The sequence below is a fragment of the Dokdonia sinensis genome (assembly GCF_003688895.1).
In the GTDB taxonomy this organism is placed as follows: Bacteria; Bacteroidota; Bacteroidia; order Flavobacteriales; family Flavobacteriaceae; genus Dokdonia; species Dokdonia sinensis.
Genome location: NZ_REFV01000003.1, coordinates 1 through 57,671, shown reverse-complemented (window position 1 = coordinate 57,671; position 57,671 = coordinate 1). Strand labels below are relative to the sequence as shown.

The following is a 57,671-nucleotide window of genomic DNA, read 5'->3' as shown; positions in this document are numbered from 1 at the left end:
GCGAGAAGGTGCCTTCGTTATTCATAGACCATTGTCTGCTCTCAAATAGCGGGTCATTGGGATCTGATACTCTTCGTCCAGCGCCAGTCATAGTAAAATCATTCTCTACAAATTTTATGTAATCTAAGCCTTTATAGAATGATGCTATTTCATTAATTTCATAATTACCTAGAGCAAAAGAAAGAACATAGGTGTCATTTGTTTTATGGCTTCCTATATTTCTCAAGGACTGAACGTCAAACAAGTCATTGAGAAGCTGAAATTCCTCAGCCTGAATCAAACTTTTGATTTCTGAAGAGGAATATTTTTCTTTAAATTTTAATATAAGCCTGTCAGCTGCATAATCGCCTTCCTGAGCAAATATTAAACTAGGAAGTATAAAAAGTATGGGAAATAAATATTTCATTATAATAAATTGGGATTTATATCTTGTTTTCTTTAATCCATTCATCAATCTTCTCTTCAAGCACCGCCAGCGGGATACATCCCGTTTCCAAAACTTGCTTGTGATATTCGCGGATGTCAAATTTGTTTCCTAACGCCGCTGAAGCACGATCACGCAACTCACGTATTTTAAGTTGACCGATCTTGTAGGAAAGCGCCTGTCCTGGCATAGCCATATAGCGTTCAATTTCTGAGATGATACTGGCCTCACTTTCGGCTTCGTTTTCTAGGCAGTATGCGATGGCTTTCTCACGAGACCAGCCTTTGGTGTGGATTCCGGTGTCAACAACGAGACGCACGGCGCGATGCATTTCCGCTCCCAGTGTTCCGAAATATTGATACGGGTCTGTATAAAGCCCAAGTTCTTTTCCAAGCGATTCTGAATATAAAGCCCAGCCCTCGCCATAAGCACTGTACCAAAGTGTTTTCCTAAACTGTGGTAACACCTCACTTTCTTGAGTTAAAGAAATCTGAAAGTGATGCCCCGGAATGGCCTCATGTAGAAATAATGATTCATCAGAATAAACATTGTAGGTAGCAGCATCTGGAATGGGGACATAAAATATACCAGGGCGCGTGCCGTCAAGCGATCCTGGATTGTACTCTGCACTGGCACTTTTTTCTCTAAAAGCTTCTGTGCGACGCACCTCAAAAGCCGTTTTAGGCTGTACACTAAATAGCTGATTCACTTGTGGCTTGATGGTCTCAAGCATCTCTTTAAAGTTGGCAATGATTTCTTCAGGAGTATCATAAGGCATCAATTTTTTGTTTGAACGCACGTCGTTAAAAAACTCTTGAAGTGTCCCTTTAAAGCCAACTTGCGCTTTTACCTTTTCCATTTCGGTGCGTATGCGGGCAACCTCGCTCAGGCCAAGATTATGAATCTCATCTGCCGTCATATTCGTGGTCGTATAATATTTTATGGCATATTTATAATATTCAGAACCATCTGATAACTCTGAATATCCAGAACTATCGCGCCCAGCATCCATATATTCTCCTGCGAGAAAGTCGCGCATTTTTGCATACGCAGGAATTACCTTCCCCTCAATCATCTTCTTGTAATCTGTACGGATGATATTTTTGTCTTCCTCAGTCATTCCTTCTGGGAAATTTGTGACAGGGGTATAGAAGAGGTGATTTTCCACATCTGGTTGTGCCATTGCATCCATTTGTGGCACTACCTTTTTGATAAGTGACTTAGGAAGGACATAACCTTCTTCTATGCCCTTGCGCATGTTAGCCTCAGCACTATTGAGCCATACGAGGTAATCATCTACTCGCAGTTGCCAGTTGCGGTAATCCTCTGTTGTTTTAAATGGTTGTGCACTTGCACCACTTGCCAGCTGACCGAACATTAAATGTGGCGACCACATCTGGTCTATGGGCATCAGGTCTTTTTTATATTCCATTCCCTCCAGATTTACATTAATATCCCACAAGAGGACTTCCTTGCTCATCTGCTCCGTTTCACTCAGATTTTCATCATCGTAAGTTACAAGCGCATCTTTGTATTTATTATAATACGCCTTCAACTCTTGTTTATATTCGGCAGAAAGGACATCTGGAAACTGGTCATTGTAGCGATTGTCACCCGTCATCGTCGCATTAAGTGGATTTAACTTAAGCCCTTCCTCATAATAATCATCCAGAAGCGTGTTAAAGGCAACTTCATTTTTGGGAGTCTCTTCGGTTTCTTTGGTTTCGTTTTTACAGGCGATAAGTGTTACTAAGGCTAGTCCTGCGAGTAGTATTTTTTTCATTTGGTTTTGCTTTCGCGAAAGCGTACTATTTCACGCCCTCAATGGTTTACTATACTAAGATACCTATAAAAAAGAAATGCCACCTCACAATGAGATGGCATTAAGATCATTATTTGGATCTGTGCTTAAACGAAACCTAGGATACTGCCTCCTTCACACGTTTCATCGCTTCTTTAATATTATCCACACTCGCCGCGTATGATATACGGATACAATCTGGATTTCCAAAAGCAACTCCGGTTACCGTGGCAACATTTGCCGCCTCCAGTAAGTAGAGAGAGAAGTCAGTTGCATTTTCAATTTTTGTGCCGCCCAGTGTTTTACCGAAATAGTGAGAGATATTAGGGAATACATAAAACGCACCTTCTGGCTCATTACACTGAAAACCTGGGATGTCTGACAATAGATCGAGAATAAGTTTACGTCTATTCTTAAACTCATCTACCATATACTTTACCTTGCTCACGGGTGCCTCCAGAGCTGTAATTACTGCACGCTGAGCGATACAGTTAGTCCCGCTGGTAATCTGTCCCTGCATCTTGTTGCAAGCGCGAGCGATATATTCTGGTCCACCTATGTATCCTACACGCCACCCGGTCATTGCAAAGGCTTTTGAAACGCCGTTTACCGTAACTGTGCGGTCGTACATATCTGGAAACTGTGCCATACTTGCGTGTGCTCCTACATAATTTATATGCTCATAAATCTCGTCACTTACCACAACGATTTGAGGGTGTTTAGCCAGCACATCTGCAAGGGCGCGTAATTCTTCTTTACTGTATATGGAACCCGATGGATTACAAGGTGAACTGTACCAAAGCATTTTTGTTTTTGGCGTAATGGCAGCCTCGAGTTGAGAAGCGGTCATTTTAAAATCGGTTTCGATAGAGGTTTTTACTTCTACGGGAACACCTTCGGCGATTTTTACGATATCTGCATAGCTTACCCAGTAAGGACAGGGTAAAATAACTTCATCGCCAGGGTCTAGACAAACTAAGGCAATGTTTGCCAGAGATTGCTTTGCTCCAGTAGAAACTACAATTTGCGGTAGCTTGTAATCTAGATTGTTATCGCGTTTAAATTTTGTGATTATTGCTTCCTTGAGGTCTACATAACCATCTACAGGAGTGTAAGAATTATAATTATCGTTTACAGCTTGAATGGCCGCGTCTTTGATAAAATCAGGAGTGTTGAAATCTGGTTCCCCCAGACTGAGTCCTATAATATCTTTGCCTTCGGCTCTTAATTCTCTTGCTTTTGCAGCCATTGCTAGCGTCGCGCTGGTTGCCATATTTGTCACTCTAGTAGATAATTTACTCATTCTAGCCTATGCTTTTCTGGTTATACAAAATTTACAATGCAAGGTAACAAAAAGCGCCAAATCCTTATGAGATTTGGCGCTTGATATTTTCTGAAAAATTCACCTGTTTTTATGCAGATATCGCAGGTTGCATTCCCATCTCACGTAAGTGGCGGAAGTGAGCCGCAAGCGCTTTACGAGTCGTTTTGTACTCAAAGTAAGGTAGGTTGAACTCTTGTGCAGTTTCCTTTACAATCTTACTAATCTTTGTGTAGTGCACGTGACTGATGTGTGGGAAAATATGGTGTTCTACCTGGTGATTCAGACCGCCAGAGAACCAGTTCATAATTTTATTTTTAGTACTAAAGTTAACGGTAGTAAATAACTGGTGTATTGCCCACGTATTTTTCATCGTTCCCGTTTCATCTGGAAGTGGCATATGCGCATCTTCTACCATATGTGCAAGTTGGAAAATAACACTTAAGATTACTCCAGCTGTATAATGCATAATAAAAAAGCCTAGAAGGATTTTCCACCAAGTGATATCAAAAAACACAAGAGGTATTACTAGCCAGATGGCTACATAAATAAGTTTTGTAATTACGAGGGTACTCCATTGCTTTGTAGGGCTCTGTAATTTACCATAAGATAATTTACGTTTGATATAACGTTTCATCTGTGTGATATCTGCCGTAATTACCCAGTTTATGGTGAGTAAACCATACAAGATAAAGGAATAATATTGTTGGAATTTGTGGTGCTTGCGCCACTCGCTATGCTTTGAAAATCGAAGTATACGTCCCGCTTCCATATCCTCATCGTGGCCGTGAATATTTGTATAGGTATGGTGCAATACATTATGTTGTACTTGCCAGTTAGACCTGTTTCCAGCTAAGATGTAAATGGAACTTCCCATTAATTTGTTGACCCATTTTTTGCTAGAGAATGACCCGTGATTACCATCGTGCATCACATTCATACCAACGCCAGCCATCCCGACACCCATTAATATTGTAAGTAGGAGTTGCACCCACCACGGCATATCAAGCGTCATAAACAAAAAGTAAGGAACGAGATACATAGAGAACATTACAATGGCCTTTATATATAATTTCCAGTTTCCTGTGCGCTTTATTTCATTCTCTTTAAAGTAGGTATTCACGCGTTTGTTGAGTGTTCGGAAGAATTTAGCCGAATCTACACGTGAGAATTTAATGGTAGTATCCATATTTTATTTTTTAAGGGTAAGCGCAGTTTTGTGTCAAATATTGCGCTTAGTGGTATTTTGTATAGGTACGCTTTCGCGAAAGCGTAAATAATAAATTACCAACGAGTAAAAATAAACATATATTCTCCACGATAGAAGTTATGAGCAAAATTTAACGCGGTAATTTGAGTATTTTTGCTCGAGAATAGCGGACCCTATGGATATCATCTTAAAATATTTTCCAGATTTAACAGAGACTCAAAAGGCTCAATTTGAGCAACTCAGGGTTTTGTACGAAGACTGGAATCTTAAAATAAACGTCGTCAGCCGAAAGGATATTGATGAGATCTATCTACGTCACGTGCTTCATTCTTTGGGGATTGCAAAGGTGCAACGATTCAAACCAGGGTCAAAAATTCTAGACGTAGGAACTGGAGGTGGTTTTCCAGGCGTTCCTCTTGCGATACTGCATCCTGAAGTAGATTTTCATCTGGTAGACAGCATCGGTAAAAAAATTAAAGTAGTTAATGAGGTTGTGGACGGGCTCGGAATTACGAACGTCAAGACCACAAATGACCGCGTCGAGAATGTACCAGGTCAATATGATTTTATCGTCTCAAGAGCAGTTGCCCAAATGGAAACATTTGTGCGCTGGGTGAAAGGCCATATTGCCAAAAAAAGTAACCACGAACTTAAAAACGGAATCCTATATCTTAAAGGAGGAGACCTGAGTGAAGAACTCCAGAAATATACTACTGCAAAAATCTACCACCTGCCGAGTTTTTTTAAAGAAGATTTTTTCGAGACTAAAAAGGTGGTGCATCTTCCTATGAAGTACAAAGGGTAACTTTAGGAAATCGAAACCGAAGCGAGTCGTCATTTCGACGATAAGAGAAACTCATAGAAGTAAGCTCAATCAATTTAGTAAGCGGTACATCACGAATCTTGAGCGTAGCCGAAGGGTGGGTTTTAACGATCCTACTCTCTTGTTTATAAATTTGATTGCTGTGCCATAAGCTATCGATTACTACTTTCTAATTTCGTTTTTCTATTTTAATCAAAAAAGTTTTCCCCTCAGGCAACCTTTTAGAAAACTCCTGCGTCTATATAAATAGAAACCATCAATCAAGTATGAGAATCATACAACTCAATAGTGAGAAACAACTTATAAAACGAGCCATTAAAGGGCAACGGGATGCGCAACGTGAGCTTTACGAACAACACGCTTCTAAAATGCTCAGCGTGTGTCGCTACTATATAAAAGATGTCCATCAAGCTGAAGAGGCAATGTGCAACGGATTTTTAAAAGTGTTCACACATCTATCGAGTTTTAAAGGCGAAGGGAGTTTCGAAGGTTGGATTCGTAGGATTATGGTAAGAGAGAGTATTTCCTATCTACGCGCAGTAAAGAAATTATACTTTTCTGAAGATGGAACAATTGAAAGCAATGAATCTATAAATAATATTCAATCCAGTTTTGAAGTAGAGCATTTGCAGGAAATGATAGATGATTTGCCCGAAGGTTACCGCGTCGTATTTATCATGTATGCCATAGAGGGATACAAGCATCAGGAAATTGCAAAGGAACTAGGTATTTCAGAAAGCACTTCAAAAAGTCAACTTTTTAAAGCGCGCAAGCAATTACAGATAAGATTAAAAGAACTTAATAACTATAGCTATGGCACCGATAAAGCTAGAAGATAATATGAAAGAACGCTTGGAAGAGCGTCGCATCGCTCCCACGGGCGCTGCGTGGGACCGCATATCGAGCAAGCTTGATAACGAGAAAGGGAAAAAGAAAGGTACAATCGTACTTTGGTCTGCAATCGCCGCAAGTTTTGTAGGAGGGGCACTTATAACCTTATTTGTATTGAGCAACGATGTGTCTCCTAACGATTCAAATTTTGTAGAGGCACCTCAAGAGGAGAGCACCAAGTCTGAGGAAATAGTAGCGCCACAGATAATTAATGATTCTAAAAATGTTGAGGTTGTTCAAACGAACGAAGTAATGCAATCGTCTAATGAATCAAAGGAAGATATCTCTGAGCCATTAAATAAATCTCAAAAAAGAGAAGCGGAATCAGCTATCGTAGTAAACAAATCGAAATCATTTAAACAAATAAGTAACCCTGTACTCACCGATGAAAAAACGAACGGAGGAACAGTCATTGTGGAAAATAGTATAGATAAGCCTACGCAGGAAAGTCCCATACTGAAAAATAGCATTGATAAGAAAATTAAGGAAATTATGACACAAGTAGATGTTAATGCTGTGACAGACACAGAGGTTGATGCCTTATTAAAACAAGCCCGGCGGGAAATAATAAGTGCTAGTGTTTTTGACCAGCAATCTAATAAGGTAGATGCAAATGCCCTATTGCTGGATGTAGAGGCAGACATAGACCCAGAAACATTTAAAGACAAAGTCTTCGGTATACTTAAGGAAGGGTTTTACACCGCCAGAGATGCCGTAGCAGATAGAAATAATTAAAATTTTCATCAATAAGCGTCATTAACAGGCGCACAAAAATCAAACACTATGAACACCATTATTAAAATTGCCCTAGTGGCGACAGTAGCTTTCTTTGCCCAAAATGGAATGGCGCAAGATGACGAGCAACAAGAAAAACAGTATCAGATAGAATACCTTAAGGATAAGCGAGAACGGGTCATCGAGAATGAAAAGGAAACATTAAAAAACCGAGTGGCTTACATCAATGCTCAACTTGCTAAGGACATCATAACCGCCTCCGAAGCCGAGGCCCTAAAAAAAGAGGCGGCCGAAAGTGCCGCGCTCAATATCGAAAATGAAACCTCTATAATTGATAATCAGATCGCTCTAGTGGGGCGCAACGGGAGAATCAGTAATGATTTTGGGACACAAGTCATGATAGGCTTGGGAGATGAAGACGGAGAGGGAAAAAGAGTTTATGGCGTCACCGTTAACGATGGAAAAGTAGGCAAAAGAGAAAGAAAATACTCCAGAACAGAAAATAATCCCATTGTAACCTTCGGAGTAAATACGGCGGTAGTAGATGGAGAAGGTCTGGGCGAAGACTTTAGCCTTTCTGGAGGATATATTGGTTTAGGATGGGATTGGACTACGGCGCTTTCTCGGGAAACTAACTTTTGGCGTGTGCGTTATGGAGTAGAATTGCAATTCAACAAGTTGCGATTAAAGGACAACCTAGCTTTTGCCGAAAATGGTGACGAAACCATAACAGTTGATTTCCCTGAAAAATTAGAGAACGCGGCAAAGTTTAGACAAACGAACTTGGTGTTGCCATTGCATTTTGAATTTGGTGGAAAAAAGAAACGTGTCTACGGTGAAGGAAGAGAAGCACATCATTATCACAATAGACCAGTTTTCGGCCTTGGAGGTTATGCAGGGATCAATCTCTCAAACGTTCAGAAATTAGAGTTTGATGTGGATGGAGATCAGGTCAAGCAAAAAACAAGAGGAGATTTTAATACAAACGACTTTGTTTATGGACTGAGTGCCTATATCGGCCTTCGGGGAACGGCGCTTTATGCAAAGTATGATTTAAGCCCAACCTTTAAAGACAATCCCATTGAGCAACATAACCTCTCATTAGGCTTGCGATTTTTCTTGAACTAAAAGACATTGTTTGTTTTAAGCTGTGATTCCGTTTTTGTGGAGGTGTTTTTTATGCTTTCGCGAAAGCGGAATTCGTATTTTGGTACGAACCAATACATATTAGTATGATATATTTGTAGTTGACTCACTTTTGTGTCAAATTGCCAAAATCCAAAATCCAAAAGCCAAAAGCCAAAAGCCAAAAGACTAAGCGTAAATCGTGATAAGCAAATCGACCATAGACAAAGTTTTTGAAACTGCTCGTGTAGAGGAGGTCATAGGTGATTTTGTAAATCTAAAAAAATCAGGGTCTAATTTTAAGGGGCTTTCTCCATTTTCAGACGAGCGCTCACCCAGTTTTATGGTGTCTCCTGTAAAACAGATCTGGAAAGATTTTTCAAGTGGAAAAGGAGGTACAGCGGTTTCATTTATAATGGAACACGAGCATTTTAGTTATCCGGAGGCTATAAAATATTTGGCCAAAAAATATAATATTGAAGTAGAGGAGACTGAGCAAACCGATGAGCAAAAGATTGCAGCGACGGAGCGTGAGAGTCTGTATGTCGTGAGCGAATATGCCAGAGATTACTTTCACGAGACAATGCTCAATACTGAGCAGGGAAAAGCCATCGGGCTTAGCTATTTTAAAGAACGGGGTTTTACAGATGAGACGATAAAGAAATTTCAATTGGGATACAATCCTGATCAATGGGATGCATTTACAAGTGAAGCATTGCGCAAGGGGTATAAACTTGACTTTTTAGAAAAAACGGGGCTCAGTATTGTAAAAGAGGAAAAGCAGTTTGACCGATTTAAGGGGCGGGTGATGTTCCCTATACATTCTATGAGTGGTCGCGTGCTTGGTTTTGGTGGACGTATCTTAGACAGCAGTAAAAAGGCAGCAAAATATCTGAACTCTCCAGAAAGCGATATTTACCACAAAAGTAAAGTGCTCTATGGGATTTACTATGCAAAGCAATCCATAGCCAAAGAGGATAACTGCTACCTCGTCGAAGGATATACAGATGTCATCCAGATGCACCAGTCTGGAATAGAGAACGTAGTTTCCTCTTCAGGAACGGCACTTACGTCAGACCAGATTAGACTTATTAATAGACTGACAAAAAATATTACCGTACTCTTTGACGGAGATGCGGCGGGACAAAGAGCGGCCATACGCGGTATAGATCTAATTCTGGAGCAGGGAATGAATGTAAAGGTATGTGCCTTTCCTGATGGAGAGGATCCAGATAGCTTTTCGCGAAAGCATACCCAAGAAGAGATACTCAATTTCTTTAATGAGAATGCAAAGGATTTTATCCAGTACAAAGCACAGCTTCTTGTAGAGCAGTCCAAAGGAGATCCTATAAAAAGGGCGGAGATTGTTCGGGATATGGTGGAGAGTATCTCAAAAATACCAGACACCATAAAGCGAGAGATTTACGTGCAAGAATGCTCACGCATTATGGATATTTCTGAGTCTGTATTGTACAACACGCTGGCCCAAATTTCAAATAAAAATCAAAAGGAAGCTTCAAAACAGCAGAAAAAAGACGCTCCTAAACCCTTTTCTATAATTCAAGATGAAACTGTTGCTCCCGCAGAAAAAGTAAACGTATTGTTCGAACTAGAGCGCAAACTCATAGAGGCGTTGCTACTTTACGGGCAGGAAGAAGAAGATTTTGAAGACTTGGTGTTAAAAGAAAATGAAGATGGTGGTCTAGAGTTAGAACCGGTTGTGCATAAGGCAAAAGTATTTGAGAAAATATACCTCGATTTACAAGAGGACGAAGTAGAGTTTACAAATGACCTCTTTAAATCTTTGTACGCAAAAATTGTTGAGAAGCTTAGTACTAATCCGGAATTTAAAGTAGATAGTTTTATAAACGAGCTATCTCCAGAAGAGTCCTCAGAGATATCCAGTATCATCTTTGGCGAGGAAAAATATACGTTACATAGATGGCAAGACCGCGATGTTTTTGTAAAAACTAAGGACAAGAGTATCGCGCAGTTTGTTTCTGAGACTATCTTGAGCTTGCGTGGTTATCTTATAAGTCAAAAAATTCAAGAACTCTCTGGTACCATTTCTAATGAGAATAACAACAGTGATATTTTAAGCGATATCAAGGATTATTTGAGTCTCAACACCTTGCTCAATGAGAAGTTGGGCAGAGTTTTTTCGGCTAAACTTAATTAGATACTCGCGCTTTGTAATAGCCGAGCGTGCTTGATAAGTTCTGCAACATTCTGGGCATCTAGTTTTTTAAGCAAACGCATCTTATAGGTGCTTACCGTCTTCTCATTAATATCCAGCTCAGAAGCTATTTCCTTGTTTCGTCTACCATTTGAAAGAAGATTTAGTACTTCTATCTCTCTGCTAGATAGGCGTTTGTATTTGTATGCAAGTCCTTGAGTAGTGCTTCCTTGGTCTACAAGACGACGGCTCAAGTCTTCATTAAGATATATACCTCCCCTTTGTATTTGATTTACAGCATCTAGTATTTTTTGTAGTGATGCCGTTTTCGAAACATATCCGGCAGCACCATATTTTATTGCACTTAGAGCATACATCTCTTCAGGGTGGCAACTTAAAATAAATATTTTGATGTGTGGGAACTCCCTTTTTATCGCTTTAATAGCTGTGATGCTATTGAGATTTGGGATATCAATTTCTAAAATTAGAATGTCTACTTCATTTTTTGTTAGAAAACCAAGCAAATCATTACCGTCACTTATATATCCTATGACGTCATATTTTTCTTCTGCACGGAGAATTGAGGTAACCCCCTTGCGCGTGATCGGATGATGATCAGCGATTAAAACTTTATCCATTTGGTTGGGTAATTTTACAGTTAAAATCGGGGGATTTTAAATATAAACGCAAAGTACAAAGAAATGCTTCTCACTACCCATAAATGAGTTGTTAATCGATAAAAGTGTTAATTCTTTAGATGAACGGGTATTTCACATACTGGAATTGGGTTCATTTTGTGTTGGTTTGCATTATTTAGTTTTTTGTAAAGTGCAAATACACGTTTCATTTCCCCTTCAAAGTCGGCTGCAGTTTTACCTAAATCATCTTGTGTCATTGCCCATTCCAGCTGGTCATAAGTTGCACCTATCTGGTCTTCGTCTGTACGGTCATCTCCCCAAAGCCCGTCTGTGGGTTTTGCCTTAAGAATACTAGCAGGAACATCAAGTGCCGCTGCGAGTTTAAACACTTCGGATTTCATAAGGTCTGCGATGGGACTTAGATCTACACCGCCGTCACCATATTTAGTGTAAAATCCTACGCCAAAATCTTCTACCTTATTTCCAGTTCCCGCCACAAGGTATTTGTGAAGCCCAGCAAAATAATACAGGGTACTCATACGTAATCTCGCTCTGGTATTTGCGAGACTGAGATTGAGTTGCTCGCTCTCTTCTACTGCAGGTAGCGCTACTTTTAAATCTTCAAAGGTTTGTGTGAGATTTACTTCAACATTTGTAACGTTTGCAAAGCGTTTTTTGAGTTGAGCAATGTGCTCACGGCCTCTTGCAACCTGGCGCTCGTCTTGATGTATAGGCATCTCAACGCATAAAAGGCGTAGACCAGTTTTTGCACACAGCGTTGAGGTGAGTGCGCTGTCTATTCCACCACTTATCCCAATTACAAAACCGTTCATTCCTGCTTTGGTGGCGTATTCTTTTAGCCAGTTTACTATATGGTCTATCACTTTTTCGGTCTGCATCTGGAAGAAATTTTAAAGTTTTAAAAAATGGTATTTTTGGAGTTGCTTTGGGAGTGCTACGCTTTCGCGAAAGCGGACTCCTCATAAGATTTATCCAAGTTTATCGTTTACAACCTTAAAGATACAAACTCTATGAAGAAAATGATGGTGATGCTACTCATTTTGGCAGCAATAATAAGCTGCTCAGATGATGCAAAAATACCGGATGCGGTGAGTGAAATCCCCGTAGAAGTTGAGGTGGTGAGATTTGACAAGACATTTGCAAAATCATCTATGGCTGAACTTCCAAAGTTAAAAAAAGAGTTTCCCTATCTATTTGCCAAGCAATATGACGACGCCTATTGGGCAAATAAATTTCAAGATACCTTACAGCAAGAACTCAATCGCGAAGTAGCAAAAGCTTTTCCAGATTTTGACGAAGAGAAAGTTGCCCTAGAGAATGTATTTAAGCACATAAAATATTATTACCCGAAGCAGCCAGACCCAAAGGTTATTACCATAATTTCTGAGGTAGATTATCGCAATAAAGTGGTGCTTGCAGATAGTTTGTTAATTGTCGCTCTAGACACATACTTAGGCGCTGACCATTATTTTTATGGTAATATCGCTAAGTTTCAATCGCGGTACTTTGAGCCTAATCAAATCGACATCGATGTGGCCTATGCTTTTGCAAGAGAGCATACAGCGCTTCCACAGGGGAATACCTTCCTGTCACAAATGATATATGAAGGAAAGCTCGTGTATTTTGCAAAGCAACTCTTGTCGCTCAAAACGGAATATGAAGTTTTGGGGTTTACCCAAGATGAATATGTTTTTTCTCAAGAAAATGAAAAGAATGTGTGGGAATATTTTGTGTCTAAGGAACTTTTATATGCCACAGACCGCAAGCTGGGAACGCGTTTTCTAGATCCTGCGCCGTTTTCTAAATTCTACCTTGCTTTTGATAATGAGACTCCTGGTCGCATAGGTCGCTATATAGGGTACGAAATCGTAAAATCCTATATGGAAAATAGCGATGTCCCGCTTAAAACGATGCTCGTTCAAGATGCAGCTACTATCTTTGCAAGCGCAAAATATAAACCTAAAAAGTCCTAGCAATATGGCAATTGTTCATAAATCTGATATTAAAATAACTGTTTCTCTAGATGAAAACCGCGTTCCAGAAAAGATGGAGTGGACCGCCCGTGATGGTGGTGCTGCAAATGAAGAGGCAAAGGCGATGCTACTGTCTTTATGGGATAGCGAGCAACAGGAGACTGTGAGCATAGACCTGTGGACTAAAGAAATGCCTGTAGACGAAATGCAAAAATTCTTTCACCAGACGCTTGTGGGGATGACTAGTACCTTTCGCAAGGCAACGGGAGATGATAAAATGGCCGACACGATGAAGGATTTTTGTGAGTACTTTGCAGAGCACCTTAACCTTACTAAGAAGTAAGATTACGCTTTCGCGAAAGCGTACACTAATTAGTGTCAGCTTAAAGATCCAGCCATTGTTTAAAAGAAGCGGCTTTGTTCTTACCGATTACAATCTCTACTTCTGACTCAGGATCTGTTTGAATTTTTAATGCACTATTGCCAAATTTTGTAATCGTCTCAATGGCGTGTATCGCTACAATTATTTGCCGATTTGCTCTAAAAAATAATTGTTCATCTAGACTAGAGAATATTTGATCTAGACTGTCATTTGTAGTTGAGCGTTTTCCATCTTTTCTGATGACATAAGTAATGGTGTTATCCACATATATGTAAGCGATGTCTTCTGTGGGTATAGAAACAAGCTCATTACGTACGTAGGTAAGTAAGCGTTGTTTGGATTTTTCGATATTTTGAACGGGTGTTTCCTGTGTTTGTTCTTCAGGAAGTTGTACCTGAGATTTTTTTAATTCCAGTAAATTTTTTTGGTATGCATCCAGCGAGCTATTGAGCTTAGATAAACTGAGCACACTGTCTTCTATCTTTATAGTTTTCTGGTCTAAAAGCTTTTCATAAAAACTGCTTAAATAGCGTATGATACTTAGAGTGAATAAAAGCGTGAGGAGACCTAGGATTAAAAAAGCAATATTAAATTGATTTCTTGTTCTATCTATTTTTTCCTGTATTTTCTTCTCGTTTATATGAGTAGCAACGATCAGGTCAGAATTGGGAATAGATTTAATGTAGATTATGTTTGAGCCTATATTTTGATTTCCCTCTAGGAGTTTTGATGTAATGATCTCATATAGTTCATCTGGGGTGATGAGAGATTCCATAGTAGCAACTTCATTAGAGGAGTCACTGGTACTAATTCCTATATTTGTTACGTCTGGATAGGATACCACTTTTCCTGACCAATCTATGACAGACAAAAACACATTTTCGTTATTTGTATTTGCAATTGCTTTTTGAATACTTTCGATTACAAATTGTTTATCCACATTTTTATTGAGCAACTCACCAGATAACAACGCCATTTGAGATGCTTCTTGTTTTCCGGCAGCAATGTCATTTTCTAAAGAAGACTTTATAGTGTGCCGCACAAAATATGGGGTCGAGAATAGTGAGATTACAAAAAAGAATAAGGCAAAACCTAAAGTAATGTAGCTGTAGATACGGTAATTTTTCATTGTCCTAATAAATATCAATGTAAAAGTAATTCATACTAAGGGGTATCCATTAATTTTTAAAATTTTCTATTCCGTTTTAAAGCCTGTATTTCCTTTTGAGCAATCTTACGCTCTCATTAGTAGTCGTTAGTGCTGGGTTTACAGTACTTTTGACTTAAGAAGGAAAAGCAAACGCCACCGCGCAGAGGCTAAACTTTTTTCAAATGAAAAATAAACATTACAAAAATCCAATGGCCCTAAGTGTCGCAATTTTGCTATTTGCGGGCTTTATATTGCTGGGTTCATATATTTTTAAAGATAAAACAGATATAAGGACTGTAAGAACACAGGCAAGTCTTACGACTCACGAACTATTTACACAGCTTCAGGCAAAAAATGATGTTGAATATAGTCCCTACATCGAGAAGGCTATAGAAGTAAAAGGGGTAATCAAGGAGATTACTGTGCGTGATGGAGTATACTCTATTATACTAGACGGAGATAATAGGGAGCGACATATTTTATGCGAGATGCAAAGAGATCAAAATAATGACATTGTAACTTTGGCTGTGGGAGAAGAAGTAGTCATTAAGGGAATTTTAAAAGGCCTTCTTCTAGACGCAATTTTACTTAACTGTATCCTCGTTTAATTATCATATATGGAAAGAATACTACTCTTTTTTCTTTTAATATCTTCAGTATGCTTCGGGCAAAATGGGGAGCAATATTTCGCCAGGCAGGGACAGATGACTTTTTTTTCCTACACCTCTGTAGAAAATATCAAAGCCCAGAACGATCAAGTCCAGAGTGTGGTGGACACAAATACTGGGGAAATCATTGTAAGTATTCTTATAAAGGCTTTTAAGTTTGAAAAGTCTCTTATGGAAGAGCATTTTAATGAGAGCTATATGGAGTCGGACCTGTTCCCCAAAGCCACTTTTCAGGGAAATATAATTGATTTTGATCCTTCCACCTTAGGTATTCAAACTCGCATTATTAAAGGTGATTTTACCCTACGTGGCGTAACAAAACCCGTAGACTTCAAGGTTAATATTAATAATCTAGGGGATACATTTTCTTTAGAAGGAGATATCGAGGTTTTAGTTAAAGATTACAATATTAAAATACCCGCCCTATTATCGCCTAACATCGCAAATGCTATTCAAGTAAAGTTTAACCTCGAATACAAGCCTTATGAGAAGTAAACTATTTTTAACATCCCTACTAGTATTAAGTTACTTGCAATCTGAAATGATGGGTCAAGATCTCTGGTCTATATTAGAGAGTGAACCTGTGGATACACCAGAATATGTGATGTCTACGTTTAAAGGCAATCGGCTTTCCATAGGGCATTCTATAGAAACAAGAAAAAAAGGTGCTCTCGAAGTTACATTTATGAGTCGCTACTGGAATACGGCAGAAGAGAGCAACAATAATTTTTTTGCAGATAGAATGTGCGCACGTTTTGGAGTAGATTACGCATTTTCTGACCGATTCACCGCTGGCGTAGGCTATGGTCCACCTAATGGAATTGCAGATGGATACGTAAAATATCGATTTTTGCAACAAGGAGCCGGGGGAGACGGCAGCCCCGTGGGAATCACAGGATTGCAAACAGCAACCTATCGTTCACGACAGCTTACAGGGGTAGAGGATCGGAGTGAGTTTTTTAATAGAACCGCATTTACCAGTCAATTGCTCATCGCAAGAAAAATAAATACAGATTTTTCTTTGCAAGTTGCACCTACCTTCGTGCACAGAAGCTCATCGAGCAACTCGCTGGATGATCACAATCATTTTGCTGTAGGCTTTGGTGGTCGATATAAATTAGGGAATCACGTCAGTCTCGTGTCTGAGTACTATTATGTGGCAAATCCGCTGGAGAGTATTGAGACCTTTGGTTCTTTTGCGCTAGGCGTAAACTGGGATGTGAGATATTTACTACTTCAATTTACAATGACTAACAATCCTATCTTTACAGAGGACACATTTATCACGCAAACTAGAAGAAACTTCAACTTTAAGGATGGGAACTTCTTTTTTGGATTTAACGCCACTTATTTCTTACAGCTATAGTTAGGTGTTCTTATTTACTTATATGATTCAAACCTTAGCATCTTGCTGAGGTTTTTTTGTGTCCAGTGGTTTTAATACTAATTGTATTGTGCTTTTGCAAAAGCTAAAGCTAAAGCTAAAGACGTTAGTTCGTAAAACACCATTCTCTATAGAAATTATAAAATCCTTTTCTCAATTAAAGCCGGTATCCTCTCCGAAAATGATCCTCGTTTAAGGTATTTGTCCACGAGAGAATTCCTCCTCATTACAAGTTTTATAAAAGAATATGCGCTCTTTCGGCTTAAAACGCTAGGATGATATTTATTGGCTCTAAAATAGATTTCCATTTTCCTCTCTAGAGCGTATTTATTCCACCTTGTCTATAGGTCTGGGTTTCCGCTTTCGCGAAAGCGTATACCTATTAATCCTACAATTCTCGCTTCAATCTAGCGCAAGGTCTAGACTAGGGCGATCTCAACCTGTTTTTACTGTACTTCAAAAGCGAAACGCTGTAATCCCTTACTATAAAAAGGATTAGAGGCTTTCCGTTTTAAGGCTTTGTTTTCCCGTTCACCCCATTTTAGTTGAAATTAGGTAAGTATCGGTGGTTTATTTGCACTCAACAAACAGTAATAACGCAATTAAAATTTATAAAAATGAAAAAGATTTTTTTACCACTTATAGCTATTGCAATGACAATGAGCTGTAGTACAGATGACACAGAAATTAATTCGGAAACAAACATTCCGGAAGAAGAAACAAATACAGAAACAGACACAGATGTTTCTGGAAATGGAACTGGCTTACTTCGTATTATAGAAGTAGATGCTATAAATGATCAAGTAACCCTAGCAAACCTAGGAGATGGTACTCTGGATACAGGAAGTTACTTTATGTGTTTAGGGCCTGGAACTTATGCAATGGTTTCTGGATTAGTAAATGGAGATACCGTACTTGAGCCTAGTGAATCTATCACATTTACCTATGATGTAAATGAGAGTGAAGACGGACTATCAGTTTTTGCATCTAACGATTTTGGGAGCTCTGACCCCTCTGTATTACTAGATTACGTGCAATGGGGAAGCGGTAACCAAGCAAGAGTAGGTCAGGCTGTTACAGCTGGAAGATGGGATGATGAGAACAATATTGCCCCTGGTGTAAATGTATTCACTTTTGAAGGAGAAGCATCTAACGTAGGTTCTTCCTTCTGGACAGGTGAGGAAGTTCAAAGTGATTCTGAAGGAGTGCTACGTATTCTTAATGTAAATGCAAACAATGACACTTTAACATTAACCAATCTAGGTGGGTCTACTGTTGAGGTCGGTAATTACTGGTTATGTCTAGGGCCTGGTACTTACGCTCGTATAGGGAATATTACTAGCGGTGACACAGAATTATCTACAAATGAGACGCTCACATTAAACTACGATATGGATCCTGTGGCTGATGGACTTAGTGTGTTTGCTACAAACACCTTTGGCTCATCAGATCCAGAAATACTTCTGGATTATGTCCAGTGGGGAGCGGCTAATCAGGCAAGATCTGGTCAAGCTGTAACTGCAGGGAGATGGGATAATGCTGGAAGTTTTGTGCCTCAATCTAACAACTATACATATACTGGAGATGCTCAGGACGTGGGAGCAAACTTCTGGGAATAAGAATAAAAGGACTCGTCCTGTCTTTGTGAAAAAGAGACGGGGTGGGTCCATAATAACTGTAAATAATAAATTTTAAAAAAGATGAAAATGAAAAGTAAAGTACTCAATTTTGGGTTACTGCTCTGTCTTCTACTCTGCTCGCTAGCGGTAGATGCTCAGGTAGTAATTAATGAAGTGCTCCCGGGAGGAACGGTAGAGCTCAAAAACAATGGAACAAACTCAGTTGATCTTACAAACTATTGGTTGTGCGAGAGGCCTATTTACAATCGTGTAGGTGATTTAAATATTGCATCAGGAAATGTAGCAAATTTACAACCTGGAGAAATCTTAGTAATAGACAATTTTAATATAATTGATGGAGTAGCAGATGAGGTGGCACTTTATAGCTCAGCGTCTTTCAGTAGCACCAATGCTATTGTAGATTTTGTACAATGGGGGGCACCCTCAAGTACAACAAGAGCAGGAGTTGCCGTAAGTGCTGGATTATGGAATGATGCTGCCTTAGTAGCACCAGCCATAACAGCAGGAAATTCCCTAGCTTTTAATGGTAGCACAAATGCGCTGAGCACTCCAGACGATTTTTCAGTAGGAACACCTACAATAGGAGCTGAAAATCAGGCTGTTGCTGAGGATGTCATTTTTACCGCACAATTAAGTGGAATTCAAGAAAACCCAGCAGCGCTCACAAATGCTAGCGGTTCGATTACTGCTACTTTAAGCGGCAATGAGCTTGTTATTACTGGTTCATTTCAAAATCTTTCAGGCGACTTTGATGCAAATATAGCAGGTGGCGCACACGTGCACAGAGCTATTGCTGGACGTAATGGAGGGATCGAGTTTCTTTTAAATACGACTGTTTCTCCAGATTTACGTTCTGGAACGTATGAAGCAGCAAATAATACATTTACACTTACAGATGATCAAGTAGCTGCAATAAACGCTAGAGAATTATATGTAAACATTCATACCACAGCTTTCCCAGGAGGTGAGTTAAGAGGACAGCTTCTTATCGATGCAGATACAGTTTACCAAACTACCTTATTAGGAAGTAATGAATTTCCTGCAGTAAACACTATTGCCGAAGGAAATATGCTTTTTGAGCTTGAAGGTGATCAGCTTACGGTTTCTGGCTCTTTTGATGGTTTGTCAAGTGAGATTCGTGTGGACCTAGCAAACGGGGCACATATACACGATAATTTTGCGGGACGCAATGGTCCAGTAATTTTCCCTCTTAATCCTACTTATGACGATGATAATCAAGGGGCGGTTTTTGAGGCAGCAAATAATGTATTTACTCTAAGTGCAGACCAACTTACGAAAATTGCAGATCAAGGTCTTTACATCAATATACATTCTGTAAACAACCCTGGAGGAGAACTGAGAGGACAGATTGTACCTTTATCTTCTTCAGTATTTGGAGCAAGACTTACAGGAGCGCAAGAAGTAATTGTGACTGACACTGCTGCAAATGGACGTATTTTCCTTTCTAACGATGGTCAAGGAAACATTTCTGTAAGTGGTTCATTTAATGATCTATCTGCAGACTTGAATACAGCACTTGCTGGAGGAATTCACGTACACCTAGCGGCCGCAGGTCGTAATGGAGGAATTGAATTTATTATTACTCCAGACGTAGCAACAGATAATAGAAATGCAGTAATACGTGCAAGTGAGAATACTTTTACGCTCACAAATGCTCAGGTAGATGCTCTTTTTGATAGAAATTTATACGTAAATGTACATAGTCTTGATTTCGCTCCAGGCGAAATAAGAGGACAGTTACAACCTCTTGTTCAAACATATCTAGGTACAGCACTTTCTGGTCAAAACGAAGTGCAACCTATCATAACAACTGGAAACGGAAATGTTCAACTAGAACTTTCTGGTCTTAACCTTGTAGTTACTGGTGCATTTAATAATCTAATAGGTGATTTTGATGCAAATATTGCAGGAGGGTCACATCTGCACCTAAGTGATGCAACAGGCAATGGAGGAATTCAAATCCTTATCAACGCTACTACAGATGCAGATCTTAAGGGAGGTGTATACACAGCAAACACTAATGCCTTTGAAATTACACAAGCACAGCGTGATTTCCTTCTTAATGATGAAATTTATCTCAACATTCACTCTACACAATTTGCAAGTGGAGAGTTAAGAGGGCAAATCCTTAACAGTGAAAATAATTTCCCTGTAAGCGGTTTTGCTATTACGAGCCCAGCAGATAACGCTGATATTTCAATAGGTACGGATGATGAAAATCCATACACAGTTACTTACGATGCAACTACAGATCCTAACGGAAATCTAGTAGTATATAGCTATCAACTAGCTGTTGATAGTGCTTTCGAGAACATCGTGGTTAATCAAAAAGTTGGAACAGCGCTACAATTTGACAATAACAATGCAGTAAGAGATGCGCTTATCGCCGAAGGTGTAGCGATGGACGACACAGTGACATATTATCAAAGAGTTCTAGCTTCTGATGGTAGTGTGAGTGCTTCATCTGTTGTTCAAACAGTGAACTTAACATTAGAATGCGCAGCATTATCTAGTGAGATCGTTTTTTCGACAGATAATCTTAATAATACGACAACAGTATCCGAAGATGGATTAAGCGCTGTTATTTGTGTGGATACAGTAGCAGATCCTATCGGAGTAACAATGGTAAATCCAGAAGATAGCATAGGAGCAAACGCTGGATGGATTATTACTGATCTTGCAACGAATGAAATTTTAGCATTACCGGCTGCAGGTCCATTTGATCTCAATGGGGCAGGAACAGGAACTTGTCAGATATGGTACATAAGATATGAAGACGGTCTTTTAGGAAAAGAAGTTGGAGGCAATCTTAGCGATTTAGAAGGTTGTTTTGATTTATCTAATCCGTTAGATGTTATCCGTGAAGAGGCAGATGGCGGAACAGTAGCGCTAGACGTTGCTGCCTCATCTACAGGGACAACAACAGTAAGCGCAGACGGTCTTGAGGCTGTGATCTGTGTGGACGGAAATGCAGACCCACTTGTGGTAACCCACGAGAATCCAAGCGCTGAGAACCTATCGTATAGATATGTCATCACAGATGCTGCAACAGGACTTATCCTTAACGTAGTAGCTAGCGACACGATCAGTCTTGACGGTGCCGGTGCTGGTACTTGCGAGATATGGGGATGGTCTTACAGAGGAGTGCCTAACAATGGTCTTGACCAGATCGGACAGCCATTATCATCACTGGATGATCTTGACTGTTCAGATATCTCTGACAATGCGATCACGGTAATCCGTGAGGTGGCAGATGGTGGAACAGTAGCACTTGATGTTGCTGCCTCATCTACAGGAACAACAACAGTAAGCGCAGACGGTCTTGAGGCTGTGATCTGTGTGGACGGAAATGCAGACCCACTTGTGGTAACACACGAGAACCCTGGAGCAGAGAACCTATCGTACAGATATGTGATCACAGATGCTGCAACAGGACTTATCCTTAACGTAGTAGCTAGCGACACGATCAGTCTTGATGGTGCCGGTGCTGGTACTTGCGAGATCTGGGGATGGTCTTATAGAGGTGTTCCTAACAATGGTCTTGACCAGATAGGTGAGCCTTTATCATCACTGGATGATCTTGACTGTTCAGATATCTCTGACAATGCGATCACGGTAATCCGTGAGGTTGCAGATGGTGGAACAGTAGCACTTGATGTTGCTGCCTCATCTACCGGAACGACAACAGTAAGCGCAGACGGTCTTGAGGCTGTGATCTGTGTGGACGGAAATGCAGACCCACTTGTGGTAACCCACGAGAACCCGGGGGCAGAGAACTTATCTTATAGATATGTGATCACGGATGCTGCGACAGGTCTTATCCTTAACGTAGTAGCTAGCGACACGATCAGTCTTGACGGTGCCGGTGCTGGTACTTGCGAGATCTGGGGATGGTCTTATAGAGGGGTGCCTAACAATGGTCTTGACCAGATAGGTGAGCCTTTGTCATCACTGGATGATCTTGACTGTTCAGATATTTCTGACAATGCGATCACGGTAATCCGTGAGGTGGCCGATGGTGGAACAGTAGCACTTGATGTTGCTGCAACAGATGCTCAAGGAGAGCCTACGACAGTAGTAAATGATGATGTTACAGTAACCATTCAGGTAGGTGACGGAATTCCTAACCCTATTGTTGTATCACACGAAAATCCAGGAGCAGAGAATCTTTCATACAGATATGTGATCACAGATGCTGCTACAGGATTGATCTTAAATGTTGTGAACTCAACAGTAATAGATTTAGATGGTGCTGGTGTAGGAGTATGTGAAATCTGGGGATGGTCTTATAGAGGAGTGCCTAACAATGGTCTTGACCAGATAGGCGAGCCATTATCATCACTGGATGATCTTGACTGTTCAGATATCTCTGACAATGCAGTTACAGTAAACAGAATAGTAGATGGAGAGCCACCTGTGGTGGACAATCCTCCGGTAGATATTTTTGTAGGTACAGGTTCTAATGCAGATGAGTGTGGAGCAAATGTTGTATACGATGACATCACAGGTACTGATAATTCTGGACAGCCAGTAACGGTTACTCTTATAGAAGGATTGCCTAGCGGAAGCTTGTTCCCAGTAGGAGCAACAGAGGTTGTTTATGAACTGGCAGATGTTAATGGTAACAGTATTACAGTATCGTTTACGGTGACAGTTACTGATACTACATTCCCTACAATCGAATGTATAGACGATCAGATTGAAGGTGGTGATGATAACGGAGAATTTATTGTACCAGATTACAGTACAATCATCGATTTTAACGATAACTGTTCTGATGAACTAGGGATCACTTTTACTCAAAATATAGAAGCGGGTACTGTGCTTACTCAAGGTTCAGAAACAGAAGTTGTGATTACTGTGACAGACGCGGCCGGAAATGCTACAGACTGTTCTTTCAATCTTATTGTGGACGAGAATCTTAGTGTGGGTGAAGAAACATTAGATAATAGTATCACAATGTACCCTAATCCAGCAACTAACTTCTTTGCGATTGACTTTGCAGGGTCAACCACTCAAGTTGATGTAACAATGTATGACATCTTAGGAAAACAAGTACTAGTGATTAAACAAGTGACTAATGCACAATCTATAGACATCAGTACGTTGACTACGGGTGTATATATGGTTGAAATTACAGACAATAATAATAACTCACGTATTGTGCGTCGTCTTATTAAAAGATAGTGTTTAGTGATTGAGTTGATTTAGTTGTGAAAAGGGCGTTCGTAATGGGCGTCCTTTTTTATGTAATGATGTCTCGATCTTACAGACTATCTTTACGTCATGAAGCTTATTTTTGTATACAACGCAAACTCTGGCAACCTCAATGCTTTGCTGGATGCAACTCATAAAATTTTGAGTCCTCAAACGTATGAGTGCGATTTGTGTAGTCTTACCTTTGGCGCATTCAGAGAAAAAGAGGAATGGGTACGCTTTCGCGAAAGCATAAAAAGCCCTCTCATATTCTTGCATAAAGATGAGTTCCTTAAAGCTTATAAATCAAAGTGGCTTCCCAAATACGATTTCCCCATCGTTCTAGCCGAAAGGAATGGCGAACTAGAAATAGCAATTGCTACAGAGCGTTTTAAGGAGATTCAAAACTTAGAGGCTTTAATTGACGAAGTAAATAATGTGCTAAAATTAGATTGGGACTAACCTAATTTTAAATTCCCATTAATATCCTCAATATAATTGAGAATCTCTTCCTGTCCCTCACCATTCGTTGCACTACTCACAAAGTAATTAGGAAATTCCCACCACACACCTTCAAGCATAATTTTTTTGTAATGCTCAATTTTACGCTCTAAGGATTTGGGTTTCTCCTTGTCTGCTTTGGTAAAAATGATGGAAAATGGAATCTCTTTTTCCCCTAAATACTCCATAAACTCCATATCGATTTTTTGGGGCTCGTGACGGCAGTCTACCAACACAAATGCAGAAATCATTTGTTCTCGCTGCTCGAAATAATCGGTAATAAAGCGCTGGAAGGTTTTCTTCTCCTTTTTGGAAACGCGAGCATAGCCATATCCAGGTAAATCTACAAGGTGCCAGTTCTCATTAATCAAAAAATGATTTATAAGCTGTGTTTTTCCTGGCCGTCCAGAAGTTTTAGCAAGTCCCTTACGATTGGTTAGCATATTAATGAGCGAGGATTTACCCACATTAGAGCGACCTATGAATGCATATTCTGGCAATCGCGTGCGCGGGCATTTCTTAACTTCAGAGTTACTGACAATAAACTGGGCAGATTTGATTTTCATACTGCAAAAGTAGGGAATTCACCTTTGAGTAATAGATTAGTGCTGAAAAGAAAAAAGTATCTTCTACAATCTCTAAAACCCACGCTTCTTTAACCACCCCAACAAAATCTCATTGAACTCGTGGGGCTTCTCCATCATCGCTGCGTGTCCACATTCATCTATCCAGAAAAGGTCAGAGTCGGGAAGGAGTTTGTTAAAATCCTCGGCAACTTCTGGTGGTGTTACACCGTCTTGCTTTCCCCAAATGATGCAGGTAGGCGTGTGCATTTCAGGAAGATCCTGCGCCATGTTGTGGCGAATTGCACTTTTTGCGATAGCAAGTGTTTTGAGTAATTTGTTTCGGTCATTTACGGTGTCGTATACCTCGTCCACAATCTCTTTGGTGGCAATTTTTGGATCGTAAAATACACCTTCAGCTTTTTTCTTGATGTATTCGTAGTCACCGCGCTTAGGGTAGCTTTCTCCCATCGCACTTTCATAAAGACCAGAACTACCAGTAATAACAAGACCTTTAATACGGTCTGGAGCCATCTTGGTATGATACAGTCCTACGTGTCCGCCCATCGAGTTTCCTAAGAGAATAACCTCTTTGTAGCCTTTCATCTTAATAAACTCATTAAGAAATTTTGCAAACGATTTAACCCCTGTTTTAATAAGTGGCATCGTATATACGGGAAGCTCAGGGATTACAACTTTATAACCATTTTCCGAAAAGAAAGTAGTAACCGCATCAAAGTTGCTCAATCCACCCATAAGCCCGTGCAGGATAATGATTGGGGTGCCTTCGCCCTCTTCGAGATACGTAAATTTTCCTTCCGTAATTAGTTTGTGTTCCATAAAGTTGGTTAGCCGTCGGTTAAAGCAAATATAGGTATTTCGGTTTTCATTGGTCGTTTTTTTTATAAATGCTTAACGTCAGGACAGGGCTATGTTCTTAATGCCTTATTTAGAATTGTTTATGGTAATAAGAATGGTTTTTAGTACGCTTTCGCGAAAGCGTAACCACTCATAATCTAACTTTTACCTCCACATTTTTGAAATGACAAAAAAGCCATCGCATTGTTAACAAGTGGTGGAAGGTGGTGCAACTTATCAACAAAGTGGTAGAAAGTGGTAAAAAGTGGTAATATTTGCGTTATATTTGAGTTTAAACAGTGTAACCAAACCAATTCGAGTGCTCAATTTAATAGGAACTTATGAATGCAAAATAGACGCTAAGGGCAGACTCATGTTGCCTCAAGCGTTTAAAAAGCAACTGGCACCCATACTTCAGGATGGCTTTGTGCTTAAGCGTGCTGTGTTCCAAAAATGTCTAGAGCTTTACCCGATTGCAGAGTGGAATACACTGAGTGCAAAAGTGAATATGCTCAACCGCTTTAATAAAAAGAATGACGAATTCATTCGCCGTTTTAATGCCGGTGTAAAGCCCGTTGAGGTGGATAGTACGGGAAGGATTCTGGTCTCTAAGGATTTGGGGGCTTTTGCAAGTCTCGACAAGTCTATTGTAGTGAACGCTGCATTTAACATTCTGGAGATTTGGGATAAGGATTTATACGAAAAAGCCATAGATGAAGCGACGGTCGACTTTGCAGACCTCGCCGAAGAAGTAATGGGAGATAGCGATATACCAGATGGATTATCATAACCCCGTACTGTTGCACGAGACCGTAGACGGTCTGGCGATAAAACCAGATGGTGTTTATGTGGATGTGACCTTTGGCGGAGGTGGACATTCCAAAGAAATATTAAATAGACTGGGTGATAACGGAAAGCTTTACGCCTTTGACCAAGACCCAGACGCTCTGCAAAACATACTGGACGACGATAGGTTTACGTTGATTCCCGAAAATTTCAGATTTATAAAACGCTTTCTGCGTTTTCACGGATTGAAAAAAGTGGATGGAATCCTAGGGGATTTTGGGGTGAGTTCGCATCAGTTTGATGTGGCCGAACGCGGATTTTCTACACGCTTTGAGAGTGATCTTGACATGCGTATGAATCAGAAGGACAAACTTTCTGCTTACAATGTGATAAATGATTATGGTGAGGAGGAGTTGCGACAGGTTTTCTGGCAATATGGAGAATTGCGTAATGCGCCTAAGTTAGCGTCAACAATCGTACAAGAACGCAGTATTGCAAAAATTAAAACAAGCGAGCAACTCAAAAAAGTGCTCGCGCCATTTTTACCCAAGCATAGAGAGCACAAAATCCTAGCGCAGATTTATCAGGCAATCCGCATCGAGGTAAATCAAGAGATTGAGGTGTTAAAAGAGTTTCTGCTGCAGACAGAGCAATTGCTTGAAACGGGAGGGAGGATAAGCCTCATAAGCTATCACTCTTTAGAGGACCGCTTAGTAAAAAGGTACATCCGCAACGGAATGTTCGAAGGGGAGCCAGAAAGAGATATGTTCGGAAACTTTGAGGTGCCCTTTAAAAAAGTAGGAAAGCTCGTCGTGCCAAGTAATGCAGAAATTAAAATAAACAACAGAGCAAGAAGCGCAAAGTTGCGCATAGCTGAAAAAATATAAGGGCTCAGAATTAAATTGCCTCTCCTTGAGGAGAGGTTAGGTGAGGTGAAAAATGAAAAAGAACATCAACAACATACTCAAAGGAAAATTTCTTGTAGACGAGGATGCTTTTAAAAACTGGCGTATGATCATTTTCCTTTCTGTTCTCGCACTGGTTATGATTGCAAGTTCACACAGGGCCGATGAGAAAGTGCACGAGATAACAAGGCTAAAAGAGCACGTGGAGGAGTTGAGAAGTGAGGCGGTAGATGCGAGACTGGCGCTTTGGAAACTGAAAACAAATAGTAGTGTGGCAAAAGCACTCGAGGCACGAGGTGTAAAACCATCTAACGTGCCACCGAAAAAAATAAAAGTAAAAAGCAGTAAAGAATAATCGTGGCAACCACCGAAAAGAACATATTGAACCGTTTGTATTTTGTGTCTGGATGTATGTTCATCTTTGCACTTGCCGTCACGATTAAATTGGTAAACATCCAAGTTTTTCAAGGTGACAAATATCGCGAGATGGCGGTCACGAGTACTGAAAAGATGGTCACCATTCCAGCTACTCGCGGGAATCTCTATGCAGAGGACGGTAGTTTACTTGCTACATCACAAATTAAATATGACATCCGCTGGGATGCGATGTCTCCTTCTAAAGAACATTTTAGCGAGAATATTGTGGGACTTTCAAAAGGACTATCGGAAGTATTGGGTAAACCTGCCTCTTACTACGAAAACCGATTACGAAAAGCCCGCTCTACAAAAAACAGATATCTCTTTATTGCTAGAAAGCTGGGCTACGGTGATTATATGAAGATCCGTGCGCTTCCTCTTTTTAATAAAGGAAAATACAAAGGCGGTATCATTATCGAGCAACACACGGAGCGTGAGCACCCACTTGAAAAAATGGCAGAGCGTACCGTGGGTTATGAGCGCAAGGACGATAGTGGCTATTTCACACGAGTTGGACTTGAGGGAGCCTATGGACATTACTTAAGAGGTAAAGAAGGGCGTCGCCTCAAGCAAAAAATATCTAAAGGTGAGTGGAAACCCCTTGGTGTGGGCAACGTGGTGGAGCCTAGAGATGGCTACGATGTCATTTCTACCATCGATGTGAATATTCAAGATGTGGCTCATAACGCCCTACTCCAAAGTCTCGAGAAATTTGAGGCAGACCACGGTAGCGTGGTTGTTATGGAGACAGAGACAGGTGAGATCAAAGCCATTTCAAATTTAGGTCGCACACCAGAAGGCAAGTATTATGAGCGCCTCAACTACGCAGTAGGTGAGTCGCACGAGCCAGGTTCGACTTTTAAGTTGATGTCTATGGTCGCTGCCCTCGAGGACAAGGTGATTGATTCCAGCACCGTGTTCGATACTGAAAACGGACGCGTAAAATTTTATGATCGCACCGTGCTCGATTCTAAATGGGGCGGTTACGGAAAGATAAGTGCTGCAAAGGCTTTTGAGCTGAGTAGTAATACCGCTTTCGCGAAAATGATAAACGAAAACTACAAAGACAACCCAAAGCGATTTGTAAAACGATTGTTTAATATGGGCCTCAACGATCAATTAGGCATTGAAATCATAGGCGAAGGAAAGCCAAAATTTCCGTATCCCGGTGATGACGATTGGTACGGGACGACCTTGCCGTGGATGGCCTTTGGGTATGGAGTGCAACTTACCCCGCTACAGACACTCACCTTTTATAATGCCATTGCAAATGATGGAGAGATGGTAAAGCCACGCTTTATCAAAGAAGTAAAAGAGTGGGATCAAACGGTAGAGACGTTTGAAAAGGAAGTAATCAATCCACGAATTGCATCTCAGGAAACGATAGATGTTGTAAAGGAAATGATGAAAAAAACCGTGGAGCGCGGTACTGCTAAAAATATATACAGCCCCGAGTTTTCGATGGCCGGGAAAACAGGAACCTGCCAGATAGAGTATTGGATAGAGCCAGGGAGGTATATCTCTTCTTTTGCGGGATACTTTCCAGCAGATAATCCGAGGTACTCTTGTATCGTGGTCGTGCACAAACCTAAGAAGTCTATTGGATACTACGGAAATATCGTTGCAGCTCCAGTTTTCAAAGAAATAGCTCAAAAAATCTATTCAGACACGCCGGTAATTGATGAGGTAGTGTTGCCTAGAGCAAATCCTTCGGCGATTGAGGGGGATTTTGAGAAGTACTACACAAATGTGAATAAGGGACACAAGACTATTCCTAATGTTAAAGGAATGTCTGGAATGGATGCCGTGGCGCTTTTAGAGAATCTAGGTCTCAAAGTAAAATTTCGCGGAAGCGGAAAAGTGAAAAATCAGTCCATTAAACCGGGTATAAAACTAGAAAAGAATCAAACCATAAGCCTCGAACTGTCGTGATATTGCTTAAAGACATATTGTATAAGGTAACGCTGGAGGCCGTAGTCGGAAATACTGCCGTGGCAATAACTGACGTGCATTTTGACTCGCGTAAAGTGGGGCTTAATGATGTGTTTGTGGCGATACGTGGCACTCAAAGTGACGGGCACGATTACATTCTTAAGGCGGTCGAGCAAGGTGCAATTGCCATCGTGTGCGAGGAGTTGCCTGAGCAAATTGTAAATGGTGTCACTTACGTGAAAGTAGCCGACAGCTCAAGTGCGCTGGCGACTATCGCAGCCAATTTTTACGGAAACCCTTCGGAGAATTTAAAGCTGATAGGAATTACGGGTACTAACGGAAAAACGACGATTGCCAGTTTGCTATATCAACTTTTTAATAAAGCGGGATACAAAACAGGTTTACTCTCGACCGTAAAAATTCTAGTGGACAAAACAGAATACAAAGCGACGCATACCACTCCAGATGGCCTAACCATAAATAAATATCTCGCTGAGATGTCTGAGGCTGGTGTTGAGTACTGTTTTATGGAAGTAAGCAGTCACGGCATACATCAAAAGCGTTCGGAAGGATTGCGATTTGAAGGCGGGATTTTTACAAATCTTTCACACGACCATCTGGATTACCACGACACCTTTGCGGAGTATCGCGACGTAAAGAAAAAATTCTTTGATGAGTTGCCTAAGGACGCTTTTGCGCTCGTAAACATAGATGATAAAAACGGCTTGGTGATGTTACAAAACACTAAAGCTAGAAAACTTACTTACGCATTAAAGTCCTATGCAGACTACCGCGCGCAGATTCTGGAAAATCAACTTTCCGGGCTCTTGCTTAAGATTCAGGATCAGGAAGTCTGGGTGAAGCTCATTGGGACTTTTAATGCATACAACCTGCTCGCAATTTATGCAACTGCAGAAATTTTAGGACTTACACAAATTGAAGCATTACAGCTTTTAAGTGAACTGGAAAGTGTGTCTGGTCGCTTCCAATATCTGATTTCTGAGGGTAATATCACGGCAATTGTAGATTATGCACATACGCCAGATGCCCTTAAAAATGTACTTGAGACCATAAATGACATCCGAACAAAAAACGAGGAACTCATAACGGTAGTGGGTGCTGGAGGCGACCGCGACACCACAAAACGTCCTAAGATGGGTCATATCGCTAGCGCATTGAGCACTAAAGCAATCATCACAAGTGACAATCCAAGATCAGAAAATCCAGAAACCATTATCGCCGAAATCGAAAAAGGTGTAGAGCCCATCAATGTAAAAAAGGTGCTCAGTATTACAGATAGAAAGCAAGCCATTAAAACCGCTTGCCAACTTGCAAATGCTGGTGATATCATTCTCATTGCTGGAAAAGGACACGAGACCTATCAAGAGATAAAAGGGGAGCGCTTTGATTTTGACGATTATAAAATAGTAAAAGAAACCCTCAAACAACTGAATAAGTAATGCTGTATCACCTTTTTAAATTTCTAGATGAGGCTTACAACTTGCCGGGTGCGGGATTGTTTCAGTTCAGTACGTTTAGAGCGGCACTTGCCGTATTGTTATCGCTTGGTATATCAACAATTTACGGGGAACGCATTATAAAGTTCTTGCGCCGTAAACAAATGGGTGAGCAAATACGTGACCTGGGCCTAGAGGGTCAAGCCGAAAAAGCTGGGACGCCTACAATGGGAGGTCTTATCATCATTGCGGCGACGCTTATTCCTGTGATTCTTTTTGCAAATCTTGATAACATTTACATTGTCTTGCTCATCATTACCACGGTCTGGATGGGAATTATCGGTTTTTTAGATGATTACAAGAAGAAGATGGAAAAGAACAAGGAAGGTCTTGCTGGTAAATATAAAGTCATCGGACAAGTGGGCCTTGGGATTATCGTCGGAGCTACAATGTTCTTTCATAGTGATATTACCGTCCGTCAGGAAATTAAAAATGAAGTGGGAACAGAGAAGCTTGAAATCACGGAGACAAAGCGTGACCAGAAGTTTACAGAGGAAGTAAAGAGCCTCAAAACCACCATTCCTTTTGTGAAGAACAATGAGCTTGATTATGAAACTATTGTAACGGCTATTAATGAAGACTGGAAAGACTACGCTTGGGTCATCTTTATCCCTATTGTGATTTTCATTATCACGGCTGTCTCAAACGGGGCAAACCTAACGGATGGTATCGACGGACTCGCTGCGGGGACGAGTGCAATTGTAGTTCTAACGCTTGGGATTTTCGCCTTCGTGTCCGGTAACATTGTTTTTAGTGATTACCTCAATGTGATGTATATCCCGGGAACTGGTGAGATGCTCATCTTCATTGCAGCCTTTGTGGGAGCACTCATTGGGTTTTTGTGGTACAATGCCTATCCTGCTCAGGTATTTATGGGAGATACGGGCAGTCTTACCATAGGTGGGATTATCGCGGTACTCGCCATTGCTACTCGTAAAGAATGGCTCATCCCGATTCTTTGTGGGATTTTCTTGATGGAAAACCTTTCGGTCGTAATGCAGGTGGGATATTTCAAGTATACAAAGAAAAAATTTGGAGAAGGGCGTCGCATCTTTTTGATGTCGCCGTTACATCATCATTATCAGAAAAAGGGAATACACGAGAGTAAGATAGTCACACGGTTTTGGATTGTTGGGATTTTACTCGCAGTACTGTCGATTATAACGCTCAAGATTCGTTAGAGTACGCTTTCGCGAAACCTGTGCTGAGCGTAGTCGAAGTAGCGTAAAAGAGAAAGTAGATGAAAAGAATTGCAATACTTGGAGGAGGAGAAAGTGGCGTAGGAACGGCGATTCTAGCAAAACAAAAAGGATACGAAGTCTTTGTTTCAGACTTCGGAAAAATAAACGAAACGTATAAGGACGTTCTTTCAAATTATGAATTGGAGTGGGAACAAGGTGGTCACACAGACGCCTTAATTCTCAATGCAGACCTCGTGATGAAAAGTCCGGGAATTCCTGATAAAGCGCCTATTGTAAAAGCATTAGTCGAGAAAGGGGTTCCAGTAATCTCAGAAATCGAATTTGCATCGCGATATACAGATGCAACAATTGTGGCGATTACGGGAAGCAATGGGAAAACCACAACGACGATGCTTACTGGATATATTCTCGAGCAGGCTGGATTGCAACCTGGCATTGCAGGAAATATAGGTGACAGCTATGCAAAGATGGTGGCGACGCAGGATATCGAGACTTATGTGCTGGAGATAAGCAGTTTTCAGCTGGATGGAGTGGTGGATTTTGCACCGCATATCGCTGTCATAACGAATATAACGCCAGATCATTTGGACCGATATGATTACAAATTTGAAAACTATATCGCATCTAAGTTTCGCATTGCGATGAACCAAAAAGAAACAGATTATCTCATTTATGATGCAGATGACCCTGTGATTACGGATTGGCTTAAAAAACATCCCGTAAAATCAAAATTATTGCCTTTTTCACTCCATCGAGAATTTGAAAACGGTGCTTTCATAAAAGACAACAACCTAGTAGTACAAATAGATAACAACACATTTACAATGACCACAGATAACCTAGCCTTAAAAGGACAACACAACACAAAAAATGCAATGGCCGCTTCTACGGTTTCAAACTTGCTTAAAATTCGGAAGGCCACAATACGTGAGAGTCTGGAAGGTTTTCAGGGTGTGGAACATCGTCTAGAACAGGTACTAAAGATTAACAATGTACAGTACATTAACGATAGTAAGGCGACTAATGTGAACGCTACTTTTTATGCGCTCGATAGTATGAGTGCACCTACGGTCTGGATCGTGGGTGGTGTGGATAAGGGCAATGATTATCGTGATTTATATGCGCTGGTAAATGAAAAGGTAAAGGCTATTATTTGTCTAGGTGTGGATAATGCAAAGTTGATGAGTCATTTTGGGAACATGGTAGATGTTATTGTGGAAACCCCATCGATGACCGAAGCGATAAAAATAGCCTACAAGGTTGCAGAGCGTGGAGATAATGTGTTGCTGTCTCCGGCTTGTGCGAGCTTTGATTTATTTGAAAATTATGAAGACCGCGGGCGCCAGTTTAAGGCGGCCGTACGTGACCTATAGATTAATTCTGATTTGAGGAGCCAGCGCCCAATTTGTCCCCCAACTTAAGATTGGGTGTTGGCTTAATCAGAGTGGTTTTTATGCTTTCGCGAAAGCGGAACTCAATAAATACAGAAAACATAGCTGTTTGAATAACAATTTAAAAGAAGTAAACAACCCGCCAAAGCGGAAAGTGCAATGAGTAATAGTTTTAAAAACATATTGTCAGGATTACAAGGAGATAAAGCCATCTGGGCTATTGTAGCCTTGCTTGCGTTGTTCTCATTTTTACCGGTGTACAGTGCGGCTAGTAATCTCGCTTACATACGAGGCGATGGTAACACTATCCGTTTTCTCATAAAGCACGGGATGCACCTCGTTTTAGGCTTCGCGATGTTGTATGGCGTTCATAAGATACCATATCACTATTTTAAAGGACTCTCGGTCATTTTCGTCCCTCTTGTGATTCTGTTACTTGTGGTGACACTCGCTCAGGGAACGACGGTGGGCGGAGCAAATGCGAGTAGATGGATCAAAATTCCTTTTGTGGGAATAGGGTTCCAGACTTCCACTTTTGCAGGGGTTGTTTTGATGGTTTATGTGGCAAGATATCTGGCTAAAATCAAGGATACAGAAGTTACTTTTAAGGAAACGCTATTGCCACTTTGGGCGCCCGTGGCGCTGGTGCTTGCGCTCATTTTACCTGCAAACTTCTCCACAACGGCCATCATATTTACAATGGTTATTGCATTAGTTTTTTTAGGCGGATACCCTTTAAAGTACTTAGGAATTATCATCGCGACTGGAATTGTCGCCTTAATGTTCTTTGTGCTACTGGCTAAGGCATTCCCAGGAATGTTCCCAAATAGAGTAGATACCTGGATAAGCCGAGTGGAAAACTTTGCAAACGATGAGACAAATGCGGATGCCGACTATCAAATAGAAAAAGCTAAAATTGCCATAGCCTCCGGAGGAATATTCGGTCAAGGGCCTGGCAAGAGCGTGCAAAAGAATTTTTTACCCCAATCATCATCAGATTTTATATATGCCATCATCGTCGAAGAGTTTGGACTGGTAGGCGCAGGATTTTTAATGCTGTGTTATATGCTCCTACTTTTCCGAATAACTGTAGTAGCGCATAAGGCAGAAACAGTTTTTGCAAAACTTATCGTCATCGGTGTAGGATTGCCCATCGTTTTTCAGGCATTGATAAATATGGCTGTTGCAGTAGAGTTATTTCCAGTTACAGGACAGACATTACCACTTGTAAGTAGTGGAGGAACCTCGATCTGGATGACTTGTCTTGCGATAGGAATTGTCTTAAGCGTGAGCGCAAAGCGACAAGTGACCAAAGCCAAAGAAGAAACAGAACAAAACCCATTAGACATACTTAGTGAAGCCCTATAAAGTCATATTATCTGGAGGAGGAACAGGTGGTCACATCTATCCCGCGATTGCGATTGCAAAGGAAATTCAGCGCCGTCATCCTGACACGGAATTTCTCTTTGTGGGTGCGCAAAACCGTATGGAAATGGAAAAAGTACCTCAAGCAGGTTTTGCCATTGAGGGGCTCAATATCACAGGAATTCAACGTTCCTTGAGTGTAGAAAATTTAAAATTTCCGTTCCGATTACTGAGTAGTCTGAGGAAGTCGGGAAAAATTTTGAAACAATTTAAGCCAGACGTCGTAATTGGTACGGGAGGTTTCGCAAGCGGACCGTTACTGAAAAAAGCAGTTGGCAAGAAAATACCAGCACTTATTCAGGAGCAGAATAGCTATGCGGGGATTACTAATAAACTCCTAGCAAAATCCGTTCAGAAGATATGCGTGGCGTATGACGATATGGGAAGGTATTTTCCAGAAAGTAAGATTATAAAAACGGGAAACCCCGTACGTTCTGATGTATTGGAAATTGAGGGGAAACGTAATGACGCTTTCGCGAAATATGAATTGTCACCCAACTCAAAAGTTGTTCTCGTCATTGGCGGAAGTTTAGGTGCAAAAGCGATTAATATTTTGATAAGTGAGCAGTTGCCACTATTTAAGAAGCTGGGCGTTCAAGTGCTTTGGCAAACGGGAAAGTTGTATTACGAGCGCTATAAAGATTTAGAAAGCGATGATGTTCGTGTGATGGCTTACATAGATCAAATGGATTTAGCGTATGCTTCTGCAGATGTCATCATTTCCAGAGCAGGCGCAAGCTCCGTAAGCGAACTGTGCATCGTCGGGAAAGCGACCATTTTTATCCCAAGCCCAAACGTCGCAGAAGACCATCAAACAAAAAATGCAAAGGCCATCGAAAAAGAAGACGGAGCCATTTTGATAAAAGAAAGTGAACTGAATAAAAAGTTCGAAAGTGCTCTCGAAATACTGATGACTAACGAGACGAGAAGAGAAGAATTAGGAGCAAATATGAAGTTACTCGCTTTACCTAACGCCACTAATGACATTGTGGATGAGGTGGAGAAGTTGCTGGGAGTTGGGAGCGGGAAGTAGGAAGAAGGAAGTTGGGAGTTGGAAGAAGGGAGAATGAGGTTGGAAGATAGATGCAGAATAATTGAATTTTAAAGATTTGTAATTGAGAATTATATTTTCACTAAACACTAAACACTAAACACTAAACACTAAACACTAAACACTAAACACTAAACCTTGAAACCTTTAAGCGACATACAGAACATTTACTTTATCGGTATCGGTGGGATAGGGATGAGTGCGCTGGCATTTTACTTTCACAATGAGGGTAAAGTGGTTGCGGGGTATGATAAAACACCTAGTGATGTTACCGAAAAGCTCCAGGAGGCTGGTGTTTCGGTTCATTTTGAGGACAAGGGTTCGGCGGTAGATGGTCGTTTTAGTGATATTGAAAATACATTGATTGTTTACACGCCTGCTGTTCCTAAAACGATGGGTGAGTTGGTCCACTTTCGCGAAAGCGGATACCACATAAAAAAACGCGCCGAAGTGTTGGGAATGATTACAAATCAAACGTACTCACTAGCGGTTGCAGGGACTCACGGGAAGACAACGACATCAAGTATTCTCGGTCATCTCCTTGCTGATACTGGAGCTCCAGTTACGGCATTTGTGGGCGGGATAACAAACAATTACGACGGAAATCTCATCCAAAAAGGAAATGAGGTCATTGTGGTGGAAGCAGATGAGTTCGACCGCTCGTTTTTACAACTGAAACCTAATATCCTGTGCATCACATCAATGGATGCAGACCATCTGGATATTTATGAGAACGAGGCAGATCTGGTACAAACGTTTACCGATTTTGGATCATTGGTGGTGCCGTCTATGCGATTTGTAAAAAATGGCCTTCCGCTGGAGGGAAATACGGTGGGTATAGAAGACGATGCAGATTATAGTGCTCAAAATATTAAAATAATCGAAGGTCAGTATGTTTTTGACCTCAAGCATCCCGAGGGAACGATTAAAGATTTAGTATTTAATCTTCCTGGGAGGCATAATATTTTTAATGCAATAACAGCTTTGGGAATGGCAATGAAATATGGCTCCCCAACCACGTTGCTCCCCAAAGCTTTATTAAGTTACTCTGGCGTAAATCGCCGATTTACATATAGAATAAAGACTGACGATCTTGTGCTCATAGACGATTATGCACATCATCCTACGGAGATTTCGGCGGTACATCAGAGTGTGCGGGAGATGTATCCAGAGGAAGAAGTTCTGGCCATTTTCCAGCCACATTTATTTAGCCGGACGCGGGATTTTATGGGAGAATTTGCGCGGGAGCTTTCACGGTTTGATGCCGTTATTTTGCTGGATATTTACCCGGCAAGAGAAGAACCTATTGACGGGATAGATAGCGACGCATTAATGAGTCAAATGACGCTTTCGCGAAAGCGTAAAATTCAAAAATCACAACTTGCAGATTGCGTGAAGGATGCATCTCAGAAGATAATTGTGATGATGGGCGCGGGAGATATAGGTGTAGAAATAATAAAAATAACAAAAGCATTAAAGCGTGCGAGTTAATTGGTGTTACATAAAACTGTTGGTTTTACTGGGGTTGGCGGTGTTTTTGTTCGGCTTTTCGGTAAAGCGTAACGAGGCGCGCACCGTTGAGGATATTGCCGTGACTTTTACCGATGAGAGTACCCCGTTTGTTACGCGAGAAACCGTTAATAAATTGTTGATAGTAAGTAACGGTAAGGTTACGGGCACGGCTAAAGAAAATTTAGCTTTGAGTGATATGGAAAAGCGCGTGAGAGCGCACCCAATTGTCAAAAACGCAGATGTTTATGTAACAATGGGCGGAAAACTAGGAGTAACCATCGAGCAACGCAAGCCTATTGCACGCCTCAATGGTGCTACTTCTTTTTATATAGATGAGAGCGGGGAGGAGATGCCGTTGTCCAGTAATTTTTCGGCACACGTGCCACTGGTGACGGGAGCGTCAAAAAAGAATATTGCAGAGGTGCATAAACTAGCAGATTTTATGCGAAATGATGACTTCCTAACAAAGCATATCATCGGGATAGAAAGAAAGATAAATGGCGAGTATGTTCTCGAGGCGAGAAAGTTAGGCTATGAGATTATTCTGGGGAAGGTGGAGGAGCTGGAAAGTAAGTTTAGCAATTACAAAGCTTTTTACCAAAAAGCGCAAAAGGATAAAAGTTTAGATAAATACAGCACGATCACTCTTAAATATCGCAATCAAGTGGTGTGTACAAAGAAATAAGAATTGGGGACTGAGTACGCTTTCGCGAAACTTGTACTGAGCGCAGTCGAAGTAGCGGAAAAACTCAAAATAATAAAAGTATGGAACAAGGTAATATCGCAGTAGGACTGGACATAGGGACCACAAAGATTGTGGCGATGATAGGGCGGTACAACGAGTACAACAAGGTGGAGATTCTCGGTATCGGGAAGTCCAAAAGTCTTGGGGTGCATCGCGGTGTGGTAAATAACATCACCCAGACCATACAGTCCGTACAACAAGCGGTACAGGAGGCAGAAGATGTTTCCGGAATTAAAATTAATGATGTTGTCGTGGGTATTGCGGGACAACACATCCGTTCCCTACAACATAGCGATTATATTACTCGAGATGACTCAGAAGTGGTCATAGACAACAAGGATATTGAGACATTGTGTAATCAGGTGCATAAACTGGTTATGCTACCTGGGGAGGAAATCATACACGTGCTTCCGCAGGAATACAAAGTGGATGGGCAGAGTGAGATAAAAGAACCTATCGGGATGTATGGTGGTCGTGTAGAGGCAAACTTTCACGTAGTTGTAGGTCAAGTAGCCTCTATCCGAAACATAGGAAGATGCGTAAAAAGTGCTGGATTGCAACTAGATAGAATCACACTGGAACCTCTAGCATCTGCAAATGCAGTGCTGAGTCAAGAAGAAAAAGAAGCTGGGGTAGCGTTAATAGACATAGGAGGAGGAACGACAGACCTTGCCATTTTTAAAGATGGAATTATTAGGCATACGGCTGTTATCCCCTTTGGCGGAAACATCATTACCGAAGACATCAAGGAAGGTTGCTCTATTATCGAGAAACAGGCGGAATTGCTTAAAATAAAATTTGGCTCTGCGTGGCCAGGAGAAAACAAGGACAATGAGATTGTCTCTATTCCTGGACTTCGCGGTCGTGAGCCTAAGGAAATTACGCTTAAAAACCTTTCAAAAATCATCCACGCGCGAGTTGTAGAGATTATTGAGCAGGTCTATCTAGAGATTAAGAATTACGGTCACGAAGAGCAAAAAAAGAAGCTTATCGCGGGAATTGTTTTAACGGGCGGAGGAAGCCAATTAAAACATTTGAAACAACTCGTAGAGTACATCACGGGTATGGATACCCGTATAGGTTATCCTAATGAGCATCTGGCTGGAGATAGCGATGCAGAGACTACAAGCCCATTATATGCTACGGCTGTGGGACTTGTGATGAACAGCCTAGAGCACGGTTTTTATAATAGCGAAGAAGCACAAGAAATTGCCGAAGAAGAAGATGAGTTTACAGAAAGTATTAAAGAGGATATAGCAGAAGAAAAGGAAGTGACAACAAAAAAACCTCAAGCGCCTAAAAGGAGCATTTTTGATAAATGGGCAGACAAGTTTAAGGACTTTCTGGATAATGCAGAATAGAGGTTAGGAAAAGTGGAATTTGGGTTCCGCTTTCGCGAAAGCGATATAGCAATGATAGGAATGATTTCTATTGTTACAAGAATAAAATTAAGCAGTTAATCAATGAATGAGGTTTCCGCCTTCGCGGAAATCTAGTTAAGGGGCAAAAACAAATCAATATGAGTACGACACAATTTGATAACATCACATTTGATCTACCAAAACACCAGAGCAATGTCATAAAAGTGATAGGCGTAGGTGGAGGCGGTAGCAACGCAATTAATCATATGTTCCAGCAGGGCATTAAGGGAGTAGATTTTGTTATCTGCAACACAGATGCACAGGCGCTGGAAAATAGCACGGTACCTAATAAGATCCAGCTTGGGGTTGGACTTACAGAGGGTCTTGGCGCAGGAGCAAATCCAGAAGTAGGGGAGAAGGCAGCCATCGAGAGTGAGATGGATATTAAGAAGATGCTGGATACCAATACGAAAATGATCTTTATCACTGCAGGAATGGGCGGTGGTACGGGAACGGGAGCAGCTCCCGTAATTGCAAAAATGGCTCGTGAGATGGACGTCCTTGTCGTAGGGATCGTTACCATTCCGTTTCAGTTTGAGGGGAAAATGCGTAATGAGCAAGCTCAAAAAGGAGTTGATAAATTACGTGCTCAGGTAGACTCCCTCATAGTTATCAATAACAATAAACTGCGTGAGGTCTACGGAAACCTAGGCTTTAAAGCCGGTTTTAGTAAGGCAGATGAGGTTCTTGCTACGGCCTCAAGAGGTATTGCAGAGGTGATAACACACCACTACACACAAAATATTGACCTTAGAGATGCAAAAACTGTTTTGAGTAATTCAGGAACTGCCATAATGGGAAGTGCTACTGCAAGTGGTACAGATCGTGCACATATGGCAATTTCAAAGGCGCTGGATTCTCCGCTGCTTAACGACAACAAAATACACGGTGCAAAAAATGTATTGTTACTTATCGTTTCTGGAGGTGATGAAATAACGATAGATGAGATAGGAGAAATAAATGACCATATTCAAGGTGAAGCAGGACATAGCGCAAATATCATTATGGGTGTGGGCGAAGATGAATCTTTAGGAGATGCTGTTTCTGTAACAATCATTGCAACGGGATTTAACGCAGAACAACAAAACGAGATTGTAAACGTAGAGACTAAAAAAATAATTCACACGCTGGAGGAAGAGCAACGTGCAGAGCACAATCTAATGCCAGAGGCAAAAGAGGAAATCCCTCCTGCAGCACCTATCACACCACAACAACCTGTGGCACCAGAAAAGATAGTGCACACCTTAGATCTCGATGAGGCTGTAAACGTTTTTGAAAAAGCTACAAACCCTAAGCAGCATATAGAACCACGTCCCGAGGAGATAAAAAATAATGATGAGGTAAAGTCCGCTTTTGCGAAAGCCGAAAAAGCTCATATTCCTCAAGTGCCAGAACAATTAAAAATGGACATCATTCCTACAACTGATATTTTACGAAATATAAATGTCGTTTACGATGAAGTGTTGGTAAATAATGAAGCCGATTTTGAAATTATAGATACCACAGTCAGACAAGAGGAGGAAAAGCCTAAAGAGCAACCTAAAAATCAAGGAATGCTCGAGTTCGATATGCTGCCTCCTACTGATACTGCTGTAGAAGAGTATAAAGAGGAAGCGCCTGTACGGTATTCATTAGACGAAGAAACCGCCGCTATCGAGGTAAATGAGCCTATCGAAATTATCCCAGTTACTGTAAACGAGGAGGATGGAGAGAAGCGTTATAGTCTTGAGGATTATATGGAACTTGAAAACTCCATGCAGGCCGCTAAACCTAGAAAAGATGAAGCTATAAAAGAAGAAACCCTTGTCTTCGAGACTAAAACTGTTGCTCCCGTGACTGATGAAGAAGTAGATAAGGAAGAGATAGACCCAATGAATAGCCCTATTTCTAAACTGCTCGTAGATAGAGCGGCAGAGCGCAAACGCAAGATGAAGGAATTTAATTATAAGTTTCATCACAATCAAGCGCGTATTGAGGAGATAGAAAAGCAGCCTGCCTATAAACGGATGGGTATAAACCTGGAAGATGCACCAAGGAAGGATGGAAGCTTGTCTAGAACCACACTCTCTACAGATGATAATGACGAAATTCAGTTAAGAAGTAATAATTCTTTCTTGCACGACAATGTAGATTAGAACAGCTACACTTAAGTTTTATTTATTGAAACCCGATCGTTATCCCCCTAACTTTTGGGTTTCTTTTTTTATCTTCGTGCTCGTTTGGAGAAAGTGTATTTGGTACGCTTTCGCGAAAGCGTAAATAACAATAGTTATGAGTTTATCAACTGAAGTAATGACGCAAATGAAAGCTGCGATGAAGTCAAAAGACCAAAACGCACTTACCTCTTTACGTGCCATAAAATCGGCCATTTTAATGGCGCAAACAGAGAGTGGTGCAAAAGAAGAATTGACAGAAGAGCAAGAGCTTAAATTACTCCAGAAGCTTGTTAAACAAAGAAAAGATAGTGCGGCCATATTTACCGAGCAAGGAAGGGAGGATCTTGCCGAACCTGAGCTCGCTCAGGTCGAAGTAATTGCTCAATTTCTCCCCGCTCAAATGAGCGAGGCCGAAATTGAAGCCGTGGTGAATGAAGTAATTTCTCAAACAGGCGCTCAGGGAATGAAGGATATGGGGAAAGTAATGGGAATGGTAAACGGAAAAGTCGCTGGAAAGGCAGACGGCGGTACGGTTGCTAAGGTCGTTAAAGCTAAACTCGCATAATATTTAAAAGATTCCGCTGCTTAGGATCGGAACAATGGCCTCGTAGTTCAACTGGATAGAATATCAGATTTCGGCTCTGACGGTTGGGGGTTCGAATCCCTTCGAGGTCACAACAAAAGAGGCTGTCTTAAAAGGCAGTCTCTTAAATATTAATTTTAATCCTTTAATAATCTGTATCGGTTATTTAGGACTAGACAAGATAGAGTTTCTAAGAATTACTGAATATTGAACTGATTTATTATGACATCATCCAGTTTTTCAAAATCCTTGTTTTTTACCATTTCTCTCACTCTTACAGGATCAAAGTTGCCTTTAAAGTAAAGGAATGAGCCTTTAGAGGCGTCGTTATTATAAATTAAAATTTCTTTTACAGTATTTCCTTTTTCTCTTATAGATACTACATTGCGCTTAGCATTGTCGTTATTGCGATACACTTCGATGAACGAATTTCCGGTCATTGTCGCCATTTCATTGTTTAAAGCTTTTGTTCTCTCCATAGTGGTGCTGGGAAACTGCATATATCGCAGGTCTTTAGTATTACCTATGAGTGATTGTACCTCTGGGGAAATACTACTCAATAGCGTGAGCATAAATCGTGGTACTCGGATTGCTTGAACCTGATCGTCATTTTTATGAGCATTATAGAATGAGTCTATGGCATTCTGACTCCCACAGGAAGTTAATAACACTAGACTTAACAAGAAAAATATACTTTTAGTCATTTGAATTGGTTTTACAGTTAAATATAGTCAAATAGAAGACTAGATTTTTCATTCTGCCTTTAAACCTCTCATTCAGGTATGGATTCGGTATACAGATTTAATCAAGCAAAGTCAAATACACTTTCTTATGACATCTTTTAAGAAGTATAAGTACGCTTTCGCGAAAGCGTAACCCACAACACATTTGTAAGTCCCTAAGAAGCAAAAATCGTGGAAGACATATTCATATTATAAAGTCACTATGAAGCTTTACGAGACTATTTGATGGATTGGGTGAGCAATGCATCCTGTTTTTTAAGCTTCCGGTAAGCAGATGGCTTAATATTATAGTATTCTTGAAACGTTTTTGCAAAATAACTCCTGCTAGTTAGCCCTATAAGCTCAGTTATTTCAGACATATTGTGGCTGGAATTTTCAAGATAGTGCACCGCCAGTTCGAGGCGCTTACGCTTTACATATTCATTTACGGAGATGTTGTGCGCAAGCTGGAAAGCGTGCTGTAGTTTGTTCTGATTAAATCCTACACGTCTAGATAATACCTCTATGGTAGGTAGGGACGCGATTTCCTCATCTATAATTTTTACAGCCTCCTCAAAGAGCTTCATCTCACGATTGCTAAAAGCGGTTCTCATTTTTTGATAATGAGCATCTCCATTAAGTGTTTCTAAAAGCTTTCTAGTTGGGATGGAAAATATTTTATGCTTTGCAGTCTCAGATGAAGTTCCCGTATAGCTGTCGTGACCATTTTTTGATAATTCAATTTTTAGAATTGCATCGTCCCCTTCTGGATGTAACTCTAGTTCGTACAGACTCTCTGGAACATGTGTTTTATTTGATTTTGGGAGAATAATAATTCTCAAACCTTTTTCTTTCAACATAATAAACTACTTAGTGCAAAAATCATCTTTTGCATTGGTTACGGTTGGTAGTCAATATGCCAAAAATAGAAACCTTAAATGATCCCGATGAACAGTATCGAAACTCATTGTAACAGTATTCATAGAGAAATTAACCTTTTTAAGGTACCAACGTGTAATCCCGCATAAAGTGTGAGTAGTTTCTTGAAAACGCTTACATTTATAACATAATTTAAAAATTCCCTATGCAACCTGACGAATTGATCGCACAACTGCAATCTAAAAATGAAAAGGCCTTTGAGCGTATCTATGAGATGTACTCCGAAGCAACCTTTGGGATAATAAATAGTGTGCTACACGACGAGGTACTCTCAGAAGAAGTCTTGCAAGATGTATTTTGTAAAGTATGGGATAAGGCGCCTACTTATTCCCCCAAAAAAGGCCGTTTCTTTACATGGGTTCTTAATATCGCTCGCAATGCAGCGATAGACAAAACAAGGTCTAAGAGTTTTAAGAATCAAAAAAAGAACCAAACCGCAGATTACTTCGTAGATATTCTCGAGGATAAAAGCAATTTTTCTGCCCAGATAGATGCCATTGGAATTAAGAAATACATTGACCTATTGGAACCAATCTGTAAGAAAGTAATAGATCTTTTATTTTTTAAAGGATTTACGCAGAAAGAGGCTTCGGAAAAGCTTGAAATTCCATTAGGAACCATCAAGACCAGAAACCGAATTTGTATAAACAAATTACGAGAATCACTCACCGTTTAATAACTAGGATATGAAAGAATACATAGATTCTGGAATTCTTGAGCTTTACGTATACGGTGTTTTAACTCACCAAGAAAACGTCGAAGTTTATAAAGCTTTGCAACAATACCCCGAAGTTGCACAAGAAGTAGAAGAAATAGAAAAAGCATTACAACAGTTATCGATGGCTGCTGCGCCGTATAGTCCGGAGAAAATGCTGACTAAGATTAAATCAAAACTAGAGTTTACTGGTGATGATGAAAAGGTAATTCCGCTTTCGCGAAAGCGTACCCCTATCATTGCTTATATAGGCTACGCAGCCGCAGCATTGTTGCTGGTCGGATTATTGTTTCAGTCCAGAGAAGTCTCTAAGCTAGAAACTCAAATATCTGATCTAGAAAGAGAACAAATACTACAAGAAGGTAAAACCCAAGTCGCCGAAGAAAATCTAGCTGCGACTAAAGAAGTTCTAAATGCAATACGGCATAAGGATGTGATAAAAGTACCACTTGCTGGTCAAGCTGTCGCTCCGCAAGCTTATGCATCTGTTTTCTGGGACAAAGCTTCTAATAAAGCCTATATAGATGTAAGCGGTCTACCAGAACCACCTGCTGGAAAGGTGTACCAAGTCTGGTCACTTACTCTAGAACCACTCACCCCAACAAGTATGGGAGTTCTAGACACATATAATGCAGAAGGGCTTCAGATTATTGAACTAGATAATCCTAATGCTTCTGAAGCTTTTGGGATAACTTTAGAGCCGGCAGGTGGAAGCGCAGGTCCTACAATGGATCAACTCTATACACTTGGGGTAGTATCTTCATAATCTAAGAATCATATAGCATAAAATGAAAAGGATGTAGCCACAACGCCTACATCCTTTTTTATGTATTTGTTTCTCCAGTTTATGTTCCTACAGCCTCATCTAATTAGTTTGTGTATGTTCTTGTTTAAGGTAATACTTATATTTTGGGAGTTTGCTAGGGAATAGGAAAAGGTACTTGGATTGCAGTAGTCTATAACTCATTAGTTCAAAAAAAATCTGAGTCCATTGACTTTTAGTCAAAAAAAAGCGATCTATTCAAGTAACCAACTGAAATAGATCGCATAACAAAACAAAAAATCAAAATCCACACTTTAATTTAACTCAGTAAACCAATCATAAACATTACCCCTAATGCCGTGTATAAGTTGATCGTTATTTGCTTCAGTAATACTTACGAAGTTCAGTGTTATAGGGTTTTGTAAACAGCATAATTTTAACAATGTATTACGCTAGTAGCAATTAAAGCGCTTTTACACTTCGCATTGTGACTGGGCCAAGTTCATAACTGGCTTCCAAAAGCTCTTTTTTAATGGGCATCACTTTGTCTTGGAGTCCATTACGTTTATACACCTGAGCCATATACAGATGAGCGACTGGTTCATAGGTTTTATTCTCTACGTGATCTTTTATAATCTTAAGTGCTTTTTCAGGTTCTCCATTGAGATTGTAGATGTAAGCTAGGGTACTGTAAGTTTCTGGTGTAGGTCTTTCATTCACATCGTCCTGAGCTAGAACTATAGCTTCTTTAAAATCCCCCTTTTCCTCAGCTAGATAAATAGCATTGTAAGCGTCGTACATACCGCCATATTCAGCCTTATTTACAGATTGCCAGTACATTTCAAGATTTTTGTTCTTCAATTCTTGATTATCTTGAGAATCTGCAATTTCTGCCTTGAGTAAGTAGTAATCAGGGCTATAGTTTTCTTTAGGAATGCTATTAAGGATACGTAATGCTTCTTCCGGATTATTTTCATAGGAGTAAGTAATCCAAGCAATTCCTTTTTTTGCGTAAGCATTGTTGGGATCTAACTCTAGTGATTTTACATAGTGTATGTAAGAATCCTTAATGCGACCGTCGTGTCCGTAATAATCTGCCAAGTTTGTATACGTCCAAGTTTTAAGAGAGGGATTATTACTAGCATCTGCAATGCGCTTTGCTTCTTCCATATTATGAATGGTTTTGTCTAGCTCGCCTTTGTAGTCCATCCATTTGGCCAAGCGGATGAGGTAACCAAAGTCGCTTACGTTCTCTATGCTTTTTAAATACGCTTGTGCGTGATCATATTTTCCTAATTCCATCGCAATATCAAAACTTAGGTAAGAGACTTCCTTTTTATTTGGGCTTATGGCTCTTGCTTCTGCAATAACCTTGTTTGCGTCTTGAAAACGATGTTGCGAGATATAGTTTTGTGCTAGGGAGAGTAGGTATGATTCCTTTTTTATGGCGGCTATGGTTGCACTTTTCTTAAGTACCTTTTCTGCATTCTTGAGTTGGTTAATGTCCTTTGTCTTGTCAAACAAGGTATTGTAAATCCCTCCACTCTTAGCTAGAGAAATTAATTGCAAACTATCATCTTTTATTCGGGAGTTCCAGAATTCTAGTTCTTTTTGGGTTTTTTCTATATCCTCATTTTTATTTGTTGCCAGATACTTATCATAATCTTGTGTATCTGTTATCTTATTTTCAGAACAAGAAAATAGAACTAGAGCGGTTAGAAAAGTTATATATAATTTCATTTTGTCTTGTTTTAATAAATTATAAATAAGAAAACGCCCACCTTATAAAAAAAAGGAAGGCGCTTTGATCTTTTAAGTCCTGGCAAGAGTTATTGCACAGGTGCTTCTAAGTAAGGAAATGAGGCTCCAGGTGTTACTCCTGCACCGCTTACGTTATCAGTTACTAAAATGGGTAAGTCAGGAGTACCATCATTATCTAAATCTTGACCATTAAAACGATCTCCGTTTGCCCCTCCAAAAAGAAGAATTAATGATACATCTACAACATCGTCGGTCAGGTTACGCCCTGTAAGGACGGCATCTCCACTGAAATACGTTGTTGGTCCATCAGGTGCTACTTGCAATACATCTGTTGCGAGAATTGTTGTGAGAGTAGTGGCGTCTAAGCCTAGAATATTTTCTTCATATTCTACTTCAAAAGCAGCGTGTAAATCAACTGCTCTTTGTAAAAAGATAGGTTGGTAAATTGCAGTCATCTCAGATGGAATAGTAACATTAAAGTTATTTTTATTCATATCTGTACCACTAAGTACTGTATTTATAGCTGCACGACCCATTTGATCTTCTTGAACAAATGTTCCTGAAAAATCTACGGCTACACCACCATCATCATCAGTAGTCATTCCTCCATCATCGTCTGTAGGGTTGATTATGGTTCCGTTATCATCGTCATCACCACAACTTGCTAGTAAAGAAACAGCAAGTACTGCAGAGAAAAAATATTTTATATATGTCATTTTCATAATTGTAAGATTTTAAAATTTGATATTATTTATTGTTTTCTATTTGCAGTTGTCCAAGTATTAAATACTTGTACTCCTGTTCCTGCAGGGTGATCAAAAGTTCCGCCTAGTAGTGAATTAGGTACTTCTACAACTATAGATAAGACATTAGTTCCTGCAAACGGATTTTCTGCATTCGCAGCCGTTTTAAAACCACCGTTAGGTCCAGTCATGTCATCTGAGTTACCAACTACACCGTTAAACGTGTTGAAGTCAAAATAAAACGGATCTTCTCTCGGTCCAGCAAAATAAGAAACCCCGTTAGTAGAAGCTACGATAGGAGCACTATTGCCAGTAGTAATTTCAACTTGTCCTTGAGTAATTGCATTAGATACAATTTCTCCTGATAATCCTGTTGTCCCTGGTGCTACTGGTCCGAAGAAATACATCTGACCGTTTCTTGGGATTGCTTGGATTACAAGATCCTCAACTAAGTCACCAGTATTATCAATGTTTATTTCAATAAGTACATTTTCATCAAAAGTTGCATCCGACCCTGGAGCCAGTAATCCTTGGACATTTGCTACAAATACGGTATTGTCTGGGTTTGCGCCTTCAAAAGCAAAAACATCAGTAATGTCTGCAGTTGTTCCTCCTACTGCGGGAGCATCTAAGTGATCGGCTGCGATTAATGCTGCCCCTATGGCTAACATTCCTCCAACCGCTAATAATAAGCTTGATTTTTTCATAATTCGTTTTTTAAGATTTTAGTTCTTCTGCTCAACTTACGTAACAAAGGCTCTTGCGGTTTCCTTGAAGACGTTAACATGTTCCCAATTAAATCTTAACACTCCGAGTTTTAAGGTTTTCTTAACTTCGTAATGGCTAATGAAGGCCTAAGTCAAAAAAAATTAACAATTGAAAAATACAGACACTACCATAAACTTGTTGGGATTCAAGGTATTAGTCGCACTATACTGTGTGATTTGTTTTATTCCAAGATTTGAATCTGTAGATCCTATAGGCTCGCAATGGTTCTATTTTGGGTTGGTAAATTTATTAGGGCTCGTCTTAATTTTTAGTAATCGTAAACTTTTGACGGTTCAAAATTTTTCTAGAGTTGCTTTTTGGTTTTTTGGCGCGTACGCTCTTTTTTTTATCGTTGCTTTGGCATCTATTTTTAATACGATAAATTTTTCTGAAGGGGTTAAGGATATCGCCCGGGTAGGTATTACTTTGATTGGGGTGTTCAATCTCTATCTCACATTCCAACTGGCTCCCCAGCGCCTTTTTCAGTTTCTTGTAAAAGTTGTTCATGTTGTAGTTTTTCTTATAGGGATACAAATTGTGTATCACTTTATCGACAACTGGGATGTACAACGTACTGTGCCTTTACTCAAGGAAACTGAAATGCTTTTCGGTAACCGTAACGTGACGGCGGCATTCCTTGCGATTACTTTACCGTTTATAATTTGGGGTGTTTTAAAACATACTGAACGTTGGAGGTATATGTCCATCGCAACATTGTTTGTAGGTTTTACGGCCCTGTTTTATGTTGGTGCACGTTCGGCGATGCTCAGTACGACCATTACATTTTCCTTATTAATTCTTTATCTCTTTATAGATGGGATACGTACGGGTACGCTTTCGCGAAAGCTTAAGTATCCTCTTCTACCTATTATGGGAATACTCATTGCAGGTTTCCTTCTGGTTACAAATACCAACCGACTGGATAAAACCCAAGCAAATAGTTATAAAAATATTCTTACAACTGCTTCTGGTGACGAGAATGGCGTTGCTATTATAAGAGAACCAGCTCAGTCTAGTACGGGTGGAGTAGACTCAGGACGTTTTACTTACTTTGAGATGGCTATAAATGATTTTAAGGCAAATCCAGTTATGGGTGTAGGACTGGGAAACTGGAAACTTACGAGCAAGGATTTATATTTTGGTAGATCAGACGTAGACAGATTCCTTTATCCCTTACGTGTGCATAGTGATTTTTTACAAGTGCTTGCAGAGACGGGAATATTAGGTTTCCTTCCTTACCTCCTTATGTTTGTGATTTTAGCAGGAAGTATACTCTTACTATTTTTTAAGCATCAAGACTCCGAAAATCGCTGGATGTATCTCGTACTCATTTTTGCCCTTATGGCCTATGGGTTAGATGCAACCATCAACTTTCCCATGGAACGTACGCCCATCCAGGGTCTGTTTGCAATTATTGCAGCAGTCATAGTTGCCTTTAAAGGAGCGGCAGATGCAGTTGGAGTAGATAAAGAGGAGCGCGCGCAGAGAAGTTTGCCTCTTGTCCCAGTAGTTTTAGGTTTGGGAATTGTGGGAGCCCTAGCAGCAGTAATATCATTTGCAAAATATCAATCTTACGTACATCAAAACTACGTTCTAGCAGATACCATGGGGAAAAACTTAATGACTGCAGACTATACCTATACGTATGATCAGGCAAAGAATAGGCTGGACGGTTTTTTTGAAATCGCTGGCGTAGGAAGACCAAACGAACATGTGGTGGCCATGTATGCTATGAGTGAGGGTAATGATAAATTGGCCCTAAATCACTTAGATAAATCCATCAAACTTGCTCCTCATCACTATGAGTCCAAGATGCTCAAGGCTATTATTTATGGACAACGTGAGAAAGACTTAGATAGTGCCATCTATTACTCTAAACAAGGATTTGAAAAGTATCCGGCAATTAAGAATAATTATGTTATTCTCTTAAACGCATATCGGGAGAAGGGAGATACCGTAAATTACTTTAAGACCTATGATGCAAGACTAGAACGTTTTCCTAATGATGTACGCCAATGGAAGGCAAAAGCAACACGAATATTTGAGTTTTATAAAGATCCAGATCGTGCTACCGCCGTAGTAGATGAGGCCATAAAGGCTAACCCTAACGATAGCAGCCTCATTACTTTTAGAGAGAAATTTACCAGCCGTAAGAACGAAGGGGATATTAGAGCGTGGTATAAAAATGGTTTTGCATTTATTAAGGAGAAAGATTATGCAGCGGCAAAAGAGGAGTTCTTAAAAATTCTTGCTGTAACACCATCCAATAATCCTACGCTGCTCAACCTAGGGATTATTGAGATAAAAATGAATCAATATGAGGAAGCCGTACAACATCTTACTAAAGTTATAGATGCAAATGCTTGGGATGATGGTCGTCCAGAATATAATAGAGGGCAGGCCTATGAGAGATTGGGTGAGACGGAGAAGTCAAAAAGAGATTATAGAGTGAGTAAAAAGAAAGGCTACGGACTTGCTCAGAAACTACCAAAAAGTAAATTAGAATAATGAAGTCAATATTAGGAATAGGATCAAGAATAATACACCCAGAACACGGTTCTGGAGTGGTGACTAATGTAAACCCAACTATGTACTGGGTAACATTTATGGATAAGGGTATCGAGACCATACCCCTAGATGATGACATTGAAATTATAGAGGCTGTAGAGGATGAGGTGGACACGGTAAGCTTTTATGAGGTAGAAAAAACCTTGCGTAGTCTCCTTAAACGATATAGCGACATTTCTGAAATTGTGCCCATTGCAGATAAGTGGAAGGGAGGCACAATGACGCTCAGCCCTGGCGATAGTAACCTTAGTAGCAAAGAGGTTCCCATTGATACGTTTTTTCATAAGATCGTAATGGTACGAGATAGGATACGTGTTATGGAACAAAAGATAAATGCGAGTAAGACACTTGACGATCAGGATAAGATAGATTTACAACAATATATTACTAGGATTTATGGAAGTCTCACCACTTTTAATATCTTGTTTAAGAATAGTAGTCAGAGTTTTAAAGGAGAATCTGCTAGTAAGAGATAATGCTGGTGATTGAAGCCAGAATAATCTCCATCGAGTAATAGAACCCCAAATTCGCACGTTGAGCAATTATGACATCACAAGGACATACCCAAGAATATGCTTGGCTGGCACCCTATGGGCTTGCTTTAGTGGTCCTTTGGGTGTTTTATGTATTGTTTCGACTATATGAGACTTGGTACGCAAATAAGACGCACAGGTTACTATATCGCGATTTATGGGTATTTCGTTCGCTTTCGCGAAAGCAAAGAAAATACCTACAATCTAATTTTGAATTCTACAACAAGCTATCTTCTCAAGAAAGACGGCGCTATGAGCATCGTGTTGTAACATTTGTAGGCTCTAAAAAATTTATAGGAAGAGACGGACTTATTGTAACAGAAGAAATGAAACTCCTCATTGCTGCCGTAGGCTGTATGCTCACCTTCGGAAGGAAACACTATTTGTACGCCCTAGTCGAAAATATATTGTTGTATCCTGCAGCGTTCTATAGTGCCATAAACGATGAGTACCATAAAGGTGAATTTAATCCAAGCCAGCGTACGCTAGTTTTGTCTTGGGAAGATTTTGAAAAAGGGTACCGCATTACAGATGATAATCTCAATTTGGGAATACACGAATTTATGCACGCGTTGCAACTGGATGCGGTGCGCAGTGAGGATGTAGATGCTATCCGTTTTGAAAGACAGTTTCAGAAGATTTTAGTCCGACTAACAGACCAAGATCTTAAAGATAAACTAGATGAGGTTAAATACTTTAGAGCGTATGCCTTCACAAATCAATATGAGTTTATGGCCGTTCTTGCAGAATACTTTTTTGAATCGCCCAACGATTTTAAAACTCATTTTCCAATTCTCTATGAACGGATGAGGAGAATGCTCAATTATGACCTTGCGGGATACTGAAATAAAATCTGAATCAAATTATTTATTGTTTTTTGCAAGAAACTTCTTGCTACATTTACGCCTTACTAATTAATCAAGATGGAACAAATAGAACAACCTCAAATAGCCACAGTTGCAACCTTGTCTGATGAAAAACGTGTAGCTTTTTTCAAGAAAACCTATTCCCACGTAGCACTCGCAGTATTACTTTTTATAGTTGCGGAGTATTTCTTTTTCCAGTCGGAAGCCATTGTGAGCTTCGCATTGTCGCTCATAGGTGGATGGAGCTGGTTACTCCTTTTAGGAGCATTTATGTTTGTGACGAACTATGCTGAAAATATGGCGCTTAAGTCTGATGACAAGCAGGTACATTATGGTGCACTACTCATTTACGTAATCGCCGAAGCCTTTATTTTTGTACCCTTATTGTTTATGGCCTTTACGGTCGTGGACGGTGTACAGATATTACAGAAGGCTGCGGTTATGACTGTTGCTTTGTTCATAGGACTCTCTGCCGTTGTACTTTTTACTAAAAAGGACTTTTCATTTTTAAGAGCAGGACTTACCATAGGTTTTGTAATTGCCTTGGGGCTCATTGTTGCAGGAACTTTATTCGGTTTTGATCTTGGGCTATGGTTTAGTGTAGGGATGGTTGCGCTTGCGGCGGGTTCTATCTTGTACACAACTTCTAATATGGTGCATAAATATCACGAAGAGCAATATGTTGCGGCCGCTCTGGGACTTTTTGCATCTTTAATGTTACTGTTCTGGTATATTTTAAGAATATTCTTGTCTAGGGACTAACTTCTCCCTTTATAAAACAGAAAAGCATCGATAAAAATCGATGCTTTTCTGTTTTATATTATTGAAGTATTACTTCAAACGCAATATAGCTTGCTCAGGATTTTCTGATTTAAACACATAGCTCCCCGCCACTAGGACATCTGCACCAGCATTTACAAGTTTTGCTGCGTTTTTATCTGTAACGCCACCATCGATTTCAATTAATGTTTTTGCTCCTTTACGCGTTATAAGGGCTTTGAGTTGCTCCACCTTTGCGCACGTGTTTTCTATAAAACTTTGCCCGCCAAAACCTGGATTAACACTCATCACACAAACCAAGTCGATGTCATTTATAACGTCCTCTAGTAAGCTCACATTTGTGTGCGGGTTAAGAGCAACTCCGGCTTGCATACCAGCAGCTTTTATGGCTTGTAGCGTTCTATGGAGGTGTGTGCAGGCTTCGTAGTGCACGGTAAGCATATTTGCTCCGAGAGATGCAAAAGTCTCAATGTAGCGATCTGGATCTACTATCATTAAGTGAACATCCATAAACTTTGTAGCGTGCTTCACAATATCGCGTAGCACAGGCATCCCAAAAGAGATATTGGGCACAAACACGCCATCCATAATGTCTATATGAAACCAGTCTGCCTCGCTGTGATTTATCATTTCAATATCACGTTGTAAGTTTGCAAAGTCTGCAGCTAGTATGGATGGAGCAATGATGGGTTTAGACATTTTTATGTTTGTTTTTGTAAAGGTAGGGGATATGACTAAATTTTAAAATTTCAGTCATTTATATATGGGATTTACCAGGAATTTAAAGAGGTCAGTATTTGAATTGCCGCAATTTGAGATATGCAACTCTACATTCGTAATCAGTAGATCTTACCATCTTAAGGGAGAATCCTCAAAGACTAAAGGAATACAGTCCCTCTAGAACAACTGAAATTAGCCCCATTTAAATTTGATTAAAATGCACAAAAAAATCCCCGGTAGGCAGTAGTTGATTTTTGATTGTTTAACGGAAAGTTCTCAAAAAATTGAAAAGGAAAAAGTTTCAATTTTTTGAGAACAACCACAATAAAACAACCTTTAACCTAACCAATAACAAAAAAATCCCCGGTAATCAGCCGGGGATTCATTCATCAATCAAAAAACGAACAGTTATGATAAACTGTTGTTGCTGTTATTAGGTCGCCTGTGGCGTTAATTACTTTCTTACGTATTGTAAATATACGAAGACTATCCCAAATAAGTTTTTAGGATTTTACTTCTAGAGGTATGTTTGAGCCTACGAATGGCTTTTTCTTTAATCTGCCGTACGCGCTCGCGAGTCAGGTCAAAGGTTTCTCCTATTTCTTCTAACGTTAAGGCTGGCTCGTCTCCCAGACCAAAATACAAACGAATTACATCTGCTTCGCGAGGTGTAAGTGTCTCTAGTGCTCTTTCGACCTCAGTTTTTAGAGATTCGTGTAAAAGAGAACCGTCAGGATTAGGTGATTCTCCTAAGTTTAAGACATCATAAAGATTAGAATCTTCTCCCTGCACAAGCGGCGCATCCATACTCACGTGGCGTCCAGAGTTTTTTAAAGATTCTTTAACATCTTTAATGCTCATATCCAGTTCTTTTGCAATTTCTTCTGCGCTAGGAGGGCGTTGGTGTGCTTGCTCAAGAAAAGCGTATGTCTTATTTATTTTGTTTATTGACCCAATCTTATTGAGAGGTAAACGCACAATGCGTGATTGCTCTGCTAGAGCTTGTAAAATAGATTGTCTAATCCACCAGACAGCGTAAGAAATAAATTTAAAACCACGAGTTTCGTCAAAACGTTGTCCCGCTTTTATTAATCCTAAATTTCCTTCATTAATTAAATCTGGAAGTGTTAATCCCTGATTTTGATATTGCTTTGCAACAGATACCACAAAACGCAAATTTGCTTTTGTAAGTTGCTCTAATGCTCTGGGATCTCCTGCTTTGATACGTTGTGCTAGCTCTACTTCTTCATCTGCAGTAATGAGGTCTACTTTTCCAATTTCTTGTAGGTATTTGTCTAAGGAAGCGGTCTCACGATTAGTAACCTGCTTTGTAATTTTAAGCTGTCTCATAGGAAAATGCTGTGAAAAGATTTGGGTTCTTACACTAGTTATACGTAAGTAATCGGCATTATGTTACAAAACTTTAATAAAATTTTAAGAAAAAAATAGCAGAGGTAAGAAATAACGATTTTCAGCTTGCCTTTTATTCTTTAAAATGGCAGGTAATTATAAGTCTATCTTGGTGTTTATAAAAGTCCAAATATTAAACAATACCCATTTGATCAAAACTATCTTGATGTGCAAACGAGAGCTTCACAAAGTTTTAAATGTAAAAAAATCGTTCCGCCCTTATATAATTCATTGTCAAAATGATGAGACTAATAAGCCATCATCGTGGGAGGTTTAGTATTACGCTTTCGCGAAAGCGTAACGAGCCCCATTAAAAGTTGCTCAAACAATGAAAAGATAAAAGCAAAACGTCTTGTCTAGGATTCTTTTATGCGTTCTATTTTTTCGACAGTTTCTTTAAATAGTTCCAAAAGAAATTTCAGTTTTCCGGCATCTCCAGAAGCGTTGAATTTTTGGTCTTCAATTTTTACGCCATACCAATCTTGCTTTCCGTGCTCATTAAGAATCCAAGGAATGTCAAAAGTTGCAAGCGAGGTATTAGACACATCTATCTCAACGTCCCAACCTGGGTTATCTAGTGTGGTAATTTGGATTCCAGATCCGTACTCCCATTCCCCATCACAATTATTTTTGAACCATAACTGTATCCAGTCTAAAATTTCTATTTGCATAAGGCCGTTTAAGATATCGTATTTCTAGAACTATTTTGTAAATGTTGGGCTATACGGGATAATAGAAATGTTTCTCGTTCTATGGACATTCCTTTTTTCTCACTCGTAGCCATTGTTTTATTATTGTGCAATATAGCTTCGTGTATATTAACCCATACGGCTTTCATCCCGTTAGTTATTTCGTAATGTTCCAAGTTTGCTTTCCCCAGAATTGCATTTACATCACAAGTATAGCAATAGGAAATCATATGCTGGATATCATAATCAGGTTTATACCAAGGCCTGTATTCTTCATAAATGCCAAAGGGTTTGATGTTCTTAATATCCTTAGCTCCGGTTTCCTCTTTGAGTTCTCGCATCATTCCATCTATTTGATTTTCTCCTACGTCTAATCCACCTCCAGGAAGACTGTAATCTTCGTAACGGGCTGTATACATCAATAAAATATCACTGCCGTGCATTGCGATACTTCTAGTAGCAAGCCTTGTAAAAATGGTTTTGCTTTCTAGTGTTTTTATATCGGGATGGTAGTGGGTTTTGAGATGTTGCATTTGTTGGGGTGTCCTTCTTAAATTGTGATAGATATGCTCTTATACTGCAATGTGTAAAAGTATGCTAAAGAAATAGCATAGGGTAGGAGGATTGTAGATTGTACGAATGAAACCTATATTTTTCTGAAACATATGACTAACGTTTTAAGAAAGCAGAAAGACTACCCGTATAGAATAGTCTTTTGTAAAATTTAAAATAGATCGAATGCTCTTTAGAACTACAGAACTAAATTAGGTTTTATAAAGATTTTGAGGTTTGATTGTGGTTTTTTATTTGTTTTATACCGTTTTTAGCATTTCGTTATTTTTTATTCATTCCAACCTTCAAATTTGTGCATTCTCCATTCAGTTGGTTTTAGAGAGTTTTCATATTCAAGAAGTTCTTTATGAGCATCTTCGACTATTGTTTTATTGTCATACCAAATATCGTCAGCGGGATAGGAACAGATTCCATTTGTCAATTCCGATATTATTGTAGGCTTCCCCTAATTGTAGGCTTCCCCTAATTAGGACACCTTAAAATTCGACAAATAATTATTATTTAGGTCAGATTTGATGAAGAATTTAAATTCTTCATCAAATCTGGGCATGTATTCTTTAGGAGATATATTACCTAA

General features: G+C 40.0%; 51 protein-coding genes and 1 tRNA gene (1 of these 52 running past the window's edge). 34 read left to right on the top strand and 18 right to left on the bottom strand.

The features are described 5' to 3' along the window. The 4 genes from EAX61_RS04080 to EAX61_RS04065 all read right to left on the bottom strand — a co-directional run. Window positions 1–406 carry the start of a S8 family serine peptidase gene (locus tag EAX61_RS04080; RefSeq protein ID WP_161555187.1) on the bottom strand. 1,205 nt of this gene lie to the left of the window's left edge, so only the first 406 of its 1,611 coding nucleotides appear in the window; its start codon is at window positions 404–406; its stop codon lies beyond the left edge, outside the window. 16 nt (window positions 407–422) lie between these two features. After that, window positions 423–2,207 (bottom strand): DUF885 domain-containing protein, encoded by a 1,785-nt coding sequence (locus EAX61_RS04075; protein WP_121916399.1) that lies wholly within the window; start codon window positions 2,205–2,207, stop codon window positions 423–425. A gap of 136 nt (window positions 2,208–2,343) precedes the next feature. Continuing rightward, window positions 2,344–3,528, bottom strand: coding sequence for a pyridoxal phosphate-dependent aminotransferase (locus EAX61_RS04070; protein WP_121916398.1), 1,185 nt, complete (start codon window positions 3,526–3,528; stop codon window positions 2,344–2,346). A gap of 109 nt (window positions 3,529–3,637) precedes the next feature. Then, on the bottom strand, window positions 3,638–4,735 hold the full coding sequence (locus tag EAX61_RS04065) for a fatty acid desaturase family protein (protein ID WP_121916397.1): 1,098 nt from the start codon (window positions 4,733–4,735) through the stop codon (window positions 3,638–3,640). 196 nt (window positions 4,736–4,931) lie between these two features. Between EAX61_RS04065 and rsmG the strand changes: the two genes are divergently transcribed. The 5 genes from rsmG to dnaG all read left to right on the top strand — a co-directional run bounded on the left by rsmG (window position 4,932) and on the right by dnaG (window position 10,509). After that, complete coding sequence (gene rsmG, locus EAX61_RS04060; RefSeq protein WP_121916396.1) at window positions 4,932–5,561, top strand: 16S rRNA (guanine(527)-N(7))-methyltransferase RsmG; 630 nt, start codon at window positions 4,932–4,934, stop codon at window positions 5,559–5,561. A gap of 284 nt (window positions 5,562–5,845) precedes the next feature. Next, window positions 5,846–6,418, top strand: a complete 573-nt coding sequence (locus EAX61_RS04055; RefSeq protein ID WP_121916395.1) for an RNA polymerase sigma factor — start codon at window positions 5,846–5,848, stop codon at window positions 6,416–6,418. Further along, window positions 6,393–7,205 (top strand): hypothetical protein, encoded by an 813-nt coding sequence (locus EAX61_RS04050; RefSeq protein WP_121916394.1) that lies wholly within the window; start codon window positions 6,393–6,395, stop codon window positions 7,203–7,205. Before EAX61_RS04055 ends, EAX61_RS04050 begins: the two co-directional genes overlap by 26 nt. A 48-nt stretch (window positions 7,206–7,253) precedes the next feature. After that, window positions 7,254–8,333: a hypothetical protein gene (locus tag EAX61_RS04045; protein WP_121916393.1), complete on the top strand. Its 1,080-nt coding sequence runs from the start codon at window positions 7,254–7,256 to the stop codon at window positions 8,331–8,333. A 199-nt stretch (window positions 8,334–8,532) separates the two neighbouring features. Continuing rightward, a complete protein-coding gene (gene dnaG, locus EAX61_RS04035; protein ID WP_121916392.1) occupies window positions 8,533–10,509 on the top strand; it encodes a DNA primase in 1,977 nt (658 codons plus the stop codon). Here the strand turns inward: dnaG and EAX61_RS04030 are convergent. Then, window positions 10,506–11,144 carry a response regulator gene (locus EAX61_RS04030; protein WP_121916391.1) on the bottom strand — a complete coding sequence of 213 codons (639 nt, stop codon included), beginning with the start codon at window positions 11,142–11,144 and terminating at the stop codon, window positions 10,506–10,508. The two genes, dnaG and EAX61_RS04030, sit on opposite strands and share 4 nt — an antisense overlap. 107 nt (window positions 11,145–11,251) lie before the next feature. Beyond that, the gene (nadE, locus tag EAX61_RS04025; protein WP_121916390.1) at window positions 11,252–12,043 is read right to left on the bottom strand and encodes an NAD(+) synthase; all 792 of its coding nucleotides are present in this window, start codon (window positions 12,041–12,043) and stop codon (window positions 11,252–11,254) included. Window positions 12,044–12,175: 132 nt separating this feature from the next. On the opposite strand from nadE, the gene gldB reads away from it, so the two are divergent. Together gldB and gldC are read left to right on the top strand one after the other, a co-directional pair. After that, window positions 12,176–13,138, top strand: coding sequence for a gliding motility lipoprotein GldB (gldB, locus tag EAX61_RS04020; RefSeq protein WP_121916389.1), 963 nt, complete (start codon window positions 12,176–12,178; stop codon window positions 13,136–13,138). 4 nt (window positions 13,139–13,142) lie between these two features. Further along, window positions 13,143–13,481 (top strand): gliding motility protein GldC, encoded by a 339-nt coding sequence (gldC, locus tag EAX61_RS04015; protein WP_121916388.1) that lies wholly within the window; start codon window positions 13,143–13,145, stop codon window positions 13,479–13,481. 40 nt (window positions 13,482–13,521) lie between these two features. On the opposite strand, the gene EAX61_RS04010 is transcribed toward gldC, so the two are convergent. Further along, the gene (locus EAX61_RS04010) at window positions 13,522–14,649 is read right to left on the bottom strand and encodes a LytR/AlgR family response regulator transcription factor (protein ID WP_121916387.1); all 1,128 of its coding nucleotides are present in this window, start codon (window positions 14,647–14,649) and stop codon (window positions 13,522–13,524) included. A 203-nt stretch (window positions 14,650–14,852) separates the two neighbouring features. Between EAX61_RS04010 and EAX61_RS04005 the strand changes: the two genes are divergently transcribed. The 6 genes from EAX61_RS04005 (at window position 14,853) to EAX61_RS03980 (ending at window position 24,041) form a co-directional block, all read left to right on the top strand. Then, window positions 14,853–15,278: an OB-fold protein gene (locus tag EAX61_RS04005; protein ID WP_121916386.1), complete on the top strand. Its 426-nt coding sequence runs from the start codon at window positions 14,853–14,855 to the stop codon at window positions 15,276–15,278. A gap of 9 nt (window positions 15,279–15,287) precedes the next feature. Next, a complete protein-coding gene (locus EAX61_RS04000; RefSeq protein ID WP_121916385.1) occupies window positions 15,288–15,833 on the top strand; it encodes a YceI family protein in 546 nt (181 codons plus the stop codon). Further along, entirely contained in the window at window positions 15,823–16,704 is an 882-nt protein-coding gene (locus EAX61_RS03995) for a DUF5777 family beta-barrel protein (protein WP_147448334.1), read from the top strand. The genes EAX61_RS04000 and EAX61_RS03995 overlap by 11 nt, the downstream gene beginning before the upstream one ends. 635 nt (window positions 16,705–17,339) lie before the next feature. After that, on the top strand, window positions 17,340–18,341 hold the full coding sequence (locus EAX61_RS03990) for a hypothetical protein (protein WP_121916383.1): 1,002 nt from the start codon (window positions 17,340–17,342) through the stop codon (window positions 18,339–18,341). An 87-nt stretch (window positions 18,342–18,428) separates the two neighbouring features. Further along, on the top strand, window positions 18,429–23,570 hold the full coding sequence (locus tag EAX61_RS03985) for a CHRD domain-containing protein (protein ID WP_161555185.1): 5,142 nt from the start codon (window positions 18,429–18,431) through the stop codon (window positions 23,568–23,570). Window positions 23,571–23,669: 99 nt separating this feature from the next. Then, entirely contained in the window at window positions 23,670–24,041 is a 372-nt protein-coding gene (locus tag EAX61_RS03980) for a GTPase (RefSeq protein WP_121916381.1), read from the top strand. On the opposite strand, the gene yihA is transcribed toward EAX61_RS03980, so the two are convergent. Continuing rightward, on the bottom strand, window positions 24,038–24,646 hold the full coding sequence (gene yihA / locus EAX61_RS03975) for a ribosome biogenesis GTP-binding protein YihA/YsxC (protein ID WP_121916380.1): 609 nt from the start codon (window positions 24,644–24,646) through the stop codon (window positions 24,038–24,040). The genes EAX61_RS03980 and yihA overlap by 4 nt on opposite strands. A gap of 72 nt (window positions 24,647–24,718) precedes the next feature. Then, complete coding sequence (locus tag EAX61_RS03970) at window positions 24,719–25,483, bottom strand: alpha/beta fold hydrolase (protein WP_121916379.1); 765 nt, start codon at window positions 25,481–25,483, stop codon at window positions 24,719–24,721. 337 nt (window positions 25,484–25,820) lie between these two features. Between EAX61_RS03970 and mraZ the strand changes: the two genes are divergently transcribed. From mraZ to EAX61_RS03895, 15 genes are all read left to right on the top strand, one after another. Further along, complete coding sequence (gene mraZ / locus EAX61_RS03965) at window positions 25,821–26,291, top strand: division/cell wall cluster transcriptional repressor MraZ (protein WP_121916594.1); 471 nt, start codon at window positions 25,821–25,823, stop codon at window positions 26,289–26,291. Beyond that, window positions 26,278–27,174, top strand: a complete 897-nt coding sequence (gene rsmH, locus EAX61_RS03960) for a 16S rRNA (cytosine(1402)-N(4))-methyltransferase RsmH (protein ID WP_121916378.1) — start codon at window positions 26,278–26,280, stop codon at window positions 27,172–27,174. Before mraZ ends, rsmH begins: the two co-directional genes overlap by 14 nt. A 52-nt stretch (window positions 27,175–27,226) precedes the next feature. After that, window positions 27,227–27,547 (top strand): FtsL-like putative cell division protein, encoded by a 321-nt coding sequence (locus tag EAX61_RS03955; RefSeq protein ID WP_121916377.1) that lies wholly within the window; start codon window positions 27,227–27,229, stop codon window positions 27,545–27,547. Window positions 27,548–27,549: 2 nt separating this feature from the next. Continuing rightward, complete coding sequence (locus EAX61_RS03950; protein WP_121916376.1) at window positions 27,550–29,541, top strand: penicillin-binding protein; 1,992 nt, start codon at window positions 27,550–27,552, stop codon at window positions 29,539–29,541. Beyond that, a complete protein-coding gene (locus EAX61_RS03945) occupies window positions 29,538–31,001 on the top strand; it encodes a UDP-N-acetylmuramoyl-L-alanyl-D-glutamate--2,6-diaminopimelate ligase (RefSeq protein ID WP_121916375.1) in 1,464 nt (487 codons plus the stop codon). The genes EAX61_RS03950 and EAX61_RS03945 overlap by 4 nt, the downstream gene beginning before the upstream one ends. After that, complete coding sequence (gene mraY, locus EAX61_RS03940) at window positions 31,001–32,239, top strand: phospho-N-acetylmuramoyl-pentapeptide-transferase (protein WP_121916374.1); 1,239 nt, start codon at window positions 31,001–31,003, stop codon at window positions 32,237–32,239. The genes EAX61_RS03945 and mraY overlap by 1 nt, the downstream gene beginning before the upstream one ends. 59 nt (window positions 32,240–32,298) lie before the next feature. After that, window positions 32,299–33,633, top strand: coding sequence for a UDP-N-acetylmuramoyl-L-alanine--D-glutamate ligase (gene murD, locus EAX61_RS03935; protein WP_121916373.1), 1,335 nt, complete (start codon window positions 32,299–32,301; stop codon window positions 33,631–33,633). A gap of 177 nt (window positions 33,634–33,810) precedes the next feature. Beyond that, window positions 33,811–35,019: an FtsW/RodA/SpoVE family cell cycle protein gene (locus EAX61_RS03930; RefSeq protein ID WP_121916372.1), complete on the top strand. Its 1,209-nt coding sequence runs from the start codon at window positions 33,811–33,813 to the stop codon at window positions 35,017–35,019. Then, window positions 35,006–36,109 carry an undecaprenyldiphospho-muramoylpentapeptide beta-N-acetylglucosaminyltransferase gene (gene murG, locus EAX61_RS03925; RefSeq protein ID WP_121916371.1) on the top strand — a complete coding sequence of 368 codons (1,104 nt, stop codon included), beginning with the start codon at window positions 35,006–35,008 and terminating at the stop codon, window positions 36,107–36,109. Before EAX61_RS03930 ends, murG begins: the two co-directional genes overlap by 14 nt. A 156-nt stretch (window positions 36,110–36,265) precedes the next feature. Continuing rightward, the gene (gene murC / locus EAX61_RS03920) at window positions 36,266–37,618 is read left to right on the top strand and encodes a UDP-N-acetylmuramate--L-alanine ligase (protein ID WP_121916370.1); all 1,353 of its coding nucleotides are present in this window, start codon (window positions 36,266–36,268) and stop codon (window positions 37,616–37,618) included. A 19-nt stretch (window positions 37,619–37,637) separates the two neighbouring features. Next, window positions 37,638–38,324, top strand: a complete 687-nt coding sequence (locus tag EAX61_RS03915; protein WP_236641978.1) for a cell division protein FtsQ/DivIB — start codon at window positions 37,638–37,640, stop codon at window positions 38,322–38,324. Window positions 38,325–38,404: 80 nt separating this feature from the next. Further along, the gene (gene ftsA, locus EAX61_RS03910; RefSeq protein ID WP_121916368.1) at window positions 38,405–39,745 is read left to right on the top strand and encodes a cell division protein FtsA; all 1,341 of its coding nucleotides are present in this window, start codon (window positions 38,405–38,407) and stop codon (window positions 39,743–39,745) included. Between the two features lie 158 nt (window positions 39,746–39,903). Next, window positions 39,904–41,940: a cell division protein FtsZ gene (gene ftsZ / locus EAX61_RS03905; RefSeq protein WP_121916367.1), complete on the top strand. Its 2,037-nt coding sequence runs from the start codon at window positions 39,904–39,906 to the stop codon at window positions 41,938–41,940. Window positions 41,941–42,076: 136 nt separating this feature from the next. Then, entirely contained in the window at window positions 42,077–42,526 is a 450-nt protein-coding gene (locus tag EAX61_RS03900) for a GatB/YqeY domain-containing protein (protein WP_121916366.1), read from the top strand. Window positions 42,527–42,562: 36 nt separating this feature from the next. Beyond that, window positions 42,563–42,636, top strand: a tRNA-Arg gene (locus EAX61_RS03895). A 105-nt stretch (window positions 42,637–42,741) separates the two neighbouring features. Here EAX61_RS03895 and EAX61_RS03890 read toward each other — a convergent pair. Together EAX61_RS03890 and EAX61_RS03885 are read right to left on the bottom strand one after the other, a co-directional pair. Next, window positions 42,742–43,248 (bottom strand): DUF4252 domain-containing protein, encoded by a 507-nt coding sequence (locus tag EAX61_RS03890; protein WP_121916365.1) that lies wholly within the window; start codon window positions 43,246–43,248, stop codon window positions 42,742–42,744. A 257-nt stretch (window positions 43,249–43,505) separates the two neighbouring features. Then, window positions 43,506–44,126 (bottom strand): helix-turn-helix domain-containing protein, encoded by a 621-nt coding sequence (locus EAX61_RS03885; protein WP_121916364.1) that lies wholly within the window; start codon window positions 44,124–44,126, stop codon window positions 43,506–43,508. A gap of 224 nt (window positions 44,127–44,350) precedes the next feature. Here EAX61_RS03885 and EAX61_RS03880 point away from each other — a divergent pair, with 224 nt between their 5' ends. Together EAX61_RS03880 and EAX61_RS03875 are read left to right on the top strand one after the other, a co-directional pair. After that, complete coding sequence (locus tag EAX61_RS03880; protein WP_121916363.1) at window positions 44,351–44,881, top strand: RNA polymerase sigma factor; 531 nt, start codon at window positions 44,351–44,353, stop codon at window positions 44,879–44,881. A 10-nt stretch (window positions 44,882–44,891) separates the two neighbouring features. Beyond that, window positions 44,892–45,686 carry an anti-sigma factor gene (locus EAX61_RS03875; RefSeq protein ID WP_121916362.1) on the top strand — a complete coding sequence of 265 codons (795 nt, stop codon included), beginning with the start codon at window positions 44,892–44,894 and terminating at the stop codon, window positions 45,684–45,686. Window positions 45,687–46,145: 459 nt separating this feature from the next. On the opposite strand, the gene EAX61_RS03870 is transcribed toward EAX61_RS03875, so the two are convergent. The 3 genes from EAX61_RS03870 to EAX61_RS03860 form a co-directional block, all read right to left on the bottom strand. Further along, entirely contained in the window at window positions 46,146–47,423 is a 1,278-nt protein-coding gene (locus EAX61_RS03870; protein WP_121916361.1) for a tetratricopeptide repeat protein, read from the bottom strand. Window positions 47,424–47,512: 89 nt separating this feature from the next. After that, window positions 47,513–48,166: a DUF4331 family protein gene (locus EAX61_RS03865; RefSeq protein WP_121916360.1), complete on the bottom strand. Its 654-nt coding sequence runs from the start codon at window positions 48,164–48,166 to the stop codon at window positions 47,513–47,515. A 29-nt stretch (window positions 48,167–48,195) separates the two neighbouring features. Beyond that, the gene (locus EAX61_RS03860; protein ID WP_121916359.1) at window positions 48,196–48,894 is read right to left on the bottom strand and encodes a DUF4331 family protein; all 699 of its coding nucleotides are present in this window, start codon (window positions 48,892–48,894) and stop codon (window positions 48,196–48,198) included. A gap of 169 nt (window positions 48,895–49,063) precedes the next feature. Between EAX61_RS03860 and EAX61_RS03855 the strand changes: the two genes are divergently transcribed. The 4 genes from EAX61_RS03855 to EAX61_RS03840 all read left to right on the top strand — a co-directional run bounded on the left by EAX61_RS03855 (window position 49,064) and on the right by EAX61_RS03840 (window position 53,684). Then, window positions 49,064–51,463, top strand: coding sequence for an O-antigen ligase family protein (locus EAX61_RS03855; protein WP_121916358.1), 2,400 nt, complete (start codon window positions 49,064–49,066; stop codon window positions 51,461–51,463). Continuing rightward, window positions 51,463–51,999 (top strand): hypothetical protein, encoded by a 537-nt coding sequence (locus tag EAX61_RS03850; RefSeq protein WP_121916357.1) that lies wholly within the window; start codon window positions 51,463–51,465, stop codon window positions 51,997–51,999. The genes EAX61_RS03855 and EAX61_RS03850 overlap by 1 nt, the downstream gene beginning before the upstream one ends. Window positions 52,000–52,067: 68 nt before the next feature. After that, window positions 52,068–52,901, top strand: coding sequence for a zinc-dependent peptidase (locus EAX61_RS03845; protein WP_121916356.1), 834 nt, complete (start codon window positions 52,068–52,070; stop codon window positions 52,899–52,901). Between the two features lie 78 nt (window positions 52,902–52,979). After that, a complete protein-coding gene (locus EAX61_RS03840) occupies window positions 52,980–53,684 on the top strand; it encodes a Bax inhibitor-1/YccA family protein (protein ID WP_121916355.1) in 705 nt (234 codons plus the stop codon). A gap of 69 nt (window positions 53,685–53,753) precedes the next feature. Here EAX61_RS03840 and rpe read toward each other — a convergent pair whose 3' ends face one another. The 4 genes from rpe to EAX61_RS03820 form a co-directional block, all read right to left on the bottom strand. Beyond that, a complete protein-coding gene (rpe, locus tag EAX61_RS03835) occupies window positions 53,754–54,401 on the bottom strand; it encodes a ribulose-phosphate 3-epimerase (protein WP_121916354.1) in 648 nt (215 codons plus the stop codon). Between the two features lie 507 nt (window positions 54,402–54,908). Beyond that, entirely contained in the window at window positions 54,909–55,772 is an 864-nt protein-coding gene (locus EAX61_RS03830) for a sigma-70 family RNA polymerase sigma factor (protein WP_121916353.1), read from the bottom strand. A 416-nt stretch (window positions 55,773–56,188) separates the two neighbouring features. Beyond that, complete coding sequence (locus EAX61_RS03825; protein ID WP_236641977.1) at window positions 56,189–56,503, bottom strand: immunity 53 family protein; 315 nt, start codon at window positions 56,501–56,503, stop codon at window positions 56,189–56,191. An 8-nt stretch (window positions 56,504–56,511) separates the two neighbouring features. Further along, entirely contained in the window at window positions 56,512–57,054 is a 543-nt protein-coding gene (locus EAX61_RS03820; protein WP_121916352.1) for an NUDIX hydrolase, read from the bottom strand. Between the last annotated feature and the right edge of the window lie 617 nt (window positions 57,055–57,671).

Excerpts from the sequence above, each read along its gene's own strand:
- EAX61_RS04075 (WP_121916399.1), bottom strand. The coding sequence starts at position 2,207 with ATGAAAAAAATACTACTCGCAGGACTAGCCTTAGTAACACTTATCGCC.
- EAX61_RS04070 (WP_121916398.1), bottom strand. The coding sequence starts at position 3,528 with ATGAGTAAATTATCTACTAGAGTGACAAATATGGCAACCAGCGCGACG.
- EAX61_RS04065 (WP_121916397.1), bottom strand. The coding sequence starts at position 4,735 with ATGGATACTACCATTAAATTCTCACGTGTAGATTCGGCTAAATTCTTC.
- rsmG (WP_121916396.1), top strand. The coding sequence starts at position 4,932 with ATGGATATCATCTTAAAATATTTTCCAGATTTAACAGAGACTCAAAAG.
- EAX61_RS04055 (WP_121916395.1), top strand. The coding sequence starts at position 5,846 with ATGAGAATCATACAACTCAATAGTGAGAAACAACTTATAAAACGAGCC.
- EAX61_RS04050 (WP_121916394.1), top strand. The coding sequence starts at position 6,393 with ATGGCACCGATAAAGCTAGAAGATAATATGAAAGAACGCTTGGAAGAG.
- EAX61_RS04045 (WP_121916393.1), top strand. The coding sequence starts at position 7,254 with ATGAACACCATTATTAAAATTGCCCTAGTGGCGACAGTAGCTTTCTTT.
- EAX61_RS04030 (WP_121916391.1), bottom strand. The coding sequence starts at position 11,144 with ATGGATAAAGTTTTAATCGCTGATCATCATCCGATCACGCGCAAGGGG.
- nadE (WP_121916390.1), bottom strand. The coding sequence starts at position 12,043 with ATGCAGACCGAAAAAGTGATAGACCATATAGTAAACTGGCTAAAAGAA.
- gldB (WP_121916389.1), top strand. The coding sequence starts at position 12,176 with ATGAAGAAAATGATGGTGATGCTACTCATTTTGGCAGCAATAATAAGC.
- gldC (WP_121916388.1), top strand. The coding sequence starts at position 13,143 with ATGGCAATTGTTCATAAATCTGATATTAAAATAACTGTTTCTCTAGAT.
- EAX61_RS04010 (WP_121916387.1), bottom strand. The coding sequence starts at position 14,649 with ATGAAAAATTACCGTATCTACAGCTACATTACTTTAGGTTTTGCCTTA.
- EAX61_RS04005 (WP_121916386.1), top strand. The coding sequence starts at position 14,853 with ATGAAAAATAAACATTACAAAAATCCAATGGCCCTAAGTGTCGCAATT.
- EAX61_RS04000 (WP_121916385.1), top strand. The coding sequence starts at position 15,288 with ATGGAAAGAATACTACTCTTTTTTCTTTTAATATCTTCAGTATGCTTC.
- EAX61_RS03995 (WP_147448334.1), top strand. The coding sequence starts at position 15,823 with ATGAGAAGTAAACTATTTTTAACATCCCTACTAGTATTAAGTTACTTG.
- EAX61_RS03990 (WP_121916383.1), top strand. The coding sequence starts at position 17,340 with ATGAAAAAGATTTTTTTACCACTTATAGCTATTGCAATGACAATGAGC.
- EAX61_RS03985 (WP_161555185.1), top strand. The coding sequence starts at position 18,429 with ATGAAAAGTAAAGTACTCAATTTTGGGTTACTGCTCTGTCTTCTACTC.
- EAX61_RS03980 (WP_121916381.1), top strand. The coding sequence starts at position 23,670 with ATGAAGCTTATTTTTGTATACAACGCAAACTCTGGCAACCTCAATGCT.
- yihA (WP_121916380.1), bottom strand. The coding sequence starts at position 24,646 with ATGAAAATCAAATCTGCCCAGTTTATTGTCAGTAACTCTGAAGTTAAG.
- EAX61_RS03970 (WP_121916379.1), bottom strand. The coding sequence starts at position 25,483 with ATGGAACACAAACTAATTACGGAAGGAAAATTTACGTATCTCGAAGAG.
- rsmH (WP_121916378.1), top strand. The coding sequence starts at position 26,278 with ATGGATTATCATAACCCCGTACTGTTGCACGAGACCGTAGACGGTCTG.
- EAX61_RS03955 (WP_121916377.1), top strand. The coding sequence starts at position 27,227 with ATGAAAAAGAACATCAACAACATACTCAAAGGAAAATTTCTTGTAGAC.
- mraY (WP_121916374.1), top strand. The coding sequence starts at position 31,001 with ATGCTGTATCACCTTTTTAAATTTCTAGATGAGGCTTACAACTTGCCG.
- murD (WP_121916373.1), top strand. The coding sequence starts at position 32,299 with ATGAAAAGAATTGCAATACTTGGAGGAGGAGAAAGTGGCGTAGGAACG.
- EAX61_RS03930 (WP_121916372.1), top strand. The coding sequence starts at position 33,811 with ATGAGTAATAGTTTTAAAAACATATTGTCAGGATTACAAGGAGATAAA.
- ftsA (WP_121916368.1), top strand. The coding sequence starts at position 38,405 with ATGGAACAAGGTAATATCGCAGTAGGACTGGACATAGGGACCACAAAG.
- ftsZ (WP_121916367.1), top strand. The coding sequence starts at position 39,904 with ATGAGTACGACACAATTTGATAACATCACATTTGATCTACCAAAACAC.
- EAX61_RS03900 (WP_121916366.1), top strand. The coding sequence starts at position 42,077 with ATGAGTTTATCAACTGAAGTAATGACGCAAATGAAAGCTGCGATGAAG.
- EAX61_RS03890 (WP_121916365.1), bottom strand. The coding sequence starts at position 43,248 with ATGACTAAAAGTATATTTTTCTTGTTAAGTCTAGTGTTATTAACTTCC.
- EAX61_RS03885 (WP_121916364.1), bottom strand. The coding sequence starts at position 44,126 with ATGTTGAAAGAAAAAGGTTTGAGAATTATTATTCTCCCAAAATCAAAT.
- EAX61_RS03880 (WP_121916363.1), top strand. The coding sequence starts at position 44,351 with ATGCAACCTGACGAATTGATCGCACAACTGCAATCTAAAAATGAAAAG.
- EAX61_RS03875 (WP_121916362.1), top strand. The coding sequence starts at position 44,892 with ATGAAAGAATACATAGATTCTGGAATTCTTGAGCTTTACGTATACGGT.
- EAX61_RS03870 (WP_121916361.1), bottom strand. The coding sequence starts at position 47,423 with ATGAAATTATATATAACTTTTCTAACCGCTCTAGTTCTATTTTCTTGT.
- EAX61_RS03865 (WP_121916360.1), bottom strand. The coding sequence starts at position 48,166 with ATGAAAATGACATATATAAAATATTTTTTCTCTGCAGTACTTGCTGTT.
- EAX61_RS03860 (WP_121916359.1), bottom strand. The coding sequence starts at position 48,894 with ATGAAAAAATCAAGCTTATTATTAGCGGTTGGAGGAATGTTAGCCATA.
- EAX61_RS03850 (WP_121916357.1), top strand. The coding sequence starts at position 51,463 with ATGAAGTCAATATTAGGAATAGGATCAAGAATAATACACCCAGAACAC.
- EAX61_RS03845 (WP_121916356.1), top strand. The coding sequence starts at position 52,068 with ATGACATCACAAGGACATACCCAAGAATATGCTTGGCTGGCACCCTAT.
- EAX61_RS03840 (WP_121916355.1), top strand. The coding sequence starts at position 52,980 with ATGGAACAAATAGAACAACCTCAAATAGCCACAGTTGCAACCTTGTCT.
- rpe (WP_121916354.1), bottom strand. The coding sequence starts at position 54,401 with ATGTCTAAACCCATCATTGCTCCATCCATACTAGCTGCAGACTTTGCA.
- EAX61_RS03830 (WP_121916353.1), bottom strand. The coding sequence starts at position 55,772 with ATGAGACAGCTTAAAATTACAAAGCAGGTTACTAATCGTGAGACCGCT.
- EAX61_RS03825 (WP_236641977.1), bottom strand. The coding sequence starts at position 56,503 with ATGCAAATAGAAATTTTAGACTGGATACAGTTATGGTTCAAAAATAAT.
- EAX61_RS03820 (WP_121916352.1), bottom strand. The coding sequence starts at position 57,054 with ATGCAACATCTCAAAACCCACTACCATCCCGATATAAAAACACTAGAA.